This window comes from Agromyces mediolanus, assembly GCF_023715325.1.
Lineage (GTDB): Bacteria > Actinomycetota > Actinomycetes > Actinomycetales > Microbacteriaceae > Agromyces > Agromyces mediolanus_A.
Window position 1 is genome coordinate 110940 of record NZ_JAMBNX010000003.1, and the last position, 57671, is coordinate 168610.

Genomic DNA, 57671 nt, shown 5'->3' on the forward strand with positions numbered 1-57671 from the left:
GAGCGGATCGTTCGGGGTGCGCCCGGCGCGGTCGGCGAGGAACACGCTCAGCTGCTCCGCGACGCCGAGGAAGCGCTCGAGGCCGGAGGCCCGGAACTCCGCCTCCGCGCCGATGGTCTCGCGCTGGCTGAGCGCGAGCGGGATGCCGCGGTGCGGGTGCCGCGCGGCCAGGCCGAGCATCGCCTCGCGGAGGGCGTCGCTCGGGGCGAGCCCCGCCGGCACCTCCTCGAGCACCTCCGGGACCGCGCGCAGGGTGTCGTCGACGTCGAGCCAGAGCAGATCCGACTTCGTGGCGAAGTAGTTGAAGAAGGTGTTCCGTCCGACGCCGGCGCGCTGGGCGATCTGGTCGATCGTGGTGCGCGCGTACCCACGCTCGAGGAACAGCTCCCCCGCGGCATCCTCGAGCGTGCGCCGGGACGACGCGCGGGGTCGCCCACCGCGGGCGGAGGCCGCGGCGGCGGGCCCGCTTCCCCTCGCCGTGCCGGGGGCGCTCGATTTCGTCATAGACTCATTATGGACTGAGTACCGAAACTCGTCCGACCATTCCCTCGTCCGTCGTTCAGGAGCCCACTCGCGCATGCCCGCCACCAGCCGACGCCCAGGCGCCCGCGCCGCCGCCAGACTCGCTCTCCCCCTCGCCGCCGTCGCGGCCCTCGCCCTCGCCGGGTGCACCGCGGCCGACCCGGGCGACGCCTCCTCGACGCCGAAGCCCGGCGGCACCCTCGTCTACGCGACGGGCGACGCGGAGCCGGACTGCCTCGACCCGCACGTCGGCGGCAACTACCCGCAGGCCCTCCTCGCCGGTCAGGTGCTCGAGTCGCTCGTCTCGCTCGACGAGGACCGCCAGGTCATCCCCTGGCTCGCCGAGGCGTGGACGACGAGCGATGACGGCCTGAGCTGGGACTTCACCCTCCGCGACGACATCGTGTTCACGGACGGCACGCCGTTCGACGCTGCAGCGGTGAAGGCGAACGTCGAGCACCTGCAGGACCCGGCGACCCAGTCCTCGACCGGCTACCTGGCCGTCGGCAAGGTCGCTTCGGTCGAGGTCGTCGACGAGACCACAGCGCGCTTCCACCTGACCGCTCCCGACAGCGCGCTGCTCGAGTCGCTCGCCCAGCCGTGGACCGCGATGGAGTCGCCGGCCGGCCTCGCCCGCGGCATGGAGGAGAACTGCCGGGCGCCGATCGGCTCCGGTCCCTTCGTCGTCGACGCCTGGGTGCCCCAGGACCACGTCTCCCTCGTCCGCAACGAGGACTATCGCGGCGGTCCGGCCGACCGCGGCCGGGACGGGGCCGCCTACCTCGAAGCGATCGAGTGGCGGTTCCTCCCGGATGCCGCCTCCCGGTACGCGGCGCTCCAGGCCGGCCAGGTCGACGTGATCGACAACGCCCAGCCCGACGCGCTCCGCCAGGCGCGCGAAGGCGCGGACGGCCTCGTCGAGATCGATGCTCCGCGCCCGGGCGCCTCGAACCGGATCGAGCTGAACTCCGGGCAGGCGCCCTTCGACGACGAGCGGGTGCGCGAGGCGTTCATCCGCGCCGTCCAGGTCGACGCCGGCATCGACAGCCTCTTCTTCGGCACGGCCGACCGGAGCCACTCGGTGCTCTCCAGCGTCGAGCCGCTCGCCTACTCCGACCCGACCCTGTTCGAGCCGGACCTCGACGCGGCGAACGCACTCCTCGACGAGGCCGGCTGGTCCGCGAAGGGCGCCGACGGCATCCGCACCAAGGACGGCGCACGCCTCGTGCTGCGCTTCCCCGTCTCGACGAACCAGTCGATCCCGGCCGAACAGTCGCTGTTCGAGCAGATCCAGGCCACCGCGAAGGAGGCCGGCTTCGAGGTGCAGCTCGAGCCGCTCGACCTGTCCAGCTGGTACGGCGCGCTGTTCGCCCACGAGTACGAGCTCGTGAGCGCGCCGTACACGAAGATCGGCCCCGACGTGCTGCGCATCCTGTACCACAGCGACAGCATCGTTCCGGCGCCGAGCGGCTACTTCGCGAACCTCGCGCAGCTCTCGAACCCCGAGCTCGACGCGCTCCTCACCGAGGCCGCCTCCGCGTCGGACCCGGCCGAACGTGCCGCCGACTACGAGGCCGCGCAGCGGATCATCCTCGAGGGCTTCTACGCCCTGCCGCTGTACGACCAGCAGAACCAGTACCTGCACCGCGATGCGGTGCAGGGCGCCCGGGCGCTGCCGACGGTGTCGACTCCGTGGTTCGCCGACGCCTGGCTCGCCGACTGAGTCGATGCGGGCTCGCCGGATCCGCGCGATCGCGCTCCGCCTCGGCGGGGCGCTGTTCGTGCTCTGGGCGGTCGCGACGCTGACCTTCTTCGCGATCCACCTGGTCCCGGGTGATCCGGCGCAGGCGATCCTCGGCGGGCCCGGATCGCAGGCGCCGCAAGAGACCCTGGACCGGGTGCGTGCCGAGTACGGGCTCGACCAACCGCTCGTCGTGCAGTACGCGGCGATGCTCGGCCGCCTGCTGACGGGCGACCTCGGCACGTCGTACTCGCTGAAGGCGCCCGTCGCCGAGTTGATCGGCGGGCAGCTGCTCGGCACCCTGTCGCTCGCCCTCGCGGCGCTCGTCCTCGCCTGGGTGCTCGCGATCGGCCTCGCCCTCTGGTCGAGCGCGCCCGGTCGCCTCGCCCGCGCGGTGGCGGGCGCGGTGGAGCTCACCGCGGCGGCGCTCCCCCACTTCTGGCTCGCGACGGTGCTCATCGCCGTCTTCGCGACGGGGCTCGGCTGGCTGCCTCCCGTCGCGAACGGCAGCCCGAGCGGTCTCGTCCTGCCCGTCGTCACCCTCGCCGTGCCACTCGCGGGGTTCCTCGCACAGCTCATGCGCGAACACCTGCTCGACGCGCTCGAGCGCCCGTTCACCGTGTCCGCGCTGGCCCGCGGCGAGACGGCGACCGGGATCCGGCTGCGGCACGCCCTCCGGCATGCCGCACTCCCCGCGGTGCAGCTGTCGGGCTGGGCCATCGGCTACCTCATCTCGGGCGCCGTCGTCGTGGAGACGATCTTCGCCCGGCCGGGACTCGGGCGCACACTGCTCCGTGCGACCGAGCTGCGCGATGTGCCGCTCGTCACCGGTGTCGTCCTCGTCGTGGCGCTCGTGTACGTGCTCATGACGGTGCTCACCGATCTCGTGTCCGCGGTCGCCGACCCGCGGGTCCGGACGGCGGCCGCATGAGCGACCTCGAGCTCCGCGCGGGCGCGTCGCCGGCCGACGCGCCACGGCCGCCGGGGCGCGGCCGCGGGCGGCACCGGATGCCTCGGCCCAGCGCCCTGTTCGCCGCCCTGTTCGTCGGCTTCCTGCTCGTCGCCGTCGTCTGGCCGGGGCTGCTGGAGACCGCGCCGCCCGACGCCATCGCCCCGGCCGAGGCGTTCCAGCCGCCGTCGGCGGGGCACTGGTTCGGCACCGACGAGTCGGGACGGGACGTCTACAGCCGGGTCATCGCCGGCACGGCGCCGTCGCTGTTGATCGGCGTGCTCGCGACCGCGATCGGGCTCGCGCTCGGCCTGCTGCTCGGCGGCGTCGCCGCGCTCGGCGGACGAGTCCTCGACTTCCTGATCGGCCGGGTGAACGAGGTCCTGTTCGCCTTCCCGGGAATCCTCCTCGCGCTCCTCGTCATCGTGCTCTGGGGCCCAGGGCCGGTGACGGCGACGATCGCCGTGGGGCTGTCCACCGCGCCCGGCTACGCCCGGATCATCCGCGGCCAACTGCTCGCCATCCGCGGCTCCGGCTACGTGGAGGCCGCCCGCGTGCTCGGCCACGGCCGAGCACGCATCCTCGGCGCGCACATCCTGCCGAACGCTCTCGTCCCGATCGCGGCGCTCGCGACGCTCGGCGTGGGCCAGGCGGTCGTCTGGGCCTCATCGCTCAGCTTCCTCGGACTCGGCGCGCAGCCGCCGGCCGCCGAGTGGGGTGCGATGCTCTCGGCCGGCCGCACCTATCTCGGCACCGCCTGGTGGCTCACCGTCTTCCCCGGACTCATGATCGTCGCCACGACGCTCGCGACGACGGTCCTCGGTCGCACGCTCACCGCCCGCGACGGGGCACGACGATGAGCGAGGTGGAGCCGAGCGGCGCCGGGCCGAGCGGCTCGACGGATGCCGCGGCGTTGTCGGTGCGCGGGCTGCGCGTCGCCTTCGGCGGGACGGAGGTCGTCCGCGGAATCGATCTCGATCTCGCCCCGGGGCGGATCGTCGCCGTCGTCGGCGAGTCCGGCTCCGGCAAGAGCGTCACGGCGCGGGCCCTGCTCGGCCTCGCCGGACGCGGCGCCCTGGTCGAGGCCGAACGGTTCGAGCTCGACGGCGAGGACGTCAGCGACGCGGGAGAGCGGCGCTGGCGTCGGCTGCGCGGCGCCAAGGTCGGCCTGGTGCTCCAGGACGCGCTCGCCTCCCTCGACCCGCTGCGCCCGATCGGCCGGGAGATCGGCGACGCGCTCCGGCTGCACCTCGGCCTCCGACCGGCCGCGGCGCGGCGGCGGGTGCTCGAGCTCCTCGAACGACTCGAGCTGCCGCACCCGACGCTGACGATCGACCGCCGCTCGGGCGAGCTCTCGGGTGGAATGCGCCAGCGTGCGCTGATCGCTGCGGCCGTCGTGCTCGATCCCCCGGTGCTCGTCGCCGACGAACCGACGACGGCGCTCGACGTCGGCGTCCAGGCGACGGTCCTGCAGCTCCTCCGCGAGGCGGCCGATCGCGGCACTGCGGTGCTGCTGATCAGCCACGACCTGGCCGTCGTGTCCGGCATCGCCGACGAGGTGCTCGTCCTGGCGGACGGCGCCGTCGTGGAGCGCGGCCCGACGGCGACGGTGCTCGGCGCACCTCGGCATCCGGCGACCCGGGCGCTGCTCGCCGCCGTCCCGACGGAGGTGCCCCGGGGCGCGCCGCTGCTGGCCGAGGCGCGGCTCGGCGATCCGAGTGCAGGGCACGCGCCGACGACGGGGCCGCGGGGCGGGGCGACGGCGTCCGCGGTGGATTCCGCCCCGATCCTCGAGGCGAGCGGCCTCCGCCGGGTCTATCGCTCCCGGGGGGCCGAACTCGCGGCGGTCGACGACGTCTCGCTGGCACTCCATCCGGGCCGGACGCTGGGCCTCGTGGGCGAGTCCGGCTCGGGCAAGACGACGCTTGCGCGCCTGCTCCTCGCCCTGGAGCGCCCGGATGCCGGCGTCGTCCGCCTCGACGGCGGCCCGTGGAGCGAGTCGACGGAGGCCGCGCGGCGCCCTGCACGCCGGCGGATCGGCGCGATCTGGCAGGACCCGTACGGCTCGTTCGACCCTCGCTGGGGCGTCGCCCGTCTGCTCCGCGACGCACTGACCGTCGGCGGGCAGACGAGCGACCGCCTGGCCGTGCAGAAGCTGCTCGAGCTGGTGCGCCTGCCGTCGGCGATCGCGGCGAGCCATCCGCTCGAGCTCTCCGGTGGACAGCGCCAGCGGGTGGCGATCGCCCGCGCCCTCGCGGCCCGGCCCGAGATCCTGATCGCCGACGAGCCGGTCTCGGCGCTCGACGTGACCGTGCAGGCGGCCATCCTCGACCTCCTCGACGAGCTCCAGCGCGAACAGGGGCTGGCGCTCCTGTTCATCTCGCACGATCTCGGCGTCGTGCGCCACATGAGCGACGAGCTGGCGGTGATGCGGCACGGCCGCGTCCTCGAGCAGGGCCCGGCCGAACAGGTGTTCGCCAGCCCGCAGCATGCGTACACCACGGCCCTCATCAGGGATTCTCCTCGGCTCGCGGTCGGGGGTGATGCGCGCGCCACTGCCAGCACCCGGTAGGCTGGAGCGTCGAACATTCAGGCACCCCCATGGACTCGGTGCCGCACATACCGAACCGGAGCACCATGACCGACACCGCGCGCATCCCCGAGAAGCCGGCCCTCGAAGGGCTCGAGACGAAGTGGGGCGGTGTCTGGGAGGACCGGGGCACCTACCGCTTCGACCGCGACTCGGCGACCCGCGAGTGCATCTACTCGATCGACACGCCCCCGCCGACCGCCTCCGGATCGCTGCACATCGGCCACGTGTTCTCCTACACGCACACCGACGTCGTCGCCCGCTTCCAGCGCATGCGCGGCAAGCACGTCTTCTACCCGATGGGCTGGGACGACAACGGCCTGCCCACCGAGCGTCGGGTGCAGAACTACTACGGCGTGCGCTGCGACCCCACGCTCCCCTACGAGCCCGGCTTCACGCCGCCGTTCGAGGGCGGCGAGGGCAAGAGCGTCAAGGCCGCCGACCAGGTGCCCATCTCGCGGCGCAACTTCATCGAGCTGTGCGAGCGACTCACCGTCGAGGACGAGCAGCAGTTCGAGGCGCTCTGGCGCAGCCTCGGCCTCTCGGTCGACTGGACCCAGTCGTACCGCACCATCGCCGATGAGGCGCTGTTCACCTCACAGCTCGCGTTCATCCGCAATGTCGAGCGCGGCGAGGCCTACCAGGCGCTCGCACCGACCCTGTGGGATGTCACGTTCCGCACGGCCGTCGCGCAGGCCGAGCTCGAGGACCGCGAGCAGCCCGGCCACTACCACCGCGTGGCGTTCCAGCGCCCCGACGGCGGCACCGTCGAGATCGAGACGAGCCGTCCCGAGCTGCTCCCCGCCTGCGTCGCCCTCGTCGCCCACCCCGACGACGAGCGCTACCAGCCCCTCTTCGGCACCACCGTCACGACGCCGGTGTTCGGAGTGGAGGTGCCCGTCGTGGCCCACCACCTCGCGCAGAAGGACAAGGGTACCGGCATCGCGATGATCTGCACCTTCGGCGACGTCACCGACGTCGTCTGGTGGCGCGAGCTGCAGCTGCCGAACCGCGCGATCATCGGCTTCGACGGCCGCATCATCGCCGAGGCCCCCGAGGCGATCACGAGCGAGACCGGTCGCGAGGCGTACGCGCAGCTCGCCGGCAAGACCACCTTCTCGGCCAAGCAGGCCGTGGTGGAGCTCCTCCGCGCCTCGGGCGAGCTGCTCGCCGAGCCGAAGGCGATCACCCACCCCGTGAAGTTCTTCGAGAAGGGCGACCGCCCCCTCGAGATCGTCTCCACCAGGCAGTGGTACATCGTGAACGGCGCCCGCGACGAAGACCTCCGCGAGCGTCTGCTCGGCCGAGGTCGCGAGATCGACTGGCACCCGGACTTCATGCGCGTGCGCTACGAGAACTGGGTCGGCGGGCTCTCGGGCGACTGGCTCGTGTCACGGCAGCGCTTCTTCGGCGTCCCCATCCCGGTCTGGTACCCGCTCGACGCCGACGGCAACCCGCGCTTCGACGAGCCGATCGTCGCGAGCCGTGATCAGCTCCCGGTCGATCCGTCGTCGACGCCCGCGCCCGGGTTCGACGAGGCCCAGCGCGGCGCGCCCGACGGCTTCATCGGCGAGCACGACGTGATGGACACCTGGGCCACGTCCTCGCTCACCCCGCAGCTCGCGGGCGGCTGGGAACGCGACCCCGAGCTGTTCGAGCTCGTCTTCCCGTACTCGCTGCGCCCGCAGGGCCAGGACATCATCCGCACCTGGCTCTTCTCGACCGCACTCCGCGCCGAGCTCGAGCACGGCGTCGCCCCCTGGTCGAACGCTTCGATCTCGGGCTTCATCGTCGACCCCGACCGCAAGAAGATGTCGAAGTCGAAGGGCAACGTCGTCACCCCGGCCGGCCTTCTCGAGCAGCACGGCTCCGACGCGGTGCGCTACTGGGCCGCGTCCTCGCGCCTCGGCACCGACGCGGCCTTCGACCCGCAGAACCCGACGCAGGTGAAGATCGGCCGCCGCCTCGCGATCAAGGTGCTGAACGCCGCCAAGTTCATCCTCACCTTCGAGGGCGACGCGGACGCCCCGGTGACCGAGCCGGTCGACCGCAGCATGCTGGCCGCCCTCGAGACGGTCGTGCAGCAGGCGACGAAGGCCCTCGAGGGCTACGACCACGCCCGGGCGCTCGAGCTCAGCGAGACGTTCTTCTGGACGTTCTGCGACGACTACCTCGAGCTCGTCAAGGAGCGCGCCTACGGCGAGCAGAGCCCGGAGCAGGCCTCGGCCGTGGCCGCGCTGAAGACCGCGCTCTCGGTGCTGCTGCGCCTCTTCGCCCCGGTCATCCCCTTCGCCACCGAAGAAGCGTGGAGCTGGTCGAACGAGGGCTCGGTGCACACCGCGAGCTGGCCCGCCGCCGAAGAGCTCGCCGCCCGCGGCGAAGCCGGCATCGAACTGCTCGAACTCGCGAGCCTCGCGCTCACCGGCATCCGTCGCGCGAAGACGGACGCGAAGGCCTCGCAGAAGACCGCGGTGTCCCGCGCCGTGATCGCGGCACCGGCCGACGCCGTCACACTGCTGGAAGCCGCCGCGGGCGATCTTCGCGCCGTCGGCCGCATCGAGACGCTCGAGTTCACCTCGGCCGAGACGCTCGAGGTGCGCGACGTGGAGCTGGCGACGCCGGCCGAATGACCTGGAACCATGGGGGAAGCATGACCACGATCGACATCCGCCTGGCCGGAGAAGGCGACTTCTTCGGCTGGCTCCCGCTCTTCGAGGCGTACTGCCGCTTCTACGAGACCGAGCTCGACGACCGGAAGGCGCTGACCGTCTGGACCTGGCTCCAAGACGAGCAGCACCCGCTGCGCGCGGCGCTCGCGGTCGACGCCGAGGGCACTCCCGTGGGCCTCGCCCACTTCCGCGCCGTGCCCGACACGCTGAGCGCCACCACGGGTGCCTACCTCGACGACCTCTACGTCGCCGAGTCCGAGCGCGGCAGCGGGGCCGGGCGTGCGCTCATCGAGTTCGTGCACGCGCAGGCCGCGGAGTTCGGGCAGGGCGGCGTCAGCTGGATCACCGCGGCCGACAACGAGCCGGCGCAGGCGCTGTACGACAAGATCGCCCGGCGCACGAGCTGGGTCACCTACGAGATGGACGCCTGATGCAGCTCGGCACGCGCTGGCCGTTCGGCAGCACGCCGCCGGCCTCCGTCCCGGCCGAGACCCGGGCGCGGGTCGCCGCGCTCGAGGCGACCCGGTCCGACGGCGCCGGTCGCACCTGGACGCTCACCTGGCTCGAGGGGCGCGCGATCGCCGAGCTCGACGACGGGACCGTCATCGACGGTGACACGCTCCGCGACGCCGCCGCGTTCGGCTCGCCGGACGACGGGGACGACTGGTAGTCGCCCGCCCCGTCGTCCCGCTTGCGCTACTTCGTGGCGATGATCTCGCCGTGCGGCATCAGCAGCCAGCCGTCGGGGTCGGCGGCCCAGTCGCGCCAGGCCTGCGCGATGCGGGCGAGCTCGTCGGGGTTCGAGTGCCCGGACTCGATGGCGTGCGCGGCGAAGTTCGACTCCGTCGCCCGCACGGCCCATGACCCGCCCCACCACTCCCGGTCGAGCTCCGAGGCGAAGACCCACACGGCTCCGCTGCCGGTGAGGCCGGTGAAGCCCGCCTCGCGGGCCCACGCGGTGAGCCGGCGGCCGGCGTTCGGCTCACCGCCGTTCCAGCGGTGCACGGCGTCGTAGAGCTCCAGCCAGCGGTCGAGGCCGGCCGAGTCGGGGCTCCAGATCAGCCCGCCGTAGTCGACGTCGCGCGCGGCGAGCACCCCGCCGGGGCGGAGCACTCGACGGAACTCCCGCAGCGCGTCGACGGGCCGGCCGAGGTGCTGCAGCACCTGGTGCGCGTGCACCACATCGAAACTGTCGTCGGGGAAGTCGAGGGCGTACGCGTCACCGACGGCGAACGAGACGTTCGAGACGCCCTCGCTCGCGGCGAGCCCGGCCGCCTGCGCGACGACCTCGGCGGAGGCATCCACCCCGGTGACCCGGCCCGGTCCGACGCGGCGTGCGAGGTCGATCGAGATCGTGCCCGGTCCGCTGCCCACATCGAGCACCTCGAGGCCGGGGCGCAGGTGCGGCACGAGGTACGCGGCCGAGTTCTCCACCGTGCGCCAGGAGTGGATGCGCAGCACGCTCTCGTGGTGTCCGTGGGTGTATGCGTCGCGGGGCGTGGTCGTCATATCGGCAACATTACGCGCGCCCGACCCACTGTGACGCCGGACGACGGATGCCCCGACCGCTCGTGCGGCCGGGGCATCCGTGAGGCGTTCGTCAGATCGCGAAGCCGAGCGCGCGCATCATGTCGCGGCCGTCGTCGGTGATCCGCTCGGGACCCCACGGCGGCATCCACACCCAGTTGATGCGGAAGGCGTCGACGACGCCGTCGAGGGCCTGCGCCGTCTGCTCCTCGATCACGTCGGTGAGCGGGCAGCCGGCGCTCGTGAGCGTCATGTGGATCACGAGTGCGTCGTTCTCGTCGTCCCAGCCGAGGTCGTAGATGAGCCCGAGATCGACGATGTTGACCCCGAGCTCGGGGTCGACGACGTCCTTCAGCGCCTCTTCGACCTCGTCGTAGCGCTCCGGCGCGAGTGAGGTGACCATGGTCAGATCCTACGCCCGGGTCACTCCGCCGAGGCGGGCTCAGCGACCTGGTAGCGGTCGTAGCCCTCTTCCTCGAGACGGTCGGCCAGCTCGGGGCCGCCCTGCTCGGCGATCTTGCCGGCGACGAAGACGTGCACGAAGTCCGGCTTGATGTAGCGGAGGATGCGCGTGTAGTGCGTGATCAGGAGGATACCGAGCCCGGTGTTCTCCTTCGCGCGGTTGACGCCCTCGGAGACGATCTTCAGCGCATCGACGTCGAGGCCGGAGTCGGTCTCGTCGAGCACCGCGAACTTCGGCTTCAGGAGCTCGAGCTGCAGGATCTCGTTGCGCTTCTTCTCGCCGCCGGAGAAGCCCTCGTTGACGTTGCGCTCGGCGAAGGCCGAGTCCATCTTGAGGTTGCCCATCGCGGTGCGGACGTCCTTGACCCAGTGGCGCACGCTCGGCGCCTCGCCGTCGATCGCGGTCTTGGCGGTGCGGAGGAAGTTCGTGACGGTCACGCCGGGGATCTCCACCGGGTACTGCATGGCGAGGAAGAGGCCGGCGCGGGCCCGCTCGTCGACCGACATCTCGAGGACGTTCTCGCCGTCGAGCAGGATCTCGCCTTCGACCACCGTGTACTTCGGGTGGCCGGCGATGGTGTACGCGAGGGTGGACTTGCCGGAGCCGTTCGGGCCCATGATGGCGTGGATCTCGCCCTCGTTGATGACGAGGTCGACGCCGCGGAGGATCTCGCGGGTGCCCTGGTCGGTTTCGACGTTGACGTGCAGGTTCTTGATCTCGAGCACGGACATGATCTGGTTTCTGGTCTCTTTCGTCGTTCGGCGCGCAGCCGATGGATGCTTGGGCTGAGCTGGTCGCTCAGACGGTCACGGTGACCGCGGGGTCGATCAGGACGTCGCCGCCCGAGATCTCGACCTGGTAGACGGGGACCGGCTCGTAGGCCGGGAGGGTGAGCGGCTTGCCGGTGCGCAGCGAGAACTTCGAGCCGTGGGCCCAGCACTCGAGCGTGTCGTCCTCCACGAAGCCCTCGGCCAGCGAGATGTCGCCGTGGGTGCAGGTGTCGCCGATGGCGAACACGTCGCCCGCGGCGTCCTTCACCACGGCGATCGGCACGCCGTCAAGGACGAAGCGCGACGCCTGGTTCTCGACGAGCTCGTCGATTCCGCAGACTCGGACGGCGGCCATCTCAGGCGCCCTGCAGTTCGGCTTCGAGGGCGGCGGTGAGGCGCTCTTCGAGCTCCGCCACGCCGATCTGCTGCACGATCTCGTTCAGGAAGCCGCGCACGACGAGGCGGCGGGCCTCCTCTTCGGTGATGCCGCGGGCCATGAGGTAGAACAGCTGCTCGTCGTCGAAGCGACCGGTGGCCGAGGCGTGCCCGGCTCCCGCGATGTTGCCCGTCTCGATCTCGAGGTTCGGGATCGAGTCGGCGCGGGTGCCGTCGCTCAGCACGAGGTTGCGGTTCTGCTCGTAGCTGTCGGTGCCGACCGCCGCATTGCCGATGAGCACATCGCCGATCCAGACGCTGCGCGCGCCCTCGCCCTGAAGCGCGCCCTTGTAGGTGACGCGGCTGCGGGTGTTCGGAGCGTCGTGGTGCACGTACACCTGCTGCTCGAGGTGCTGGCCCGCGTCGGAGAAGTACAGGCCGAGGGCCTCGACGTCGCCGCCCTGCTCGGCGAGGTGGGTCGACGGGTTCACCCGGACGACCTTGCCGCCGAGCGAGACGACGATGTGCTTGAGCTTGGCGTCGCGGCCGATGCGCGCGAAGTGGCTCGCGAGGTGCACGGCGTCGTCGTCCCACTCCTGCACCGAGACGACCGTGAGGTTCGCGCCCTCGCCGACGATGACCTCGACGTTCTCGGAGAGCCGGGCGGAACCGGTGCCGGCGAGCACCACGAGGCCGCGGCTGTTGGGCGCCGCCTCGATCACGGTGTGGGCGCCGCGCGGGGTGCTGCCGAGGCCGGTGCGGGTGACGGTGGCGATCTTGTCGTCCTCGCCGGTGACGCGGATGAGGAGGGCCTCGCCGAAGCTCGTCCAGGCGTTGGCGGAGGCGCGCTCCTCGGGCGTGCCGGCGGTTCCGATGCGGGCATCGTCACGGGCGATCCACTCGACCGCGACGCCCTCGGCGCCCGCGGTCTCGAGCCCGAGGCGGGCGCCGTCGAGCTCACCCGAGGTGAGGTCGGCGAAGGCGGCGACCGGGGACAGCTTCCATTCGTGCTCGCGGCCCGTGACGGGGGCGAAGTCGGCGACGTCGACCGAGCGGAAGCGCTCGGAGCGGGTCTGCACGGGGACGACGGGGCCGTCCGAGTGCGCGACGAGGCCGTGCTGGCCGGCGGTGGGCATGGCGGTGCTCTGCGTTGCGACGGTCATTGCTTAGCCGACCGATCCTTCCATGCCCATCTCGATGAGCTTGTTGAGTTCCATCGCGTATTCCATCGGCAGCTCGCGCGCGATCGGCTCGATGAACCCGCGCACGATCATGGCCATGGCCTCGTCCTCCGGGATGCCGCGGGCCATGAGGTAGAACAGCTGTTCCTCGCTGACCTTCGACACCGTGGCCTCGTGCCCGAGCTGCACGTCGTCGACACGGATGTCGATCGCCGGGTAGGTGTCGCTGCGCGAGATGGTGTCGACGAGCAGCGCGTCGCAGCGCACGGTGTTCGCCGCGTGGTGCGCATTCGCGTCGACGCGGACCTCGCCGCGGTAGCCGGCGCGGCCCCCGCCGCGCGCGATCGACTTCGAGACGATCGACGACTGCGTGTACGGCGCCATGTGGATCATCTTGGCGCCCGCGTCCTGGTGCTGGCCGGGGCCGGCGAAGGCGACCGAGAGGGTCTCGCCCTTGGCGTGCTCGCCCATCAGGAAGATCGACGGGTACTTCATCGTCACCTTGGAGCCGATGTTGCCGTCGATCCACTCCATGGTGGCGCCCTCGTGGGCGACGGCGCGCTTGGTGACGAGGTTGTAGACGTTGTTCGACCAGTTCTGGATCGTCGTGTACCGAACGCGGGCGTTCTTCTTCACGATGATCTCGACGACGGCCGAGTGCAGCGAGTCGCTCTTGTAGATCGGCGCGGTGCAGCCCTCGATGTAGTGGACGTAGCTGCCCTCGTCGGCGATGATCAGCGTGCGCTCGAACTGGCCCATGTTCTCCGTGTTGATCCGGAAGTAGGCCTGCAGCGGGATCTCGACCTGGACGCCCTTCGGCACGTACACGAAGGAGCCGCCCGACCAGACGGCCGTGTTCAGCGCGGCGAACTTGTTGTCGCCGGCCGGGATGACCGTGCCGAAGTACTCCTCGAAGATCTCGGGGTGCTCCTTGAGCGCGGTGTCGGTGTCGAGGAAGATGACGCCCTGCTCCTCCAGGTCCTCACGGATCTGGTGGTAGACGACCTCGGACTCGTACTGCGCGGCGACGCCGGCGACGAGGCGCTGGCGCTCGGCCTCGGGGATGCCGAGGCGCTCGTAGGTGTTGCGGATGTCCTCGGGCAGGTCCTCCCAGCTCTGGGCCTGCTTCTCCGTGGACCGCACGAAGTACTTGATGTTCTCGAAGTCGATCTCCGAGAGGTCGGCGCCCCAGCTGGGCATCGGCTTGCGGTCGAAGAGCTGGAGAGCGCGGAGGCGGCGCTGGAGCATCCACTCCGGTTCTTCCTTCAGGCGCGAGATGTCGGCGACCACCTCCTGCGAGAGTCCGCGGCGGGCCGAAGCCCCGGCGGCATCCGAGTCGGCCCAGCCGAACTCGTACACGCCGAGCCCTTCGAGCTCTGGGCGGTCGATCAGTACGTCCGTCATGCTCTCCTCTTCTCCTTCCCTGCGACCGGCTATCAGACCGGCTCACCGTGCGCCGTGAATCGAGGTGTTCGCGACGACTGGTGATGTGCAGGTGGCTCCATTGCGAACCTAAGATGGCAGAGAGGCCGAGCGCGCGATTCACCGCGCGGGGCCCGCCATCTGATCAAGTCTATAGGGTCGCCCCGACACTGGCTCCGTTCCACGCGACCCGGATGAGGAACTCCGCGTGAACCGCCCGAGCACCGGCCTGCACGTCCCCACGAGTCTGCGCGTTTTCGCTTGGCTGTCGTTCATCTTCAACGTCGTGATCATCGCGACCGGCGGCGCGGTCCGGCTCACGGGCTCCGGGCTCGGCTGCAGCGACTGGCCGGTCTGCGTGCCGGGCTCGCTCGTGCCGACGCCCGAGCTGGGCATACACGGCATCATCGAGTTCGCGAATCGCACGATCAGCGGCCCGCTGCTCCTCGCGGCGATCGCCGTGATGGTGCTCAGCTGGCGCCGCCGCGCCGCCCGTCATGACCTGTTCGTGCTCTCGCTGGTCATCCTCGCGCTCGTCGTGCTGCAGGCGCTGGTCGGGGCCTTCGTGGTGTGGCAGGAGCTCGCGGCAGCGCTGGTCGGCTTCCACTACACGGTCTCGGTGGTCATCGTCTGCCTCACGGCCGCCTTCCTGGCCCGAATGGGCGAGCCCGCGGGCGCGCGCGAGATCGCGGTGCCGAAGGGCTTCGCGATCCTCACCCATGTCACGAGCCTCGTGCTCGCGATCACGGTGATCGTCGGGGTGTTCACCACGGGTTCCGGCCCGCACTCGGGCGACGACGACGTGGTGCGCACGGGCGTCGACGCGAGCCTGCTCGCCCACGTCCACGCCTGGCCCGGCTACGCGCTCGCCGCGCTCACGGTGGCCCTCACGGTCTGGGCCGGGCTGAAGCGCCTGCGCCCGCTTCCTTGGCTGCTGGTGCTGCTCGCGATCGTGCTCGTGCAGGTCGCCGTCGGCCTGTACCAGGCGCGCAACGGGCTTCCGCCCCTCGCAGTCGGCGTGCACATGGTGCTCGCCTCGCTCTCGGCCGCCGCCCTCACGGTCGTCGTGCTCCGGCTGAAGCGGCCCGTGGCGGTCGATGTCCGGGCCGAGGCATCCGCTCCCGCGACGGTCAGCGCCACCTGAGCCACCGCGCTGCGCCGCGCCGGCGTCGTCGTCTGCGGCGTGCGCGGGCGGGCGGGCGGGCGGGCGGGCGGATGAGAATCCCCTCCCGGGAGGGCGGGATCCGCGACGGAGACCTCCCCCGGCGCGATTCCCCTCCGCACCCGACGCGGCGCGGGGCCGGCGAAGGGCGCACTCCGGGCGGAGCGGCCGGGGCTAGAAGGGCAGCAGCGGGTCGATGCCGACGGCGAGGAACACCAAGGACAGGTAGACGATCGAGCCGTGGAAGACCCGCATCGGCGAGACCTGCTCGTGCCGGATCGCGAGGTTGTAGAGGCGATGGGTCTCGTAGATGAACCACGCGCCGGTCACGACGGCGACGGTCGAGTAGACGAGGCCCATGCCGGCGATCGGGATCAGCAGCAGCGAGCACGCCACCGTCGCCCAGGCGTAGAGGATGACCTGCAGGCCGACCTGCGCACGCCCGCGGACGACGGCGAGCATCGGCACGCCCGCGGCCGCGTAGTCGGCCTTGTACTTCATGGAGAGCGGCCAGTAGTGCGGCGGGGTCCACAGGAAGATGATCAGGAACAGGATGACCGGCGGCCAGCTCAGGTCCTCGGTGACCGCCGCCCAGCCGATCAGCACCGGCATGCAGCCGGCGATGCCGCCCCAGACGATGTTCTGGGCGGTGCGGCGCTTCAGGATGAGGCTGTAGAACACGACGTAGAGCAGGATGGCCGCGAGCGAGAGCAGTGCCGCGAGCCAGTTCGTGAAGACCCAGAGCCAGACGATGGATGCCGCGCCGAGTGCGTAGGCGAAGACGAGCGCCTCGCGGTCGCTGAGCTCGCCGGTGACGAGCGGCCGGCCCTGCGTGCGCTTCATCACCCGGTCGATGTCGCGGTCGATGTAGCAGTTGAAGGCGCCGGCGCTGCCGGCGCTCATGGCTCCACCGATGAGTGTCGCGATGAGCAGCCAGAGATCGGGCAGCCCCTGCTGCGCGAGGATCATGGTCGGCGCGGTGACGACGAGCAGGAGCTCGATCACCCGCGGCTTCGTCAGGGCCACGTAGGCGCCGAGCTTGCGACGGAAGGTCGACGGGGCCCGGGTCGCAGTGGTCTCGCCTGTTGCCTGCATCGCTCCTCTTTCGGTGACGCCGCGCTGATGATCGCGCGCGGGCACGCCTCCTTCGATTCTAGGCCATCGCCGCCGCAGCAGCGGCGCGCCCGGGCCGGGCCCGCGGCGCGGTGTCGAGGGCGCGGCGCGATCGTCACGATCGGCCACGGTGCACGCCCCCACTCCATATACTGAGGGAGAGCGCGCCCGATGGCGCGGCTCCGAGCTGCTGACGAGTCGTCGACGGCCGGGGCTGACGGTCTGGGCTCCACCGCGCCGCAGCGATTCCCTGGCGGGCCCGGGGGCCGGTCGGCTCCCCGCGACCCCGCCACGACCGGAAGGAACAGCAACCTCGTGGCAACTCTGCAATGGGACTCCCTCGACGATCGCGCGGTCGACACGGCTCGCGTGCTCGCGGCCGACGCCGTGGAGAAGGTCGGCAACGGACACCCGGGCACGGCGATGAGCCTCGCCCCAGCGGCGTACCTCCTCTTCCAGAAGGTGATGCACCGCGATCCCGCCGACCTCGACTGGCTCGGGCGCGACCGCTTCATCCTCTCCGCGGGCCACTCCTCGCTCACGCAGTACGTGCAGCTCTACCTCGAGGGCTCCGGCCTCGAGCTCGACGACCTGAAGGCGCTCCGCACCTGGGGTTCGAAGACCCCGGGGCACCCGGAGTACGGCCACACCGCCGGCGTCGAGATCACGACCGGGCCCCTCGGCCAGGGGCTCGCCTCGGCCGTCGGCTTCGCCTACGCCGCCCGCTACGAGCGCGGCCTGTTCGACCCCGAGGCGCCGGCCGGCGAGAGCCCCTTCGACCACTTCGTCTACGTGATCGCCGGCGACGGCGACCTGCAGGAGGGGGTGACGAGCGAGGCATCCTCCCTCGCCGGCCACCAGCAGCTCGGCAACCTCGTCGTGATCTACGACTCGAACCAGATCTCGATCGAGGACGACACGAACATCGCCTTCACCGAGGACGTCGCGAAGCGCTACGAGTCCTACGGCTGGCACGTGCAGACGGTCGACTGGAAGAAGACGGGCGAGTACGTCGAGGACGTCGCCGAGCTCTACGCCGCCATCGAGGCGGCGAAGGGCGAGCAGGCGAAGCCCTCGATCATCATCCTGAAGACGATCATCGGCTGGCCCTCCCCCGGCAAGCAGAACTCCGGCAAGATCCACGGCTCGGCGCTCGGCGCCGCCGAACTCGCCGCGACCAAGGAGGTGCTCGGCTTCGACCCGGAGCAGAGCTTCGTCGTCGCCGAGGACGTCATCGAGCGCACCCGTGGCGCCCGCGAGCGCGGCGCTGCGCTGCACCGCGAGTGGCAGGCCTCCTACGACGCGTGGGCGGCGGCCAACCCGGAGCGCAAGGCGCTGCTCGACCGGCTCGAGGCGGGCGAGCTGCCCGAGGGCCTCGAGCAGGTCCTGCCGGCGTTCGAGGCGGGCACCGAGGTGTCCACCCGTGCCGCGTCCGGCAAGGTCATCAACGCGCTGGCCGCCGAGCTCCCCGAGCTCTGGGGCGGTTCGGCCGACCTCGCCGAGTCGAACCTCACCACCATCAACGGCGGCGGCTCGTTCGTGCCGAGCGAGCACTCCACGCACGAGTGGGCGGGCAACCCCTACGGCCGCGTGCTGCACTTCGGCATCCGCGAGCACGCGATGGGCGCCATCCTGAACGGCATCGTGCTGCACGGGCCGACGCGCGCCTTCGGCGGCACCTTCCTGATCTTCAGCGACTACATGCGGCCCGCCGTGCGGCTCGCGGCCCTCATGCAGGTGCCGTCGATCTTCGTCTGGACGCACGACTCCGTCGCCCTCGGCGAGGACGGCCCGACGCACCAGCCCATCGAGCAGCTCGCGAGCCTCCGGGCCATCCCGGGCCTCGACGTCGTGCGCCCCGCCGACGCCAACGAGGTCGCGTACGCCTGGCTCGAGATCCTGAAGCGCCGCGGCGGCCCCGCGGGCATCGCCCTGACCCGCCAGAACATCCCGGTGTTCGAGCGCGGCGACGGCGAGGCGTCCGGCGATGTCTTCGCGAGCGCCGCGAACGTCTCGAAGGGGGCCTACGTGCTCGCCGAGGCCGCATCGGGCACGCCGGACGTCATCCTCATCGCCACGGGCTCCGAGGTGCAGCTGGCCGTCGCGGCCCGCGAACAGCTCGCCGCCGAGGGCATCGCCGCGCGCGTCGTGTCCGCCCCGAGCCTCGAGTGGTTCGAGGAGCAGGACGCCGCGTACCGCGAGCAGGTGCTTCCCGCCGCGGTGACCGCGCGCGTCTCGGTCGAGGCCGGGCTCTCGCTCAGCTGGCAGCGCTACCTCGGCGACCGCGGCCGCGCCGTGTCGATCGAGCACTTCGGCGCCTCTGCCGACTACAAGACCCTGTTCCGCGAGTTCGGCATCACGACGGACGCCGTCGTCGCCGCCGCAAAGGAATCGCTCGCCGTCTGAGCGGGCACGAAGGAGCAACGAACCCATGAGCACCACACCCACCGCCGCCCTCTCCCAGGCCGGCGTCAGCATCTGGCTCGACGATCTCTCGCGCGAACGCATCGAGACGGGTGACCTCGCCCGTCTGATCGAGGAGCGCGACGTCGTCGGCGTCACCACGAACCCGACGATCTTCGCCGGCGCCCTCTCGAAGGGCGAGCGCTACGCCGAGCAGGTCGCCTCGCTCGCCGCCTCGGGCGCCGACGTCGACCGCGCCGTGTTCGAGATCACGACCGACGACGTCCGGGCCGCGGCCGATGTGTTCCGCCCGGTCTACGACCGCTCCGGCGGCTTCGACGGCCGCGTGTCGATCGAGGTCGCCCCAGGGCTCGCCCACGACACGGCCGGCACCGTCGCCGAGGCGAAGACCCTCTGGGAGCGCGTCGACCGCCCGAACGCCATGATCAAGATCCCCGCGACCGTCGAGGGCCTCGACGCCATCCGCGAGACCATCGGTGCAGGGATCAGCGTCAACGTGACCCTGATCTTCAGCCTCGACCGCTACCGCGCGGTGATGGAGGCCTACCTCGCCGGTCTCGAGCAGGCGAAGGCCGCGGGTCACGACCTCAGCACGATCCACTCGGTCGCCTCCTTCTTCGTGTCGCGCGTCGACACCGAGATCGACCAGCGGCTCGTCGCCATCGGCACGGACGAGGCGCTCGCGCTGAAGAGCAAGGCCGGGGTTGCCAACGCACGCCTCGCCTACGAGCTCTACGAGGAGACCTTCGCGAGCGAACGGGCTGCGGCACTCCTCGATGCCGGCGCGAACCGCCAGCGCCCGCTGTGGGCCTCGACCGGCGTCAAGGACCCGGCCCTGCCCGACACGCTCTACGTGACCGAGCTCGTCGCGCAGGGCGTCGTGAACACGATGCCCGAGAAGACCCTCGAAGCGACCTTCGACCACGGTGTCGTCACGGGTGACACCGTCACCGGGGCGTACGCCGAGGCGGGTGCCGTGCTCGACGCGCTCGCGAAGGTCGGCGTCGACTACGACGAGGTCACCGCGCTCCTCGAGCGCGAGGGCGTCGAGAAGTTCATCGTGTCCTGGGCGGAGCTGCTCGAGTCCGTGGGCCAGGCGTTGGAGACGGCGCGATGAGCTTCCGGATCTCCGTCAGCGGCGCAGCGGCGGAAGCCGTGCGTCGCGTGGTCCCCCAGCTCGTCGCCGACCGGGTGGCGAGCGGCATCACGGCTCTGGACCCCGAACTCTGGGGCCCGGCCGCCGAGGAGGAGTCCGCGAAGCGACTCGGTTGGACCGAGGCCGTCGCGATCTCCCGCCCGCTCGTTCCCGAGATCCTCGCGCTGCGAGACGAGCTCCGCGCCGCCGGCGTCGACCACATCGTGCTGGCGGGCATGGGCGGCTCCTCGCTCGCCCCCGAGGTCATCACGCGTACCGCCGGGGTGCCGCTGACGGTGCTCGACTCGACCGAGCCCGGGCAGGTACGCTCGGCGCTCGCCGACCGCCTCGCCTCGAGCGCGCTCGTCGTCTCGTCCAAGTCGGGATCGACCGTCGAGACCGACAGCCAGCGCCGCGTGTACGAGCAGGCGTTCCGCGACGCGGGCATCGACCCCGTCGGCCGCATCGTGATCGTCACCGACCCGGGCTCACCCCTCGACGAGTCGGCGCGTGCCGCCGGCTACCGCGTCTTCAACGCCGACCCGAACGTCGGCGGCCGCTACTCCGCGCTCACGGCCTTCGGGCTGGTCCCCTCCGGCCTCGCCGGCGTGGACATCGCGGAGATCCTCGACGAGGCCGAGGCGATGGAGCTCCCCCTCGCGGTCGACACCGAGGAGAACCCCGGTCTCGTGCTCGGCGCCGCCATCGCCGCGACCCAGCCGCTCAGGGACAAGCTCGCGATCGTCGCCGACGGCACGCACATCGTCGGATTCGCCGACTGGGCCGAGCAGCTGATCGCCGAGTCGACCGGCAAGGAGGGCACCGGGCTGCTGCCCGTCGTCCTCGATCCCGGCGCCCCCGAGCTCACGGCCGGGCTGTCCGACCTGCAGCTCGTCCGCCTCGTCGACGACGCGGGAACTCAGCTCTTCCACGACGACCCGAGCGGCGAGATCCGCGTGAGCGGCACCCTCGGTGCACAGCTCCTCGTCTGGGAGTACGCGACGGCGGTCGCCGGGCGCCTGCTCGGCATCAACCCGTTCGACCAGCCCGACGTCGAATCGGCGAAGATCGCCGCCCGCGGCCTCCTCGACGCCCGCCCCGAGCCCGCCCCCGCGGCGTTCGTGGCCGAGGGCATCGAGGTGCGCGGCACGCCCGAGGTGATCGGCGCGTCGAGCGACCTGGCGTCGGCGATCGAAGTGCTGTTGGAAGAGCTTCCGGCCGACGGCTACCTCTCGGTGCAGGCGTACGTCGACCGGGTCGCCCATCCCGAGATCGCGCAGCTGCGCGAGCGGCTCGCCGCGCGCGCCGGGCGCCCCGTCACGTTCGGCTGGGGCCCGCGATTCCTGCACTCGACCGGGCAGTTCCACAAGGGCGGCCCCGCCGTCGGCGTGTTCCTCCAGATCACGCAGCGCCCCGCCGAGGACCTCGCGATCCCCGAGCGTCCGTTCACCTTCGGCGAGCTCATCGCGGCGCAGGCCTCCGGCGACGCGAGCGTGCTCGCCGAGCACGGCCGGCCGGTGCTGACGCTCACGCTCACCGACCCCGCGGCGAACCTCGCGTCCCTCGTCGCCGCGATCGACTGACGGCAGGAGCCACCGCAGTGCAACCGGCACTCATCGAGGCGGGCCACAACCCGCTGCGTTCTCCGAAGGACTACCGGCTGAATCGCATCGCCGGCCCTTCGAGCCTCATCATCTTCGGTGTGACGGGCGATCTGTCGCGCAAGAAGCTGATGCCCGCGGTGTACGACCTCGCGAACCGGGGGCTCCTGCCCCCCGGTTTCGCGCTGGTCGGCTTCGCTCGTCGCGACTGGGAGAACGAGGACTTCGCCCAGGTCGTCCACGATTCGGTGAAGCAGTACGCCCGCACGGAGTTCCGTGAGGACGTCTGGCAGCAGCTCGCCCGGGGCATCCGCTTCGTCACCGGCACCTTCGACGACGACGACGCCTTCGACCGGTTGCGCGAGACGGTCGAGTCCCTCGACCGCGAGCGCGGCACGATGGGCAATCACGCGTTCTACCTGTCGATTCCGCCGAAGTCCTTCCCGCTCGTCACCGAGCAGTTGAAGCGCTCGGGCCTGACGGAGCAGCGCGAGGGGCAGTGGCGCCGCGTCGTCATCGAGAAGCCGTTCGGCAGCGATCTGCAGACGGCCCGTGAGCTGAACGACGTCGTCGCCTCGGTCTTCCCGCCCGACTCGGTGTTCCGCATCGACCACTACCTGGGCAAGGAGACGGTGCAGAACATCCTGGCGCTGCGCTTCGCGAACCAGCTGTACGAGCCGATCTGGAACGCGAACTACGTCGACCACGTGCAGATCACCATGGCCGAGGACATCGGCGTCGGCGGGCGCGCGGGCTACTACGACGGGATCGGCGCCGCGCGCGACGTCATCCAGAACCACCTGCTGCAGCTGCTGGCCCTCACGGCGATGGAGGAGCCGATCTCCTTCGAGGCCGCCGACCTCCGCTCCGAGAAGGAGAAGATCCTCGCCGCCGTGCGGCTCCCCGAGGACCTGGCGACGGGCACCGCGCGCGGGCAGTACGCCGGGGGGTGGCAAGGCGGCGAGAAGGTCGTCGGCTTCCTCGACGAAGACGGGATGAACCCCGAGTCGACGACCGAGACGTACGCGGCGATGAAGCTCACGATCGGTACCCGGCGCTGGGCCGGCGTGCCGTTCTACCTGCGCGCCGGCAAGCGGCTCGGCCGCCGCGTGACCGAGATCGCGGTCGTCTTCAAGCGCGCACCGCAGCAGGTCTTCGCCGACAGCCAGACGTCGGAGCTCGGTCAGAACGCGCTCGTGATCCGCGTGCAGCCCGACGAGGGCGTCACGATCCGCTTCGGCTCGAAGGTGCCGGGCGCGGGCATGCAGGTGCGCGACGTCACGATGGACTTCGGCTACGGCCACGCCTTCACCGAGGCGAGCCCCGAGGCGTACGAGCGGCTCATCCTCGACGTGCTGCTCGGCGACCCGCCCCTCTTCCCCCGCCAGGAGGAGGTCGAGCTCTCCTGGAAGATCCTCGACCCGATCGAGGCCTTCTGGGCGACGCAGGGCCGGCCCGAGCAGTATCGCCCGGGCTCCTGGGGCCCGAGCTCGGCCGACGACCTCCTCGCCCGCGACGGACGCAGCTGGAGGCGCCCATGATCGTCGATCTGCCAGACACCACGACCAGCCAGGTCTCGAAGGCCCTCGTCAAGATCCGCGAAGAGGGCGGCGTCGTCGCCCTCGGCCGGGTGCTGACCCTCATCATCGCGACCCAGGCCGGGCGCGAGGAGGAGGCGATCGAGGCGGCGAACGACGCCTCCCGCGAGCACCCGATGCGCGTCATCGTGGTCGCGTCGGAGCCGGGCGCCGACGGCGCGGGCGTCGCGCCGCGGCTGGATGCCGAGATCCGCGTCGGCGGCGACGCCGGCGCGAGCGAGGTCATCGTGCTCCGTGCGTTCGGCGAGGTCGCGAGCGACGAGGAGAGCCTCGTGATGGCGCTGCTCCTCCCCGACGCGCCCGTCGTCACCTGGTGGCCGGGCACGGCGCCGGAGGTGCCGGCGCTGGCCCCGCTCGGGCGCATCGCGCACCGTCGGATCACGGATGCCTCGGCGCAGGCCGACCCGCAGGCGGCGCTCGCCGGACTGGAGCGGAGCTACCGCCCGGGGGACGCGGATTTCGCCTGGACCCGGCTCACCCTCTGGCGGGCGCAGCTCGCCGCGGTGCTCGATCAGCCGCCGTACGAGCCGGTCACGCGGGTGCACGTCTCGGGCGCGGTGGACTCCCCCTCGACGACACTGCTCGCCGCCTGGCTGAAGCTGCAGCTTCAGGCCGAGACGAGCTGCTCCCTCGCCGGCCCCGAGAGCGGGCTGCACGGCATCCACGGGGTCGAGCTCGAGCGCCCCAACGGCGACATCGAGCTCATCAGAGACGTCCCCGGTGTGGCGACCCTGCGCCAGCCCGGACAGCCCGTGCACGATCTCGCACTCCCCCGGCGGAGCCTGCGCGACTGCCTGGCCGACGAGCTGCGCCGGCTCGACCCGGACGAACTCTACGGCGAAGTGATCACCGTCGGCCTGCCGCTGCTCGCCGAGGGAACGGAAGGTGGACGAGGATGACCAACGACCGACGGGTGCTCGTGCACCCGGACAAGCCCGCGCTCGCGGCCGCGGTCGCGGCGCGCTTCATGACGAAACTGCTCGACATCCTCGACGAGCAGGCGGTCGCCCACATCGTGCTCACCGGCGGCTCCATGGGCGGCGCGGTGCTCGCGGCCGTGGCCTCATCACCGGCACGCACCAGCATCGACTGGACGCGCGTGCACTTCTGGTGGGGCGACGAGCGTTGGGTGCCGGAGCGCGATGCTGAGCGCAACGACACGCAATCCTTCGAGGCGCTGCTCGATGCGCTCGAGCTGCCGGACGGCAACGTCCACCCCTTCCCCGCTTCCGACGCGGGGCTGGACCTCGACGTCGCGGCCGAGGTGTACGCGGCCGAGCTGGCGGCGCACGGCGTCGACGGTCAGCCGTACCCGATCTTCGACATCACCTTCCTCGGCGTCGGCCCGGACGGGCACATCGCCTCGCTGTTCCCCCACCGATCCGGCATCCAGGTCACCGACCGCACCGTCATCGCGGTTCGCAACTCGCCGAAGCCTCCGCCGGAGCGGCTGAGCCTCACCCGCCCCGTGCTGAACTCGTCCCAGCGTGTGTGGTTCGTGCTCGCCGGGGCAGACAAGGCATCGGCGCTCGGACTCGCGCTCGCGGGAGCCAGCCGCGACGAGGTGCCGGTCGCCGGCATCAAGGGCCGCCGGCGCACGGTGTTCTTCGTCGATCGCGAAGCGGCGGCCGAGGTTCCCGAGCAGCTCATCGCACCGGAGTACTGAACCGGCGCGGCACATGAGGAACGGCGGGTGGATCCGAATGGATCCACCCGCCGTTCTCGTCGTCTGCGAGGTGCCGTGACTACTGCGGCGAGTTCGTGCCGCGACGCGCGCGAAGCTGCTGCAGCGCCTCCTCGAGCAGGGCGGCCGCCTCCTCCTCGGTGCGGCGCTCCTTCACGTACGCGAGGTGCGTCTTGTAGGGCTCCGACTTGGACAGCGACGGGGGGTTCGCCTTGTCACGGCCGGCGGGCAGGCCCGTCGAGGGGCTGTCGATGACCTCGGGGATCTCCTCGTCGGGGAGGTTCGCCGCGAAGTAGCGCACCGTCTCATTGCCCTGCGCGTCCCAATAACTGACGGCGACCCGGTCGGCGTGGAAGCCGCGGTCCTGCTCGCCCATGGGGCCGGCACCGACGCGCGAGCCGCGGATTGCGCTGTTGCCAGAGACCATCAGATGCCCGCTTCGAACTTGGTGATGAGACCGAGCACCACGATGCAGGTCACCCAGACGAGGCCGAGGATGATCGTGATCCGGTTGAGGTTGCGCTCCGCGACGCCGGAGGCGCCGAGGTTGGAGGTCACGCCGCCGCCGAACATGTCGGAGAGACCGCCACCGCGACCCTTGTGCAGCAGGATGAGCAGGGTCAGCAGCAGGCTCGTGAGGCCGAGCAGGACCTGCAGGACGACCTGGAGAATCTCCACGGTGAAACCTTTCCGGGCACGACGGACTGGTCGGTGCCGACAATCGAGTATAGCCGGGCGGCGGCCCGGGAGCGCGTCGGCGCTCCGGGCCGGCCCGATCAGGCGCCGACGTGCTTCTTGAACCGCACGATCGCCGAGAACTCGTCGATGTCGAGGCTCGCGCCGCCGACGAGGGCGCCGTCGACGTTGGGCTCGCGCAGGAACGCCGCGATGTTCGCCGCCTTCACCGAGCCGCCGTAGAGGATGCGAGTGGCCTGGGCCACGTCCTCACCGGCGACCTCTGCCAGGACCCCGCGGAGCGCCGCGGCGACCTGCTCGGCCTGCGCGGGCGTCGCGGCCTGGCCGGAGCCGATGGCCCAGACCGGCTCGTACGCGACGACGAGGCCCTTCGAGGCATCCACGCCCTCGAGCGCGCGACGGAGCTGGGCGACCGGCACGGCGCTCGCGCCGTGGGCCTCCAGGTCTTCGGCGGTCTCACCGACGCAGAGCACCGGCACGAGGCCGTGGCGGTGCGCGGCGATCACCTTGGCGTTCACGTCCTCATCGGTCTCGGCGTGCAGGGTGCGCCGCTCCGAATGCCCGATGATCACGTAACCGCAGTCGAGCTGCTTCAGGAACGCCCCCGAGATCTCGCCGGTGTACGCGCCCGAATCGTGCGTCGACAGATCCTGCGCGCCGTAGCCGATCGGGAGGGAGTCGGCCGCGACGAGCGTCTGCACCGAGCGGAGGTCGGTGAACGGGGGGAACACCGCCACCTCGGCATCCGCGTAGTCGTGCTTCGCGTCGGCGAGGTTCCACGCGAGCTTCTGGACGAACGCGATCGCCTGCAGGTGATCGAGGTTCATCTTCCAGTTGCCCGCGATGAACGGGGTGCGCTTCACTGCCATCCGAGGACCTCCAGTCCGGGGAGTTGCTTGCCTTCCAGGAACTCGAGGCTGGCGCCCCCGCCCGTGGAGATGTGACCGAACTGCGCGTCTGCGAAGCCCAGCTGTCGGACCGCGGCGGCCGAGTCACCGCCGCCGACGACGCTCAGGCCGTCGACCTCGGTGAGCGCCTCGGCCACGGCACGGGTGCCGGCCGCGAACGGCGCGAGCTCGAACACGCCCATCGGGCCGTTCCAGAACACCGTCTTCGAGCCACGGATGCGGGCGGCGAAATCGGCGGCCGTCTCCGGCCCGATGTCGAGCCCCAGTCCGCTGGCACCGAACGGCGTGTCCTCGATCGCCTCGGCCGGGGTGACGACGTGCTCGGCGTCGGCCGAGAACGAGGACGCCACGACGACGTCGCTCGGCAGCACCAGCTCGACGCCGCGCTCGGCCGCCTCGGCGAGGTAGCCGCGCACGGTGTCGAGCTGGTCGGCCTCGAGCAGGCTCGAGGCGACCTTGTGCCCTTGTGCGGCCAGGAACGTGAACAGCATGCCGCCGCCGACCAGCAGCGTGTCGACCCGCGGCAGCAGATGCGCGATGACCCCGAGCTTGTCGGACACCTTCGAGCCGCCGAGCACGACCGTGTACGGACGCTCGGGGTTCTCGGTGAGGCGGTCGAGCACCTCGAGCTCGGCGGCGATGAGCAGCCCCGCGGCACTCGGTCGCAGCTGCTCGAGCTCGTACACGCTCGCCTGCTTGCGATGCACCACGCCGAAGCCGTCGGAGACGACCACGTCGGCGAAGGCCGCGAGCTGCTCGGCGAAGGCCCGCCGCTCGGCGTCGTCCTTGGCGGTCTCCCCCGCGTTGAAGCGGAGGTTCTCGAGCACGAGCACCTCTCCGTCACCGAGGGCCGCCGCCTTCGCCGAGGCGTCCTCGCCGACCGTGTCGGCTGCGAAGCCGACCGGCGCGTCGAGGAGCTCGCCGAGGCGGGCGGCCACGGGCCGCAGGCTGTACTTCGCCTCCGGCTCGCCCTTCGGCCGGCCGAGGTGGGAGATCACGATGACGCGGGCACCCTGCGCGAGCAGGGCGTTCAGCGTCGGCAGCGAGGCCCGCACGCGGCCGTCGTCCGTGATGGTCTCGCCGTCCAGGGGGACGTTGAGATCGCATCGGACGACGACGCGCTTGCCGGCGAGCTCACCGAGGGAATCGATGGTTCGCAGAGTCACTGTGCTCCGTTTCGGTCGCCGGCGGTCGGCCGGATCAGAGACGCTCGCCGACGTACTCGGCGAGGTCGACGAGGCGGTTGGAGTAGCCCCACTCGTTGTCGTACCAGCTGGAGAGCTTCACCTGGTCGCCGATCACGCGCACGAGTCCGGCATCGAAGATCGACGAGTGGGGGTCGGAGACGATGTCGCTCGAGACGATCTCGTCCTCGGTGTACTTCAGGATGCCCTTCATGGGGCCCTCGGCCGCAGCCTTGTACGCGGCCTTCACCTCGTCGACCGTGACCGGGCGGGAGGAGGTGACCGTGAGGTCCGTGATCGAGCCGGTCGGCACCGGGACGCGGAGCGCGAAGCCGTCGAGCTTGCCGACGAGCTCGGGCAGCACGAGACCGATGGCCTTCGCCGCACCGGTCGACGTCGGCACGATGTTGATCGCGGCGGCGCGAGCACGGCGCAGGTCCTTGTGCGGGCCGTCCTGCAGGTTCTGGTCGGCGGTGTACGCGTGCACCGTGGTCATGAGGCCGCGCTCGATGCCGAAGGCGTCGTTGAAGACCTTCGCGAGGGGGGCGAGGCAGTTCGTGGTGCAGGACGCGTTCGAGATGATGTGCTGCGTCTCGGGGTCGTAGTCCTGCTCGTTGACGCCCATGACGAAGGTGGCGTCCTCGTCGGTCGCGGGCGCCGAGATCAGCACCTTCTTCGCCCCGGCCTGGAGGTGCTTGCGCGCGTCGGCGGCCTTGGTGAAGAATCCGGTCGACTCGATGACGATGTCGACGCCGAGCTCGCCCCAGGGCAGGTTCGCGGGGTCGCGCTCCGCGAACGCCTTGATCTTGGTGCCGTCGACGATGAGGTTCTCGTCGTCGTACTCGACGGTGGCGTCGAGGCGCCCGGTGATCGAGTCGTACTTCAGCAGGTGGGCGAGGGTCTTGTTGTCGGTGAGGTCGTTGACCGCGACGATCTCGAGGTCTGCGCCCTGGGCGAGCGCTGCGCGGAAGAAGTTTCGGCCGATGCGGCCGAATCCATTGATGCCGATCTTGACGGACACGGGAAGGTCTCCTGATTGGACTGGGCGCGAACGCGCCGTTTGGGAAGGATGAGGCACGGACGGCGGTGTCCCCGGACCAGGTCCGGGGACACCCATCCGCTACGACAGTAGCAGCAGGCCCGCGGTCTTCTCCGTGGCCGCCTGCCAGCGCTTCTGCACGTTCGACCAGTCCACGATCGTCCAGAACGCCTTGACGTAGTCGGCGCGCACGTTCTGGTAGTCGAGGTAGTACGCGTGCTCCCAGACGTCGAGCATGAGCAGCGGCACGATGCCCACCGGGAAGTTCGCCTGCTGGTCGAAGAACTGGACGATGATCAGGCGCTGCCCGATCGAGTCCCAGGCCAGCACGGCCCAGCCGGAGCCCTGCACGCCGAGCGCGGTCGCCGTGAAGTGCGCCTGGAAGCCGTCGAAGGAGCCGAAGTGATCGTCGATCGCGGCGGCCAGCTCACCGGTCGGCTTGTCGCCGCCCTCGGGCGAGAGGTTCGTCCAGAAGACCGAGTGGTTCACGTGACCGCCGAGGTTGAACGCCAGGTCCTTCTCGAGCTTGTTCACGTTGGCGAGGTTGCCCGTCTCGCGCGCCTCGGCGAGCTGCGCGAGCGCGGTGTTCGCGCCGGTCACGTAGGCCTGGTGGTGCTTCGAGTGGTGCAGCTCCATGATGCGACCGCTGATCGCCGGCTCGAGCGCCGCGTAGTCGTACGGAAGATCGGGGAGGGTGTAGTCAGCCATTGCTTCTCCTTGTCAGATGCCGGGTCGTCCGGGCCTCTGCCTGGTCCAACCGCGGCCTTTCCGAGTCTATGCCCGAAGCCCCGGCCGGGCCCGGGCCTTGACGTCACACCTCGTCGAGGTCAGCCGGCAGGCTCGCCTCAGTGCCGGGGACGCCGAGATCGGCCGCCCGCTTGTCGGCCATCGCCAGAAGCCGACGGATGCGCCCGGCGACCGCGTCCTTCGTCATCGGCGGGTCGGCATGGTGGCCGAGCTCGTCGAGACTGGCGTCGCGATGCGCGAGGCGCAGCTCGCCGGCGTACTTCAGGTGGTCGGGGATGTCGTCGCCGAGCAGTTCCATCGCCCGCTCGACCCGGGCGCAGGCGGCGACAGCGGCCTGCGCCGAGCGACGCAGGTTCGCGTCGTCGAAGTTGACGAGCCGATTCGCCGTGGCCCGCACTTCACGCCGCTGGCGGAGCTCTTCCCAGTTGCGGACCGTGCCGGTCGCGCCCATCACCTGCAGCATGGCGCTGATCGCTTCGCCGTCGCGGACCACGACCCGGTGCACTCCGCGCACCTCGCGGGCCTTCGCCGAGATGCCGAGTCGGCCCGCGGCGCCCACCAGCGCCATCGCGGTCTCGTTGCCGGGGCAGGTGATCTCGAGGGCGGCGGAGCGACCGGGATCGGTCAAGCTGCCGCTCGCGAGGAACGCGCCTCGCCAGACGGCCGCGACCTCGTCGCGGGAGCCCGTCGTGAGCCGGTTCGGCAGGCCCCGCACCGGGCGGCGCCGGGCGTCGAGCAACCCGGTCTGCCGGGCGAGAGTCTCACCCTCGAGCACGCGGACGAGGTACTGGTTGCCGCGGCGCACGCCGCCGGCGGCCGACACCGAGACATCGGGGCGCACCCCGTAGAGCTCCGCGAGGTCACGGGTGACGCGCCGGACGAGGGTCGGCGAGTCGAGCTCGGCCTCGATCGCGATGCGACCCGAGATGATGTGCAGCCCGCCGGCGAACCGCAGCACGGTGGCGAGCTCGGCGGCCCTGACGCCCGTCTTCGCGACTTCGACACGAGCCAGCTCTTCCTTCACATCAGCTGTCAATGCCACGTGGTTCCCAATCTTCCGTTGTTGCCGCCGCTTGCCCGAGGATCATTCTCGCCCGAGGTCGCGGTCTTTGATACTGACGGCGACCCCTGGCAATTGCCCGAGCCGCCTGGCGATCTCCCGCACGATCGCGACCGAGCGGTGCTTGCCGCCGGTGCACCCGATCGCGACCGTCGCATGCCGCTTGTTCTCGCGCTGGTAGCCGGCCATGACGGGCGCGAGCGCCGCCGCGTACGCCTCGATGAACTCCATCGCCCCGGGTTGCCCGAGTACGTAGCCCGAGACCCGCGCGTCCTCCCCCGTGAGCGCCCGCAGCTCCGGCTCCCAGAACGGGTTCGGGAGGAAGCGGGCGTCGGCGACGTGGTCGGCATCGGTGGGGATGCCGTACTTGAATCCGAAGCTGAGCACCGTGACCCGCAGGCCGGCCCGATCCGCCTCCGCGAAGGTGTCGGTGACGAGGGTCGCGAGCTGGTGGATGTTGAGGTCGGAGGTGTCGACGACGAAATCGCTGGACTCGCGGATCGCGGCGACCCTCGCCCGCTCCGCGCCGATGCCGTCGAGGAGCGTGCCGTCGCCCTGCAGCGGGTGCGGACGCCGGACCGCCTCGAAGCGGCGCACGAGCGCGGCGTCGGTCGCGTCGAGGAACATCACCCTGACGTTCACCCCGGTGCGGAGCGCCTGGATGATCTCCTGCAGCTCCGAGAAGAAGTCCCGACCACGGATGTCGACGACCGCGGCGATGCGGGGCAGCGAGTTACCGGCCCGTTCGACGAGCTCGACGAGGGGGCGCAGCATCTGCGGCGGGAGGTTGTCGACGACGTACCAGCCGAGGTCTTCGAGGGCGTTCGCGGCGGTGGATCTTCCGGCTCCGCTCATCCCGGTGACGATGAGCATCTCCTGGTGCTCCGTCTCGTCTGCCATCAGCCGGCCGCCCCCTTCGTTTCTGAAGCTCCAGCCTACCGGGGCGCTGGGGCGCGCACGGTCTGCAGATGCCCGTGAACGGTCTCGGCGAGGACCGGACCGATGCCCTTCACTTCGGCGATCTCGCTCGGGGTGGCCTCCTTCAGACGCGTCACCGAGCCGAAGTGCCGCAGCAGCTCTTTGACCCGCGCGGGGCCGAGCCCCGGGATCTCGGCGAGCACCGTGCCGATGTCGCGCTTGCGCCGCTGACGCTGATGCGTGATGGCGAAGCGGTGCGCCTCGTCGCGGACGCGCTGGAAGAGGAAGAGCGCGTCGCTGTTGCGCGGCAGGATGACGGGGAAGTCGGAGTCCGGGGTCCAGATCTCCTCCAGGCGCTTCGCGATGCCGCAGAGGTAGATGCCCTGCACCCCCGACTCCCGGAGCGCCCGCTCTGCGGCGGCGACCTGGGGCTGCCCGCCGTCGACGACGAGCAGGTTCGGCGGATAGGCGAACTTCTTCCGGCGCGCCGGCTCGACTACGGGGTCGGTGTCCGTCGGATCCGCACCCGTCGGAGCGGCGTCCGTCGGGTCGGCGTCCGGCGCGGCTGCGGCCGACTCGCCCGAGGCATCCGTCGTCGACTCGCCCGCGTCCCGCAGGTAGGCCAGCCGCCGGGTCAGCACCTGGAAGATCGAGTCCGTGTCGTCGGTGGAGTTCGGAATCGTGAACCGTCGGTACTCGTCCTTGCGGGGCAGCCCGTCTTCGAACACCACCATCGAGGCGACGATGTTCGTGCCGGACAGGTGCGAGACGTCGTAGCACTCGATGCGGAGCGGGGCATCCGCCATGCCGAGCGCCTCCTGGATGTCTTCCAGGGCCCGTGACCGCGTCGTGAAGTCGGCGCTGCGACGCGTCTTGTAGAGCATGAGGTTCTGCTTGGCGTTCTGCTCGGCGGTCGCGAGCAGGGCGGCTTTGTCGCCGCGCTGCGCGGCCCGGAGTCGCACCCTGCGGCCGGCGTGCTCCCCCAGCCACGACTCGACCGCCTCCGCGTCGTCGGGCAGCACCGGCACCACGACCTCGCCGGGCGGGCGGAGATCGTCGGCGTAGGCGTTCTGCAGCACCACGTCGACGAGCTCGCCGAGAGGGACGTCGAGCTCCTTGTCGACGGTCCAGGAGCGGACGCCGCGCACCCGGCCGCCGCGGACGGCGAACATCTGCACGGCGGCCTGCAGCTCGTCGTGGTCGATGCCGAACACGTCGAGATCGACCTTCTCGCCGAGCACCATCGCGCTCTTCTCGAAGAACTCGCGCGCGGCCTGCAACTGGTCGCGGCGCCGCGCCGCCGTCTCGTAGTCCTGCGCCGCGGCCGCCTCGCGCATCTCGCGCTCGAGATCGCCGAGGATCGCGGTGTCCTGGTTCTGCATGAACGCGACGAAGCGGTCGACGTTCTGACGGTGCTCCTCGATCGTCACCTTGCCGGAGCACGGTCCGAAGCAGCGGCCGATCTGCCCGGCGAAGCACGGCTTGCCGCTCGCCATCGCCCGGCGATAGTCGCTGTCTTTGCAGGTGCGGATCGGGAACAGCTTCGTCAGGATCTCGAGCGTCTCGCTCACGGCCCAGACTTTGGGGTACGGGCCGAAGTACCGAGCGCCCGGGATGCCGCGCTTGCGCGACACCATCGCGCGCGGCGCCTCGTCTCCGAGGGTGACCACGAGGTACGGGTAGGACTTGTCGTCCTTGAAGCGCACGTTGAACGGCGGCTTCCACTCGTTGATCCAGGTGATCTCGAGCTGCAGGGCCTCGACGTCGCTGCGGACGACCGTCCACTCCACGGACGCGGCGGTGGTCACCATTCGCCGGGTGCGCTCGTGCAGCGTGTGCAGCGGTGCGAAGTAGTTCGAGAGCCGTGCCCGCAGATTCTTCGCCTTGCCCACGTACAGCACCCGGCGCTCGGCGTCGCGGAAGCGGTACACGCCCGGCGAGGTCGGGATCTCCCCGGCCTTCGGCCGGTACGGGACGGTGCCGGCCATCGCTAGCCGGCGGCCCGCTCGGCGGTGGCCTGGGTGTGCGCGTCGAAGATCTCGCGGAGGAAGAAACCGGTGTGGCTCTCTTCGACGCCGGCCACCTCTTCGGGAGTGCCCGTGGCGACGATCTGCCCGCCGCCCGAGCCGCCCTCGGGACCCAGGTCGATGATCCAGTCGGCCGACTTGATGACGTCCAGCGAGTGCTCGATCACGATCACCGAGTTGCCCTTGTCGACGAGCTTGCCGAGCACTTTCAGCAGCTTGCGCACGTCTTCGAAGTGCAGGCCGGTGGTCGGCTCGTCGAGCACGTAGACGCTGCGGCCGTTCGAGCGGCGCTGCAGCTCGGTCGCGAGCTTCACGCGCTGCGCCTCGCCGCCCGAGAGGGTGGTCGCGCTCTGCCCGAGCTGGACGTAGCCGAGCCCGACGTCGACGAGCGTCTTCAGATAGCGGTGGATCGCCGAGATCGGCTCGAAGAACTCGGCCGCCTCGCTGATCGGCATCTCGAGCACCTCGGCGATGTTCTTGCCCTTGTAGTGCACCTGCAGGGTCTCGCGGTTGTAGCGCTTACCCCCGCAGACCTCGCACGCGACGTAGACGTCGGGCAGGAAGTTCATCTCGATCTTGATCGTGCCGTCGCCGGAGCAGGCCTCGCAGCGGCCGCCCTTGACGTTGAAGCTGAACCGGCCCGGCAGATACCCGCGGGCCTTCGCCTCGGCCGTCTCGGAGAAGAGCGTGCGGATGCGGTCGAACACCCCCGTATAGGTCGCCGGGTTGGACCGCGGCGTGCGCCCGATGGGCGCCTGGTCGACGTGGACGACCTTGTCGAGGTGCTCGAGGCCGCTCACCCGACGGTGCTTGCCCGGTACCTTGCGCGCCCCGTTCAGACGGTTCGCGAGCACCCGGTAGAGGATGTCGTTCACGAGCGAGGACTTGCCGGAGCCGCTCACGCCGGTCACTGCGGTGAAGGTGCCGAGCGGGAAGCGCACATCGACGTTGCGCAAGTTGTTCGCGGCGGCGCCCTCGACGGTGATCATGCGCTCGGGGTCGATCGCACGCCGCGACTCGGGGATCGCGATCTCCTTCCGGCCGGAGAGGTAGTCGCCGGTGAGCGAGTCGGTGTTCTTCAGCAGCTCGGCGTAGCTGCCGGAGTGCACGACGGTGCCGCCGTTCACGCCGGCGCCGGGACCGATGTCGACGATCCAATCGGCCGTGCGGATGGTGTCTTCGTCGTGCTCGACGACGATGAGCGTGTTGCCGAGGTCGCGGAGCGCGATCAGCGTGTCGATGAGGCGTCGGTTGTCGCGCTGGTGCAGGCCGATGCTCGGTTCGTCGAGCACGTAGAGCACCCCCGTCAGGCCGGAGCCGATCTGCGTCGCCAGCCGGATGCGCTGCGCCTCGCCGCCGGAGAGCGTGCCGGCTGCGCGGGCCAGGTCGAGGTAGCTCAGCCCGACCCGGATGAGGAAGTCGAGGCGGAGCTTGATCTCCCGCAATACCTGCGCCGCGATCGTCTGCTCGCGATCGGTGAGCTCGAGCTTGTCCATGAACGCGCGGGCGTCGGTGAGGCTCAGGCGGCACACCTCGGCGATGCTGCGCTCGTGGATGTGCACGGCGAGCACCTCGGGCTTCAGGCGGTTGCCGTCGCACACGGGACACGGCACCTCGCGGAGGTACTCCGCCCAGCGGGCCCGCTGCACGTCGGTCTCGGCCTGCACGTACTGCCGCTCGATGTACGGCACGACGCCTTCGAAGCCCGAGGTGTAGCTCATCTCGCGGCCGTAGCGGTTGCGCCAGCGCACCTTCACCTCGAAGTTGTCGCCGCGCAGCACCGCCGCACGAGCCTCGGGGGCCAGCTCTTCCCACGGGGTGTCGAGGGAGAAGTCGAGATCGCGGGCGAGGCCGGAGAGCAGTTTCTCGTAGTAGTTGTACAGGCTCTTGCCCTGCGAGGTCCACGGCAGGATGACGCCCTCGGCGATGGACAGTGCCGGATCGCCGAGCAGCAGCTCCTCGTCGACCGACATGCACGTGCCGAGGCCGGAGCACTCGGGACACGCGCCGAACGGCGCGTTGAACGAGAAGGTGCGCGGCTCGATCTCGGTGAGTTGGATCGGGTGCTGGTTGGGGCAGGAGAGCTTCTCGGAGAAGGTCTGCCAGGCCTCCGGCCCGTCTTCGTCGACGTAGTTGATCTGCACGAGCCCGTCGGTGAGGCGCAGCGCCGTCTCGAGCGAGTCGGTGAGGCGCCCCAGGATGTCGGGCGAGGAGACGAGGCGGTCGACCACGACGGAGATGTCGTGCTTGATCTGCTTCTTCAGCTTCGGCGGCTCGTCGAGGCGGATGACCTCGCCGTCGACGACCGCACGGGAGAACCCCTGAGCGGCGAGCTCGCGGAACAGGTCGACGAACTCGCCCTTCTTCTTCGACACGACGGGGCTGAGCACCTGGAAGCGCGTGCCGTCGGCGAGCTCCAAGAGCTGGTCGGCGATCTGCTGCACGGTCTGGCGTTGGATGCGCTCACCGCAGACCGGACAATGCGGCACGCCGATGCGCGCCCACAGCAGTCGCATGTAGTCGTAGATCTCGGTGATCGTGCCGACCGTCGACCGCGGATTGCGGTTGGTCGACTTCTGATCGATGGAGACCGCGGGGCTCAACCCCTCGATGAAGTCGACGTCGGGGCGGTCGACCTGCCCGAGGAACTGGCGGGCGTACGCCGACAGCGATTCCACGTAGCGGCGCTGCCCCTCGGCGAAGATCGTGTCGAACGCGAGCGAGGACTTGCCCGAGCCGGAGAGCCCGGTGAAGACGACCATGGCGTCGCGCGGGATCTCGACATCGACGTCGTGGAGGTTGTGCACGCGGGCACCACGAACGCTCAGACGGGAGTGGGCATCGAGACGTGAAACTGGCACCCTACGAGTCTAGGGACGACCACCGACACTCCTCCCCCGGAGGCTCCGCTGTGGGCGAACACACGTTCGAATTCCGTGTGCTCCGGTCGATCGTCAGCCCAGGTGGCCGGCCTTCTCCATCTGCCGCAGTTCGCGCTTCAGCTCGGACACCTCGTCGCGCAACCGAGCCGCGAGCTCGAACTTCAGCTCGCCGGCCGCTTCGAGCATCTGCCCGTTCAGATCGCGGATCAAACTCTCGAGATCGTTCGCGCCCTCGGCCGCGATGCCCTCGCGGCGCAGATTCGGCACGGGTGAGGTCTTCTTCGCGTCACGGCCCGCCAGCAGCGCCGCGGTGTCAGCCTCTTCACGGGCCAGGACCTGCGTGATGTCGGCGATGCGCTTGCGAAGCGGCTGGGGGTCGATGCCGTTCACCCGGTTGTACTCGACCTGCTTCTCGCGGCGACGGTTGGTCTCTTCGATGGCCTTCGTCATCGAGTCGGTCATCACATCGGCGTACATGTGGACCTGGCCCGAGACGTTTCGCGCCGCACGGCCGATGGTCTGGATGAGCGAGGTCGAGGAGCGCAGGAAGCCCTCCTTGTCGGCGTCGAGAATCGCGACGAGTGAGACCTCGGGGAGGTCGAGCCCCTCCCGGAGCAGGTTGATGCCGACGAGCACGTCGTAGACGCCGGCACGCAGCTCGGTGAGCAGCTCGACGCGTCGCAGCGTGTCGACGTCTGAGTGCAGGTACCGGACCCGGACGCCCGCCTCGGTGAGGAAGTCGGTGAGCTCCTCCGCCATCTTCTTCGTGAGCGTCGTGACGAGCACCCGCTCGTCACGTTCGGCGCGCATCCGGATCTCTTCGAGCAGGTCGTCGATCTGCCCCTTCGAGGGCTTCACGACGATCTCGGGATCGATGAGGCCCGTCGGGCGGATGATCTGCTCGACCACCCCGTCGGCGATGCCGAGCTCGTACCGGCCCGGCGTCGCCGAGAGGTAGACGGACTGCCCGATGCGGTGCTTGAACTCGTCCCACTTCAGCGGGCGGTTGTCGAGCGCGCTCGGCAGCCGGAAGCCGTGCTCGACGAGGGTGCGCTTGCGCGAGGAGTCGCCCTCGTACATGGCGCCGATCTGCGGGACCGTGACGTGCGACTCGTCGATGACGACCAGGAAGTCGTCGGGGAAGTAGTCGAGCAGGCAGTGCGGCGGCTCGCCCGCCGAGCGCCCGTCGATGTGCCGCGAGTAGTTCTCGATGCCGGAGCAGAAGCCGATCTGCTCCATCATCTCGAGGTCGAAGGTGGTGCGCATGCGCAGCCGCTGCGCCTCGAGCAACTTGCCCTCACGCTCGAGCTCCCCCAGCCGCTCGTCGAGCTCGTCGCGGATCGTGCCGATGGCCCGCTGCATGACGTCGGTCGAGGCCACGTAGTGCGAGCCGGGGAAGACCGGCACCGCGTCGAGCTTCTGGATGACCTGCCCCGTCAGCGGGTGCAGGCTGTAGAGCGCCTCGATCTCGTCGCCGAACATCTCGATGCGGATGGCGTGCTCTTCGTAGACCGGGATGATCTCGATGGTGTCGCCGCGCACGCGGAAGTTGCCGCGGGAGAAGTCGATGTCGTTGCGCTGGTACTGCATGGAGACGAACTTGCGGATGAGCCAGTCGCGATCGACCCGCTGGCCGACCTGCAGCGGCATCATCGCGTTCAGGTACTCCTCGGGCGTGCCGAGGCCGTAGATGCACGAGACGGTAGAGACCACGACCACGTCGCGCCGCGAGAGCAGCGAGTTCGTCGTGGAGTGGCGGAGTCGTTCGACCTCGGCGTTGATCGACGAGTCCTTCTCGATGAAGGTGTCGGTCTGCGGAACGTAAGCTTCGGGCTGGTAGTAGTCGTAGTACGAGACGAAGTACTCGACCGCGTTGTGCGGCATGAGCTCGCGGAACTCGTTGGCGAGCTGCGCCGCCAGGGTCTTGTTGTGGGCGAGGACGAGGGTCGGGCGCTGGACCTGCTCGATCAGCCACGCCGTGGTCGCCGACTTGCCGGTGCCGGTCGCGCCGAGCAGCACGACATCGGTCTCACCGGCGTTGATGCGGGCCGCGAGCTCGGCGATCGCCTGCGGCTGGTCGCCGCTCGGCTGATACTCGCTGACGACCTCGAACGGACGCACGGAGCGGGTGGATTCCATGCGGTCAAGTCTAGGTTCGGCCACCGACACGACGGCCGGATCGAGGCATCCCTTCGCGCAGGGCGAACCGGTTCAGCGGGCCGCGAGCTCCGCAGTGACCCTGGACCACAGCGCGTCGGCCTGGCTCATGGTGTGTCCGAGCGACCCATCGGTGTCGATGACGACGTCGGCGACCTTCAAGCGCGCGTCCCGGTCGATCTGCGCGTCCACGCGCGCCTCGGCCTGGAGCGGATCGAGCCCCCGCTGCTCGACGAGTCGCTTCACCTGCGTGCGCTTCGGCGCGTCGGTCACGACCACGAGGTCGAAGGGGTGGTCGACGTTCGCCTCGACGAGGAGCGGCACGTCGTACACCACGACGGCGTCCGGGTTCTCCGCCTCCGCCTTCGCGATCAGGCGGCCGGAGAGCTCGCGCACCGCCGGGTGCACGATCGCGTTGAGCTTCGCCCTCGCCGCGTCGTCGCCGAACACGATGCCGCCGAGGCGTTCGCGGTCGAGTGACCCATCAGCGCGGAGCACCCCCTCGCCGAAGGTCTCGGCGATCGCCGCGAGCGCCGGTGTCCCGGGCTCGACGACCTTGCGCGCGAGCTGGTCGGCGTCGAGATGCACGGCGCCGTGCTCGTAGAGACGCCGGGCGACGGTGGACTTGCCGGACGCGATGCCGCCGGTGAGGCCGATCAGGTACACAGCCTCACTCTAGCCGTGCGAGACTCGTGGCGGCGGAAGGAGCCCGCATGCTCGAGGTGCTGACGGCGACCGGCCTGGCCCTCGCGGCCGGCCTGAACGCGTGGATCCCCCTCGTGCTCCTCGGTGCGCTCGACCGCTTCACCGGGCTCGTCGAGCTCCCGCCCGCGTGGGCCTGGCTTGCGAACGAGTGGGTGCTCCTCGTTCTCGTGGTGCTCCTCGTCGTCGAGTTCCTCGCCGACAAGGTGCCGGGACTCGACACGGTGAACGACGTGGTGCAGACCGTGGTCCGTCCGACGGCGGGCGGCATCGCATTCGGGTCGGGCCTCGGCGCGACGACGGTCGCCGTGACCGATCCCGAGACCTTCTTCGCCACGCAGCAGTGGGTGCCGATCGCGGTCGGGGTCGTGCTCGCACTCCTCGTGCACCTGCTGAAGGCGGGAGCGCGACCGATCCTGAACGCGGCGACCGCTGGGGTCGCCGCACCCGTCGCCAGCACCGCGGAGGACGCCGGCAGCATCCTCATCGTCGTCGCGGCGATCCTGGCGCCGGTCCTCGTGCTGCTGGCCGTCGCAGCCGCCGTCACCGCCGGGATCTGGCTGATCCGGCGACGTCGACGACGAGGTCGAGCCGCCGGCGCTCAGCCGGACGGCTCCTGACCGCTGGAACGGCGGAAGGCCGGCCCCGCGGGGGCCGGCCTTCCGGTGATCGCAGGAGCGATCAGTTGTTGCTCGAGAGCTTCTCGCGGAGCGCCGCGAGCGACGCGTCGTCGGCGAGGGTGCCCGCGCCGGCCGTGTCGCTCGAGTAGGACGCGCCACCGGCCGAGAACGAGTCGTCGGCAGCCTGGGCGACGAGCGAAGCAGCAACCTGCTTCTTGTGCGCCTCCCAGCGAGCCTGGGCCGCAGCGTAGTCCTGCTCCCACTTCTCGCGCTGAGCCTCGAAGCCTTCCTTCCACTCGTTCGTCTCGGGGTCGAAGCCCTCCGGGAACTTGTAGTTGCCCTGCTCGTCGTACTCGGTGAGCATGCCGTAGAGCGCCGGGTCGAACTCGGTGCCCTCGGGGTCGACGCCCTCGTTCGCCTGCTTCAGCGAGAGCGAGATGCGGCGACGCTCGAGGTCGATGTCGATGACCTTGACGAAGACCTCTTCGCCGACCGAGACGACCTGCTCGGCCAGCTCGACGTGCTTGCCCGACAGCTCCGAGATGTGCACGAGGCCCTCGATGCCGTCGGCGACGCGAACGAACGCACCGAACGGAACCAGCTTCGTGACCTTGCCCGGCGCGACCTGACCGATCGCGTGCGTGCGGGCGAAGACCTGCCAGGGGTCCTCCTGCGTCGCCTTGAGCGAGAGCGAGACGCGCTCGCGGTCGAGCTCGACGGAGAGCACCTCGACGGTGACCTCCTGGCCGACCTCGACGACCTCGCTGGCGTGCTCGATGTGCTTCCACGAGAGCTCGGAGACGTGCACGAGGCCGTCCACGCCACCCAGGTCGACGAACGCACCGAAGTTGACGATCGAGGAGATGACACCCTTGCGGATCTGGCCCGGGTGCAGGTTGGCGAGGAAGGTCGAGCGCGACTCCGACTGGGTCTGCTCGAGGAGCGCACGGCGCGACAGGACCACGTTGTTGCGGTTCTTGTCGAGCTCGAGGATCTTCGCCTCGAGCTCCTGGCCGAGGTACGGCGTGAGGTCGCGCACACGGCGGAGCTCGATGAGCGACGCCGGGAGGAAGCCGCGGAGGCCGATGTCGACGATCAGGCCGCCCTTGACGACCTCGATGACCGAACCGGTCACCACGCCGTCGGACTCCTTGATCTTCTCCACGTCGCCCCAGGCGCGCTCGTACTGCGCACGCTTCTTGGACAGGATCAGACGGCCTTCCTTGTCCTCCTTCTGGAGAACGAGGGCCTCGACCGTGTCGCCGACCTCGACGACCTCGCTGGGGTCGACGTCGTGCTTGATGGAAAGCTCACGCGAGGGGATGACTCCCTCGGTCTTGTACCCGACGTCGAGGAGGACCTCGTCGCGGTCGATCTTGACGACAGTGCCCTCGATGAGGTCGCCGTCGTTGAAGAACTTAAGCGTCTTCTCGACCGCGGCGAGGAAATCGTCAGCAGATCCGATGTCGTTGATCGCGACCTGCTTGGGCGCCTTGGTCGTTGCGGTTGTCATGAAGTAAATGCTCCGAATGGACAATATCGGGCCCGTCGCGAAGGTAGAGCGTGTGTGTGTTCCGCGATGGGCATGCGGACAGGAATGTCACACGAGTGACATCCCATCCTAACGGATTTCGGAGGGCCGCGGCAATGCGGCCTCGACGCTCCCCCGCGACGCGCTGCGCGACCGTCCGCGAACGATGGCCCGGAGCGCCGGTTCGAGCGAGGGGTACGCGAATCGGAAGCCCGCCTGCTCGAGCCGTTCGGGGAGCACCCGCCGGCTCTTCAGCACCAGCTCGGTCTCCGTGCCGATCGCCGCGGCGCCGAGCTCCAGCATCCAGCGCGGCTGCGGCAGCCCGACGGGGACGCCGACGATACGACGGAGCACCGCCATCAGCTCCCGGTTCTCGACCGGGGCCGGCGAGCTCAGGTTGACGGCGCCGTCGAGCTGCGGCCGGTTCTCGAGGAATGCGACCGCCCGCACGACATCGTCCAGATGGATCCAGCTGAACCACTGGCGGCCATGCGTCGGCCGGAACCGGTGCGCGGTGCCCGCACGACGCCTCGCCGCTGATGCCGGCCACCGGCCGTCGAGCTGGGGGCCACCCAAACCGAGACGCGTCAGCCGAACGAGCGGGGCGAGCGCGCCGCCCCGGCCGAGGACGATCGCAGTCCGCAACGCGACGCGTCGAGTCCCGGGCAGCTCACCCGCGAAGAGCTCCCGCTCCCACGCCTCGGCGACCTCGACCGAGAAGCCCTCCCCGTGCACCCCGTCCGACTCCGTCATCGCCCGGTCGTCGGCGTGGCGGTAGATCGTCGCGGTCGACGAGTTCGCCCAGAGCGCAGGTGGCCGCTCGGCGCGGCCGATCGCCGTGCGGAGCGCTGCGGTCGTCGTCACGCGGGAGCGCAGGATCTCCGCGCGATTCAACGGCGTGTACCGACAGTCGACGCTCTTCCCGGAGAGCCCGACGACGAGGTCGGCGCCGTCGACCGCGCGGACGAGCGCATCCGCCTCGTGCCATCCGAGATCGGCTCCGGACCTGCCGACGGTGACCACCTCGCGGCCGGCGCGGCGCGCGCGGTCGGTCAGCGCCCGACCCAAGAACCCGGACGCCCCTCCGACGACGACCCGGCCGCGCTGACTCGGAACGGACGTCACGCGAGCAGGGCGGAGCGCAGCGTGTCGAGGCCGACACCGCCGAGCGCGAGCGCCCGGCTGTGGAAGCGGCGGATGTCGAAGTCGGCGCCTTCCCGTCGGCGCAACTCGTCGCGGAGCTGCTCCCAGATGCGCTGCCCGACCTTGTACGACGGCGCCTGCCCGGGCCAGCCGAGATACCGGTTCACCTCGAACGTGACGAAGCCGTCGTTCATGGCGACGTTCCGCCCCATGAACTCGAACGCGTAGTCCCCCGTCCAGACGCCCTCCCCGTCGGGGCGCTGCTTGCCGAGGTGCACGCCGATGTCGAGCACCACCCGCGCCGCGCGCATCCGCTGACCGTCGAGCATGCCGAGGCGGTCGGCCGGGTCGTCGAGGTAGCCGAGTTCCTCCATGAGTCGCTCGGCGTAGAGGGCCCAGCCCTCAGCATGACCGGAGGTGCCGGCGAGCTGCCGGCGCCAGAGGTTCAGGGTGCCGCGGTTCACCACCGCTTGGCCGATCTGCAGGTGGTGGCCGGGAACGCCCTCGTGGTAGACGGTCGTGAGTTCGCGCCAGGTGTCGAACTCCGTCACGCCCTCGGGCACCGACCACCACATCCGGCCGGGCCGCGAGAAGTCGTCGGTCGGTCCGGTGTAGTAGATGCCGCCTTCCTGCGTCGGGGCGATCATGCACTCGAGGGTGCGGATCTCCTCCGGGATGTCGAACTGCGTCGCGCCGAGCTCGGCCACCGCGCGGTCGCTCGTCTCCTGCATCCACCGCTGCAAGGCGTCCGTGCCGATGAGCTTGCGGGCGGGGTCAGCCTCGAGGGCGGCGATCGCTTCGCGCACGCCGCCACCGGGCACGATCTCGCGGGCGATGGACTCCTGCTCGGCGATCATGCGCCCGAGCTCCTCGATGCCCCACTCGTAGGTCTCGTCGAGGTCGACGACCGCGCCGAGGAACTGCCGCGACTGGAGGGCGTAGATTTCGCGTCCCACGCCGTCGGTGCGCCCGGCTGCGGGTGCGAGCTCACCCTCGAGAAACTCGGCGAGGCCGCGGTACGCTTCAGCCGCGGCGCTGGCCGCGCGCTCGAGGTCCTGCTGCAACGAGCCGGGCAGCGCCTCGCCGTCGGCGTTCGCCGAGCCCGCGAACTCGGCGAAGAAGCCGTCGCTCGCCGCCGTGCGGCGCGCCTGGGCCGCGACCTCCCTGACCTGGCGCGCAGCCGGGACCACCCCGCGCCGGATGCCCTCGCGGAGCGTCTCGGCATAGCCGGACACCGCGTCGGGAACGGCCGCCAGACGGGTGGCGATCCGCGACCAGTCGTCCGCCGAGCCGGTCGGCATGAGATCGAAGACCTCGCGGATCTCCTGCGCCGGGCTCGCGATGACGTTCAGGTCGCGGAGGTGCAGCTCGGCGGCGTCGCGCTCGAGCGAGAGCTCCAGCTCGCTGCCGAGGTCGTCGCGGGTGACCCGATCCACCTCATCGGCGACCGGGGCCGCTCTGAGCGCGGACAGCGTCGCGCGCGTCGCCTCGGTCGCCCGCTCGTGACCGGCCGGCGAATAGTCCGGCAGGCGGTCGTCGGCCTCCCTGCGGCCGATGTAGGTGCCGACGGTCGGGTCGAGGTCGACCAGGGTGTCGACCCAGGCCTCCGCCAGGCGATCGATCTCGGTCTGCGCGCGTTCTGCCATGCGCCGAGCCTAGCCGCCGCGCGCCGAGCCGGACCGGCAACGACACTCGGGGCTTCGACCTCCCGGCCGGCGGGGCAGCCGCGACCCGGGCTAATGCGCGGCGTCGTCCCAGTTCGCGCCGCGGCCCACCTGGACGTCGAGCGGCACGAGCAGCTCGGCCGCGTTCGCCATCCGTGCGCGCACGATGCCCTCGAGCTCCTCGCTCTCACCGGATGCGACCTCGAAGATCAGTTCGTCGTGCACCTGCAGGAGCATGCGCGACGCGAGCCCGCGCTCACGGGCGTCGCGCTCGATCCCCGTCATCGCGACCTTGATGATGTCGGCCGCCGATCCCTGAATCGGCGAGTTCAACGCCGCGCGCTCCGCGTTCTCGCGCAGCACCCGGTTCGGGCTGTTCAGATCGGGGAACGGGCGGCGACGCCCGAAGATCGTCTCGGTGTAGCCGTCGATCTTCGCCTGCTCGACGACGCCGCGGAGGTAGTCGCGCACGGCACCGAAGCGCTCGAAGTAGTCCTTCATGAGCTGGGTGGCCTCGGAGCGGTCGATGCGCAGCTGCTTCGACAGGCCGAAGGCGCTGAGGCCGTAGGCGAGCCCGTACGACATCGCCTTCACCTTGGTGCGCATCAGCGGAGTCACGTCGGACGGGTCGACCGAGAAGATGCGCGCGCCGACGAAGCGGTGCAGGTCTTCACCCGCGTTGAACGCCTCGATGAGGCCGGCGTCGCCGGAGAGGTGCGCCATGATGCGCATCTCGATCTGCGAGTAGTCGGCGGTCAGCAGCTCGGTGTACTCGGCGCCGTGTCGGAACGCGACACGGATGCGCCGGCCGTCTTCCGTGCGGATCGGGATGTTTTGCAGGTTGGGGTCGTTCGACGACATGCGACCGGTAGCCGCGCCGATCTGCCCGTACGTCGTGTGGATGCGCGCGTCGGCGGCGATGGACTTGTCGAGCGACTCGACGATCTGCCGGAGCTTCGTGGCGTCGCGGTGCTCGAGCAGCAGACCGAGGAACGGATGCGGGTTCGACTCCTGAAGATCGGCGAGCGCACCGGCGTCGGTCGTGTAGCCCGTCTTCGTTGCTCGGGTCTTCGGCATGCCCAGCTGATCGAAGAGCACCTCCTGGAGCTGCTTCGGCGAACCGAGGTTCACCTCGCGGCCGATCTCGGCGTAGGCTGCGGCGGCGAGCCCGGCGGCCCGCTCCCCCAGCTCGGCCGACAGGGCGGCGAGCGCCTCGTGGTCGACCGCGACACCGCGGAGCTCCATGGCCGCGAGCACCGGAACCAGGGGCATCTCGATCTCGCCGAGCACGCGGCGGGGGCCCTCGTCGAGCGCGCCGAGCACGAGCGGGGCGAGGCGGAGCGAGTACCAGGCGAACTCCGGGGCCCCGGAGTCGCTGCCCTCTTCGGGGACGAGCTGCGAGGGGTCACCCACGGGCACGGTCTCGCCGAGGTATCGATCGACGAGTTCGACCAGGTTCTTCTCGGTCAGGTTCGGACGGACGAGCCAGGCGGCGAGCAGCGGGTCGAGCACGAGCCCGTCGACCGTGAGCCCGCCGCGGAGGAGCGCCTTCAGCTGCGCCTTCGCGTCGGTCATGATCTTCGGCGCATCGCTCGCGAGCCAGGCCTCGAACGCACCGAACTCCGGGCGCCCGGCCTGCCACGGGATCTCGATCGACGACTCGGCGGTGGCGATGCCGATGGTCGCGACCTCGCCGCCCGCGGTCTCGACATGGAGGCCCAGGCCGGCCGGCGCGGCCTGCCGCGCCTGCTCGAGCCACGCGGCCAGCGCGTCGCCGACGGGCCGTGCCGGCACGGGCGCCGCAGCCGCCGGTTCGCGCTCGACGGCCGGTGCGGCAGGGCGGGCGCCACCGTTCGTCTCGCCTCGGGCGATCTTCATCACGCGATCGAGCAGGGTCTTGAACTCGAGACGGCCGAACAGCTCGTGCACGGCGTCTTCGTCGATCGGGCGCGCTTCGAGCTCGTCGAGCTCGAGTTCGAGTTCGACATCGGTCACGAGCCGGTTCAGCTTGCGGTTCCGGATCGCATTCTCACGCTCGCGCCGAAGGTTGTCGCCGACGACGCCCTTGATCTCGTCGATGTGGTCGAGGATGCCCTGCAGGTCGCCGTAGAGCTTCAGCCACTTGACCGCGGTCTTCTCGCCGACCTTCGTGATGCCGGGCAGGTTGTCGCTCGTCTCGCCGACGAGCGCGGCGATCTCGGGGTACTGGTGGGGCGGCACGCCGTAGCGCTCGACGACCGCCTCGGGGTCGTAGCGCTTCAGCTGCGAGACGCCCTGGGTGTTCGGGTAGAGCAGCGTGACGTCGTCGTTCACCAGCTGGATGGTGTCGCGGTCGCCGGAGACGAGCAGCACGCGGTACCCCTCGGCCTGCCCGCGCGCGGCGAGCGTCGCGAGGATGTCGTCGGCCTCGAAGTCGTCCTTCTCGAGCGTCGTGATGCTGAGGGCCTTCAGCGCCTCCTGAAGGATCGGCACCTGCCCCTTGAACTCGATCGGCGTCTCGCCGCGGTTGCCCTTGTACTCCTCGTACTCGCGGGTGCGGAACGAGACCCGCGACTTGTCGAAGGCGACGGCCAGGTGCGTGGGCTTCTCGTTCTGCAGCAGCAGGAGCAGCATCGAGAGGAAGCCGTGGATGGCGTTCGTGTGCTGCCCGTCGCGGGTTTGGAAGCTGTCGACCGGCAGGGCGTAGAAGGCTCGGAAGGCCAGCGAGTGGCCGTCGACGACGAGGAGGGTGGGCTTTGCTGCGTCCGTCACTCGGACAGCCTACAAGCGGCCACCGACACCGGATGCCCGCCGGCCGGGGCGGGAAGGCCGCAGGACATGAGACGGCGGATGCCCCGCCGGCATGTGGCCGGCGGGGCATCCTGAGTCGGAGGGAACGCGCGGCCGTCGGCCGGGCGTTCCGGCGTCACTTCTTGGCGGAGAGCTGCTCGATGATCGCCTGCGAGACGTCGCGCATGGTGAGCCGGCGGTCCATCGACGCCTTCTGGATCCAGCGGAACGCCTCGGGCTCGGTGAGGCCCATCTTCTCGTTCAGCAGGCCCTTCGCGCGGTCGACGAGCTTGCGGGTCTCGAACCGCTCGACGAGGTCGCCGACCTCGGCCTCGAGCGCGATGATCTGCGCGTGGCGGGCGAGGGCGATCTCGATCGCGGGCAGCAGGTCGTTCGGGGTGAACGGCTTCACGACGTAGGCGAGGGCACCAGCCTCGCTGGCGCGCTCGACGAGCTCCTTCTGGCTGAACGCGGTGAGCAGCACGACCGGGGCGATGTGCCCCTTCGAGAGGCGCTCGGCGGCCGAGATGCCGTCCAGCTGCGGCATCTTCACGTCCATGATGACCAGGTCGGGCCGCAGCTCCGTGGCGAGCTGCACGGCGGTCTCGCCGTCACCCGCCTCGCCGACGACCTCGTAGCCGTTGTCCCGCAGGATCTCGACGATGTCGAGGCGGATGAGCGACTCGTCTTCGGCCACCACCACGCGACGCGGTGCGGGCTGGGTTGATTCGGTGTCAGTCACGCCAGAAAGCCTACGGTATTCTGAGCGAGGCCTCTGGCCGGTGTGGCGGAATGGCAGACGCGGAGCACTCAAAATGCTTTGCCCGAAAGGGCGTGTGGGTTCGACCCCCACCACCGGCACCGACTTCGATCCGTGGCTCACCCGGGCGCGTCGTGGAGCCGCCCGCGCTCCGGGCACGCCCGCTCCGGCCGCCGCGGCGACGTGCCGGTTGCGCTCCCCGACCAGGCGCACGAGGTGCCGCCGGAGCACCGGCTCGACGAATCGCCCGAACGGGCAGTAGGCCACCCGGAACTCACCCGGCACGCGCAGCGGCGGCCCGATCCGAGGGATCGGGCCGCCGCAGGGTTGTCGGGGCTTAGAGGACCTCGCCGACCTTGTGCACGCGCACGTCGTTCGTGGTGCCGGGGATGCCGGGAGGGGAACCGGAGACGATGACGACCGTCTCGCCCTCCTCGGCCCGACCCGACTTCGCGAGCGCCTCGTCGACCTGCTCGACCATCTGGTCGGTGTGGGTGACGCGCTCGACGACGAAGGTGTCGACGCCCCAGTAGAGCGCCATGCGACGGCGGATGGCCTGATCCGGCGTGAACGCGAGGATCGGGATGTCGCTGCGCAGGCGCGCCATGCGGCGGGCGGAATCGCCCGACTCGGTGAAGACGCACAGGTACTTCGCGTCGACGAAGTCGGCCACCTCGACCGCGGCCGCCGTGATGGCGCCGGACTGGGTGCGCGGCTTCGTGCCGAGCGGCGGCACTCGCTCGAGGCCGTGCTTCTCGGTCGACTCGACGATGCGCGCCATGGTCTGCACCGTGATCACGGGGTACTCGCCCACGCTCGTCTCGCCCGAGAGCATGACCGCGTCGGCGCCGTCGAGCACGGCGTTCGCGACGTCGCTCGTCTCCGCGCGCGTCGGCACGGGGCTGTGGATCATCGACTCGAGCATCTGCGTCGCGACGATCACCGGCTTCGCGAGTCGGCGCGCGATCTCGACCGCCCGCTTCTGCACGATCGGCACGGCCTCGAGCGGGAGCTCGACGCCGAGGTCGCCGCGGGCGACCATGATGGCGTCGAACGCCTCGATGATGCCCTCGAGGTGATCGACCGCCTGCGGCTTCTCGATCTTCGCGATGACGGGCACGCGACGGCCGACCTCGTCCATGATCTCGTGCACGCGGACGATGTCCTCGGCGTTGCGCACGAAGGAGAGCGCGATGAGATCGGCGCCGAGCTCGAGGCCCCAGCGCAGGTCGGCCTCGTCCTTCTCAGACAGCGCGGGCACGTTCACGGCCACGCCGGGCAGGTTGATGCCCTTGTTGTTCGAGACCGGGCCGGCGACGATCACCTTGGTGGTCACGACCACGCCGTCGGTCTCGACGACCTGCACCCGGACCTTGCCATCGTCGATGAGCAGGAAGTCGCCGGGCGCGACGTCCTGCGGCAAGCCCTTGAACGTCGTGCCGACGAGTTCCTTCGTGCCCACGACGTCGTCCGTGGTGATCTTGAAGATGTCGCCTTCGGCCAGCTCGTAGGGTCCGCCCTCGAACTTGCCGAGGCGGATCTTCGGGCCCTGGAGGTCGACCAGCACCGCAACGGCGCGACCGGAGTCGTTCGCCGCCTTGCGGACGTTCTGGTAGACGGCCTCGTGCACGTCGTACGTGCCGTGGCTCAGGTTCATGCGGGCGACGTCGACGCCCGCATCGATGATCGCTCGGATCTGTTCATAGCTCGATGTCGCCGGCCCGAGGGTGGCGACGATCTTCGCTCGTCTCATATTCGTATGTGCTCCCAGGTGTTCCGCGCGAACGCGGTGCGGTGCCGGCGGCTCGCGCCGCCGACGCTCAGACGGAGAAGGCGCGAGCCGTCGCAGGGATCGGGCTCGGCAATCTCGTGTCTCCTTCAAGGTACCGGTCGACGGCCGCCGCCGCCGCCCGGCCTTCGGCGATCGCCCACACGATGAGCGACTGCCCGCGACCCGCGTCGCCGGCGATGAAGACGCCGGGCTGTTCGGTCGCGTACTGCGCGTCGCGGGCGAGCGCGCCGCGGTCGGTCACGCCGAGTTCGAGCTGCGGCTGGATGGTCTCGGTCTCCGGGCCGGTGAAGCCGAGCGCGAGCAGCACGAGGTCGGCCGGGATCTCCCGCTCGGTGCCCGACTTCGGCACTCGGCGCCCGTCGACGAACTCGGTCTCGGCCACGCGCACCGCGCGGAGCTCGCCCGCGTCGTTCGCGAGGAACTCCACGGTCGACACGAGGTACTCGCGCGTGCCGCCCTCCTCGTGCGCGCTCTGCATCTCGAAGAGCGTCGGATGCATCGGCCAGGGCTGGCCCGCGCTGCGCGCCTCGCCCGGCTGACGGCCGATCGCGAGGTTCGTGACGCTCAGCGCCCCCTGTCGGTGGGCGGTGCCGATGCAGTCCGCGCCCGTGTCGCCGCCGCCGAGGACGACGACGTGCTTGCCCTCCGCGCTGATCTGGTCGAAGACGGGGTCGCCGGCTGCCGCACGGTTGCCCTGCACGAGGTACTCCATCGCGAAGTGCACGCCGGGTAGATCGCGCCCCGGGACCGGCAAGTCTCGCGGCACCATGGCGCCGGTCGCGACGACGACCGCGTCGTAGCGCGAACGCAGCTCGTCCCAGCCGATGTCGGTGCCGATGTCGACCCCGGCGCGGAAGCGCGTGCCCTCCGCCGTCATCTGCGCGAGGCGCTGGTCGAGGTGGCGCTTCTCCATCTTGAAGTCCGGGATGCCGTAGCGCAGCAATCCGCCGATGCGGTCGTCGCGCTCGAAGACCGCGACGGTGTGACCCGCCCGGGTGAGCTGCTGCGCGGCGGCGAGACCGGCCGGACCCGAACCGACCACCGCGACGGTCTTGCCGGTCAGCCGGCCCGGCGGCTGCGGCTGCACCCAGCCGCTGCCGAAGGCCTGGTCGATGATCGAGACCTCGACCTGCTTGATCGTGACGGCCGGCTGGTTGATGCCGAGTACGCACGCCGACTCGCACGGAGCCGGGCAGAGCCGTCCCGTGAACTCGGGGAAGTTGTTCGTCGCGTGCAGCCGCTCGATCGCCGCGCGGCCCTCGCCACGCCACATGAGGTCGTTCCACTCGGGAATCAGGTTGCCGAGCGGGCACCCCTGGTGGCAGAACGGCACACCGCAATCCATGCAGCGACCGGCCTGGCGACGCAGCTGGGCGGAGTCGCCCGGCTCGTAGACCTCTTTCCAGTCCATGATCCGCACCGGGACGGGGCGCCGCTTGGGCAGCTCCCGCTCGGTGACCTTCAGAAAGCCCTTCGGGTCAGCCACCCGTCACCTCCATACCGTTCGTGTTGCCGTTCGGATTCGTGTTCGTGCGCGTCTCAGCCACCCGTGACCTCCAGGATGCGGGACCAGACCACGTCGCCGTCGGGGTCGAGCCCCTCGTCGACGGCGCTCTGCCGCGTCTGCAGCACGGCCGCATAATCGCGCGGCAGCACCTTGGTGAAGCGGTCGAAGGCCGCCTCGCCCTGTTCGAGGAGGGATGCCGCCACGGCGGAACCCGTCTCGGCGAGGTGCTGCTCGAGCAGGTCGCGCACGATCTCGCGGTCGGCGGAGCCGAGTTCCAGGAGCTCGAGCTCGCCGCTCGCGAGCGACTCGCGGTTCACCCGGGCCTCGTCGAGGCCGAGCACGTACGCCGTGCCGCCCGACATGCCCGCGCCGAGGTTGCGGCCGGTCTCGCCGAGGATCAGCGCGAGGCCGCCCGTCATGTACTCGAGCGCGTGGTCGCCCACGCCCTCGACGACGGCCGTGGCACCGGAGTTCCGCACCAGGAAACGCTCGCCCACGATGCCGCGGATGAACATGCTGCCCTGGGTCGCGCCGTAGCCGATCACGTTGCCGGCGATGACGTTGCGCTCGGCGTCGAAGGTCGCGGTCGGCGCGGGGCGGACCACGATGCGCCCGCCGGAGAGGCCCTTGCCGACGTAGTCGTTCGAATCGCCCTCGAGCCGCAGCGTGATGCCGGCCGGGAGGAAGGCGCCGAGCGACTGGCCCGCGGAACCGGCGAGGGTGACCTCGATCGCGCCCTCCGGGAGCCCGTTCGCCCCGTGCCGCGAGGTCACCTCGTGGCCGAGCATCGTGCCGACCGCCCGCTCGGTGTTCTTGATCGGCAGCTCGATCTCGACGTGGCCGCCCTGCTCGAGCACGTGCCGGGCCCGGGCGATCAGCTCGTTGTCGAAGTGCTCGTCGAGCTCGTGGTCCTGCGCGCGGCCGTGCTTGCGCGGTTCGGCGTCGGCGAAGTCCGGGCCGATGAGCACGGGCGTGAGGTCGAGCCCCGAGGCCTTCCAGTGCGAGACGGCCCGGTCGACGTCGAGGAGCTCGCGCCGGCCGATGATCTCGTCGATGGAGCGGAAGCCGAGCGCGGCGAGGTGCTCCCGCACCTCCTCCGCGATGAACTCGAAGAAGTTCACGACGAACTCGGGCTTGCCGGTGAAGCGCTTGCGCAGCTCCGGGTTCTGCGTCGCGACGCCGACGGGGCAGGTGTCGAGATGGCAGACGCGCATCATGATGCATCCCTCGACCACGAGCGGCGCCGTGGCGAAGCCGAACTCCTCGGCTCCCAGCAGGGCGCCGATGACGACGTCGCGACCGGTCTTCAGCTGACCGTCGACCTGCACGACGACGCGGTCGCGCATGCCGTTCAGCATGAGCGTCTGCTGCGTCTCGGCGAGGCCGAGCTCCCACGGGGTGCCGGCGTGCTTCAGCGAGTTCAACGGGCTCGCTCCGGTGCCGCCGTCGTGCCCGGAGACCAGGATGACGTCGGCGAGGGCTTTCGCCGTGCCTGCCGCGACGGCGCCGATCCCCGACTGGCTCACGAGCTTCACGTGCACTCGCGCCTTCGGGTTCGCCCGCTTCAGGTCGAAGATCAGCTGCTTCAGGTCCTCGATCGAGTAGATGTCGTGGTGCGGCGGCGGGGAGATCAGGCCGACGCCCGCGGTCGCATGCCGGGTGCGGGCGACCCAGGGGTACACCTTCGTCGGCGGGAGCTGACCGCCCTCGCCGGGCTTCGCGCCCTGGGCGAGCTTGATCTGGATGTCCTCGGCGTGCGTGAGGTACATGCTGGTCACGCCGAACCGGCCGGAGGCGACCTGCTTGATGGCGCTGCGACGCTCGGGGTCGAGGAGCCGGTCGAGATCCTCACCGCCCTCCCCCGTGTTCGACTTCGCACCGAGCCGGTTCATCGCGATGGCGAGGGTCTCGTGCGCCTCCTTCGAGATCGAACCGTAGCTCATCGCCCCGGTCGAGAAGCGCTTCACGATCGACGACACCGGCTCGACCTCGTCGAGCGGCACCGGCGGGCGCACCCCGCTGCGGAGGGCGAACAGGCCGCGGAGCGTCATGAGCTCCTCGGCCTGCGAGTCGACGAGATCGGTGTACTCCCGGAACACGTCGTAGCGACGGTTGCGCGTGGAGTGCTGCAGGCGGAACACGGTCTCGGGGTTGAAGAGGTGCGGCGAGCCGTCGCGGCGCCACTGGTACTCGCCACCGGTCGCGAGCCGCTCGTGCGCGCGCACTGCGACGTCCTCGGGGTAGGCCTCGGTGTGCCGGGTGAGGTTCTCGGCCGCGATCACGTCGATGCCGATGCCGCCGAGCTTCGAGGTGGTGCCCGTGAAGTACTCGTCGATGAACTCCTGCGAGAGGCCGATCGCCTCGAAGGCCTGCGCGCCCGCGTAGGACGCGATGGTCGAGATGCCCATCTTCGACATGATCTTCAGCACGCCCTTGCCGAGCGCCTTGATCACGTTGTGCACCGCGTCTTCGGGGCTCACTCCGGCGATGACGCCGGAGCGCACGAGATCCTCGCAGGTCTCCATCGCGAGGTACGGGTTCACCGCGGAGGCGCCGTAGCCGATGAGGAGCGCGACATGGTGCACTTCGCGCACGTCGCCCGCCTCGACGATGAGCCCCACGCGCATCCGCGTCTCCGCGCGGATCAGGTGGTGGTGCACCGTCGAGAGCATGAGCAGCGACGGGATCGGCGCGAGGTCCTTGTTGGAGTCGCGGTCGCTCAGCACGATGAAGGACGCGCCCTCGACGATCGCCTCGTCGACCTCGCGACAGATGGCGGCAAGGCGATCGCGCATCGCGTCGGGGCCCTCGTCGAAGCGGTAGGTGCCGCGGATGGTGACCGTCGTGCGCGAGCCCGGGGCCGGGTCGATGTGCACGATCTTCGCGAGCTCGTCGTTGTCGATCACGGGGAAGTCGAGCGAGACCTGCCTGGCGTGCTCGGGGCCCGCCGTCAGCAGGTTGCGCTCCGGGCCGAGCCCCGTGCCGAGCGAGGTCACGACGGCCTCGCGGATCGAGTCGAGCGGCGGGTTCGTGACCTGCGCGAACTGCTGGGTGAAGTAGTCGAAGAGCAGGCGCGGGCGCTGCGCGAGCACCGCGATCGGGGTGTCGGACCCCATCGCCCCGAGCGGCTCCTGCCCGGTGCGCGCCATCGGCGCGAGCAGGATCTTCACCTCTTCCTCGGTGTAGCCGAAGGTGCGCTGGCGACGGTTCACCGAGGCCGGCGGGTGCACGATGTGCTCGCGCTCGGGGAGCTCGGCGAGTCGGATGCGGCTCTCATCCAGCCATTCGCCCCAGGGCGAGGCCGCGGCCAGTTCGCGCTTGATCTCGTCGTCCTCGATCAGGCGGCCGGCCTCGGTGTCGACGAGGAACATGCGGCCCGGCTGCAGGCGGCCCTTGCGGACGATGCGCGAGGGCTCGATGTCGAGCACGCCGATCTCGCTCGCCAGTACGACGAGGCCGTCGTCGGTCACGAGGTACCGGCCGGGACGGAGTCCGTTGCGGTCGAGCGTCGCGCCGACCAGGGAGCCGTCGGTGAAGACGATCGCCGCGGGGCCGTCCCACGGCTCCATGAGCATCGAGTGGTACTCGTAGAACGCGCGGCGCTCGGCATCCATGCCGGTCTGGTTCTCCCAGGCCTCGGGCACCATCATCATCACCGCGTGCGGCAGGCTGCGCCCCGACAGGGTCAGCAGTTCGACGACCTCGTCGAACGAGGCGGAGTCGCTCGCTCCCGGCGTCACGATCGGCAGGATCGGGTCGAGCTCGCCGAGGAGCTCGGATTCGAGCTGCGACTGCCGCGCCCGCATCCAGTTGCGGTTGCCCTGGATCGTGTTGATCTCCCCGTTGTGCGCGATCATGCGGAACGGCTGCGCGAGCGGCCACGAGGGGAAGGTGTTCGTCGAGTACCGCGAGTGCACGAGGGCGAGCTTCGAGGCGAAGCGCTCGTCGGACAGGTCGGGATAGAACGGCTCGAGCTGCAGCGTCGTGACCATGCCCTTGTAGACCATGGTGCGCGAGGACAGCGAGGCGAAGTACAGCTCGAGCTCCCGCTCGGCGCGCTTGCGCAGCCGGAAGGTGAGCCGGTCGAGCGCGATGCCGGCCACCGGCGCCACGCCGTCGACCGAGCCGGCGCGCACGTAGAGCTGCTGGACGGCGGGCATCGCCTGCCGTGCGAGCGTGCCGAGCTGCTCGGGCCGGACCGGTACTTCGCGCCAGCCGAGCACCGTCAGCCCTTCCTCGGTCGCGAGGCGGGCGAGCGACTGCTTGACGCGGCTGCGGGTCGTCGGGTCGACCGGGAGGAAGGCGTTGCCGACCGCGTACTCCCCTGCCGGAGGCAGCGGGAACTCGGTCACCGCGCGCAGGAACTCGTCGGGGATCTGGGTGATGATGCCCGCGCCGTCGCCGGTGCCGGCGTCCGAACCGACGGCACCGCGGTGCTCCAGGTGCCGCAGCGCGTCGAGCGCCGCGGTGATGATGTCGTGCCCGGCGGTGCCGCGCAGGGTCGCGACCATCGCGAGCCCGCAGGCGTCTTTCTCGGCGGCTGGGTCGTACAGGCCCTGTGCGGCCGGCACGGTGCCGAACCGCGAGAAGGGAGGGGTGAGCGACACGGGAACCGTCCTCTCAGCAAGCGGAAAAGGAGGGGACGCCGTCGGCCCTTCGCAAGGGATCTGCACGGCACGAGGTGCGGCGCCGCTGCGGGAGAACGGGGACTGACTCCTAGACGGAGGACGAGCGGCCTGGGCTTGTGGCGGCCGACTCAGGGGCGTTCTCAGACTCGACGCCGTCGTCGAGCGAGTCCGATTCGGACTCGATTTCGTCAGAGTCTACAACAGCATCGGGCCGCTGCCATTCACGGCCGGGCGAGTAGACGCTCGGCTCCAGTCCCGTGTGCCGGCGCGACTGCACGATGATCAGGATGACGCCGATGATGACGGCCGCGAACGAGGCCCACACGTTCGAACGGATCCCGAGGAACATCTCGCTCGGGTCGACACGGATCGACTCGAGGAAGGAGCGACCGAGCCCGTACCAGATGAGGTACACGCCGAAGGCCTTGCCCCAGCGGAGGCCGCCCTTGCGCTCGAGGAGCAGAATGACCGCGACCCCGGCGAGGTTCCAGATGATCTCGTAGAGGAAGGTGGGGTGGAACAGCGTGCCTTCCGGGAGGCCCTGCGGCCACGCCGGGTTCGAGTACTCGATCTCGAGCCCCCAGGGCAGATCGGTCGGCGCGCCGAAGAGCTCGTGGTTGAACCAGTTGCCGAGGCGGCCGACGGCCTGCGCGACGAGCAGACCGGGTGCGAGGGCGTCGGCGAAGGAGAGGAAGCGCAGGCCCGTGATGCGGCAGGCGATCAGCACGCCGACGGCGCCGCCGATGAGGGCGCCGTAGATGGCGTTGCCGCCCTCCCAGATCGCGAAGATCTTCCACCATTCCTGGCCGGCGAAGTAGTCGTTCGGGTGCGTGAAGACGTGGTAGAACCGTGCACCGATGATGCCGAGCGGCACCGCCCAGAGGGCGACGTCGAGCACGATGCCGGGTTCGGCACCGCGCTTCGTGAGCCGGCGCGAGGTGATGATGACCGCGAGGATGATGCCGAGCAGGATCCACAGGGCGTACGTGCGGATGTCGAGCTGCCACCCGAAGAGATTGAGCTCGAGGACCTGCCACGAGTAGTCCGGGCTCGGGATGCTGAACGGTGCGATCACGCCGTCGACTGCCTTTCGTCAGGTGGTGCGGCCGCCACGACGGCCCACACGAGCGTACTTCACTCCGGGCGCGTGCCGCGCGCGAGCTCGGCCGCGAGGCGGCCCGCCGCCGCCGCACCGCCGTCCGCGACCGCCGCGACCAGCGCCGATCCGACGATGGCGCCTTCGGCGTACTCGAGTACTTCGGCGACCTGGGCCGCGGTCGAGATGCCGACGCCGACGCAGGCCGCCTCGGCGCCCGCGTCGTGCAGGCGTCCGACCAGCCCACGCGCCGCACGATCGACGTCGGCGCGTGCGCCGGTGATGCCCATCGTCGACACGGCGTAGACGAAGCCGCGGCTCGCCGCGACGGTCTTCGCGAGGCGGGCGTCGGTGGACGTCGGCGCGGCGAGGAACACCCGGTCGAGCCCGGTGCGCTCGGTCGCGGCCAGCCAGTCCGCCCCCTCGTCGGGGATCAGGTCGGGCGTGATGAGCCCGGCACCCCCGGCGGCCGCGAGCTCGTCCGCGAAGCGGTCGACGCCGTACTGCACGACGGGGTTCCAGTACGTCATGATCAGCACCGGAGCATCCGTGCGCTCCGTGATGCGGCGCACCGCCTCGAACCCGTCGGCGATGCGGAAGCCGTTCTGCAGCGCCTGCTGCGTCGCCGCCTGGATGACCGGGCCGTCCATGACCGGGTCGGAGTACGGCAGGCCGAGCTCGAGCACGTCGACGCCGTTCTCGACGAGGGCGACGGCCGCCTCGACGCTCTCGTCGAACGTCGGGAAGCCGACCGGCAGATATCCGATGAGCGCGCCGCGCGCCTCGCGATTGCGCCGCGCGATGACCTCGCCGACCGTCCGCATCACGCCTGCTCTCCGTCGTAGAGGCCGAAGTACTCCGCGGCCGTGTCCATGTCCTTATCGCCGCGGCCGGAGAGGTTCACCAGGATGACGG

At 70.5% G+C, this 57671-nt stretch carries 46 protein-coding genes and 1 tRNA gene (2 of these 47 cut by a window edge); 16 read left to right on the plus strand and 31 right to left on the minus strand.

The genetic code is table 11. The annotated features are described in order from the left end of the window. Positions 1–504 carry the 5' portion of a TetR/AcrR family transcriptional regulator gene (locus M3147_RS06760; RefSeq protein WP_251202712.1) on the minus strand. It extends 171 nt beyond the left edge of the window, so only the first 504 of its 675 coding nucleotides appear in the window; it begins with the start codon at positions 502–504; the stop codon falls past the left edge of the window. Between the two features lie 73 nt (positions 505–577). On the opposite strand from M3147_RS06760, the gene M3147_RS06765 reads away from it, so the two are divergent. The 7 genes from M3147_RS06765 to M3147_RS06795 all read left to right on the plus strand — a co-directional run bounded on the left by M3147_RS06765 (position 578) and on the right by M3147_RS06795 (position 9141). Further along, complete coding sequence (locus tag M3147_RS06765; RefSeq protein ID WP_251202713.1) at positions 578–2245, plus strand: ABC transporter substrate-binding protein; 1668 nt, start codon at positions 578–580, stop codon at positions 2243–2245. Positions 2246–2249: 4 nt separating this feature from the next. Further along, positions 2250–3194: an ABC transporter permease gene (locus M3147_RS06770; protein WP_251202714.1), complete on the plus strand. Its 945-nt coding sequence runs from the start codon at positions 2250–2252 to the stop codon at positions 3192–3194. Continuing rightward, positions 3191–4072: an ABC transporter permease gene (locus M3147_RS06775; protein ID WP_439954187.1), complete on the plus strand. Its 882-nt coding sequence runs from the start codon at positions 3191–3193 to the stop codon at positions 4070–4072. Before M3147_RS06770 ends, M3147_RS06775 begins: the two co-directional genes overlap by 4 nt. Beyond that, entirely contained in the window at positions 4069–5784 is a 1716-nt protein-coding gene (locus M3147_RS06780; RefSeq protein ID WP_251202715.1) for a dipeptide ABC transporter ATP-binding protein, read from the plus strand. The genes M3147_RS06775 and M3147_RS06780 overlap by 4 nt, the downstream gene beginning before the upstream one ends. A gap of 65 nt (positions 5785–5849) precedes the next feature. After that, positions 5850–8432 (plus strand): valine--tRNA ligase, encoded by a 2583-nt coding sequence (gene valS, locus M3147_RS06785; protein WP_251202716.1) that lies wholly within the window; start codon positions 5850–5852, stop codon positions 8430–8432. 20 nt (positions 8433–8452) lie between these two features. Continuing rightward, on the plus strand, positions 8453–8902 hold the full coding sequence (locus tag M3147_RS06790; RefSeq protein WP_251202717.1) for a GNAT family N-acetyltransferase: 450 nt from the start codon (positions 8453–8455) through the stop codon (positions 8900–8902). Then, positions 8902–9141: a hypothetical protein gene (locus M3147_RS06795; RefSeq protein ID WP_251202718.1), complete on the plus strand. Its 240-nt coding sequence runs from the start codon at positions 8902–8904 to the stop codon at positions 9139–9141. Before M3147_RS06790 ends, M3147_RS06795 begins: the two co-directional genes overlap by 1 nt. Before the next feature lie 26 nt (positions 9142–9167). Here M3147_RS06795 and M3147_RS06800 read toward each other — a convergent pair whose 3' ends face one another. From M3147_RS06800 to sufB, 6 genes are all read right to left on the minus strand, one after another. After that, complete coding sequence (locus M3147_RS06800; protein ID WP_251202719.1) at positions 9168–9980, minus strand: methyltransferase domain-containing protein; 813 nt, start codon at positions 9978–9980, stop codon at positions 9168–9170. A 91-nt stretch (positions 9981–10071) separates the two neighbouring features. Continuing rightward, complete coding sequence (locus tag M3147_RS06805) at positions 10072–10401, minus strand: metal-sulfur cluster assembly factor (protein WP_243568292.1); 330 nt, start codon at positions 10399–10401, stop codon at positions 10072–10074. A gap of 20 nt (positions 10402–10421) precedes the next feature. Further along, positions 10422–11192, minus strand: coding sequence for a Fe-S cluster assembly ATPase SufC (gene sufC, locus M3147_RS06810; protein ID WP_251202720.1), 771 nt, complete (start codon positions 11190–11192; stop codon positions 10422–10424). A gap of 67 nt (positions 11193–11259) precedes the next feature. Beyond that, positions 11260–11586: a non-heme iron oxygenase ferredoxin subunit gene (locus M3147_RS06815; RefSeq protein WP_243568290.1), complete on the minus strand. Its 327-nt coding sequence runs from the start codon at positions 11584–11586 to the stop codon at positions 11260–11262. Between the two features lies 1 nt (position 11587). Continuing rightward, a complete protein-coding gene (gene sufD / locus M3147_RS06820; RefSeq protein WP_439954188.1) occupies positions 11588–12769 on the minus strand; it encodes a Fe-S cluster assembly protein SufD in 1182 nt (393 codons plus the stop codon). Between the two features lie 3 nt (positions 12770–12772). Next, a complete protein-coding gene (gene sufB / locus M3147_RS06825) occupies positions 12773–14191 on the minus strand; it encodes a Fe-S cluster assembly protein SufB (RefSeq protein WP_251202721.1) in 1419 nt (472 codons plus the stop codon). Between the two features lie 226 nt (positions 14192–14417). On the opposite strand from sufB, the gene M3147_RS06830 reads away from it, so the two are divergent. Next, complete coding sequence (locus M3147_RS06830; protein WP_251202722.1) at positions 14418–15353, plus strand: COX15/CtaA family protein; 936 nt, start codon at positions 14418–14420, stop codon at positions 15351–15353. 192 nt (positions 15354–15545) lie between these two features. Here the strand turns inward: M3147_RS06830 and M3147_RS06835 are convergent, their stop codons facing one another. Next, entirely contained in the window at positions 15546–16466 is a 921-nt protein-coding gene (locus M3147_RS06835) for a heme o synthase (RefSeq protein ID WP_251202723.1), read from the minus strand. Positions 16467–16799: 333 nt separating this feature from the next. Between M3147_RS06835 and tkt the strand changes: the two genes are divergently transcribed. Genes tkt through pgl form a run of 6 tightly spaced genes read left to right on the plus strand, consistent with a single transcriptional unit; the run spans position 16800 to position 24908 of the window. After that, complete coding sequence (gene tkt / locus M3147_RS06840) at positions 16800–18890, plus strand: transketolase (RefSeq protein WP_251202724.1); 2091 nt, start codon at positions 16800–16802, stop codon at positions 18888–18890. Between the two features lie 25 nt (positions 18891–18915). After that, positions 18916–20025, plus strand: a complete 1110-nt coding sequence (gene tal / locus M3147_RS06845) for a transaldolase (RefSeq protein ID WP_251202725.1) — start codon at positions 18916–18918, stop codon at positions 20023–20025. After that, the gene (locus M3147_RS06850; protein ID WP_251202726.1) at positions 20022–21626 is read left to right on the plus strand and encodes a glucose-6-phosphate isomerase; all 1605 of its coding nucleotides are present in this window, start codon (positions 20022–20024) and stop codon (positions 21624–21626) included. The genes tal and M3147_RS06850 overlap by 4 nt, the downstream gene beginning before the upstream one ends. A gap of 17 nt (positions 21627–21643) precedes the next feature. Continuing rightward, complete coding sequence (gene zwf / locus M3147_RS06855; RefSeq protein WP_251202727.1) at positions 21644–23185, plus strand: glucose-6-phosphate dehydrogenase; 1542 nt, start codon at positions 21644–21646, stop codon at positions 23183–23185. Continuing rightward, positions 23182–24141, plus strand: a complete 960-nt coding sequence (locus tag M3147_RS06860) for a glucose-6-phosphate dehydrogenase assembly protein OpcA (protein WP_251202728.1) — start codon at positions 23182–23184, stop codon at positions 24139–24141. The genes zwf and M3147_RS06860 overlap by 4 nt, the downstream gene beginning before the upstream one ends. Continuing rightward, on the plus strand, positions 24138–24908 hold the full coding sequence (gene pgl, locus M3147_RS06865) for a 6-phosphogluconolactonase (protein WP_251202729.1): 771 nt from the start codon (positions 24138–24140) through the stop codon (positions 24906–24908). Before M3147_RS06860 ends, pgl begins: the two co-directional genes overlap by 4 nt. A gap of 79 nt (positions 24909–24987) precedes the next feature. On the opposite strand, the gene M3147_RS06870 is transcribed toward pgl, so the two are convergent. The 12 genes from M3147_RS06870 to coaE all read right to left on the minus strand — a co-directional run bounded on the left by M3147_RS06870 (position 24988) and on the right by coaE (position 39210). Continuing rightward, the gene (locus M3147_RS06870) at positions 24988–25353 is read right to left on the minus strand and encodes an RNA polymerase-binding protein RbpA (protein ID WP_251202730.1); all 366 of its coding nucleotides are present in this window, start codon (positions 25351–25353) and stop codon (positions 24988–24990) included. Then, positions 25353–25604, minus strand: a complete 252-nt coding sequence (gene secG / locus M3147_RS06875) for a preprotein translocase subunit SecG (protein ID WP_189084947.1) — start codon at positions 25602–25604, stop codon at positions 25353–25355. Before secG ends, M3147_RS06870 begins: the two co-directional genes overlap by 1 nt. A gap of 98 nt (positions 25605–25702) precedes the next feature. After that, positions 25703–26491, minus strand: coding sequence for a triose-phosphate isomerase (tpiA, locus tag M3147_RS06880; RefSeq protein WP_251202731.1), 789 nt, complete (start codon positions 26489–26491; stop codon positions 25703–25705). Continuing rightward, positions 26482–27696 (minus strand): phosphoglycerate kinase, encoded by a 1215-nt coding sequence (locus M3147_RS06885; RefSeq protein WP_251202732.1) that lies wholly within the window; start codon positions 27694–27696, stop codon positions 26482–26484. Before M3147_RS06885 ends, tpiA begins: the two co-directional genes overlap by 10 nt. Positions 27697–27730: 34 nt before the next feature. After that, a complete protein-coding gene (gene gap, locus M3147_RS06890) occupies positions 27731–28735 on the minus strand; it encodes a type I glyceraldehyde-3-phosphate dehydrogenase (RefSeq protein WP_251202733.1) in 1005 nt (334 codons plus the stop codon). A gap of 99 nt (positions 28736–28834) precedes the next feature. After that, complete coding sequence (locus tag M3147_RS06895; protein ID WP_251202734.1) at positions 28835–29461, minus strand: superoxide dismutase; 627 nt, start codon at positions 29459–29461, stop codon at positions 28835–28837. Positions 29462–29564: 103 nt separating this feature from the next. Continuing rightward, positions 29565–30542, minus strand: a complete 978-nt coding sequence (gene whiA / locus M3147_RS06900) for a DNA-binding protein WhiA (RefSeq protein WP_251202735.1) — start codon at positions 30540–30542, stop codon at positions 29565–29567. A gap of 42 nt (positions 30543–30584) precedes the next feature. Beyond that, positions 30585–31460 carry an RNase adapter RapZ gene (rapZ, locus tag M3147_RS06905; RefSeq protein ID WP_251202736.1) on the minus strand — a complete coding sequence of 292 codons (876 nt, stop codon included), beginning with the start codon at positions 31458–31460 and terminating at the stop codon, positions 30585–30587. A gap of 35 nt (positions 31461–31495) precedes the next feature. Then, positions 31496–33466: an excinuclease ABC subunit UvrC gene (gene uvrC, locus M3147_RS06910; protein ID WP_251202737.1), complete on the minus strand. Its 1971-nt coding sequence runs from the start codon at positions 33464–33466 to the stop codon at positions 31496–31498. A 2-nt stretch (positions 33467–33468) separates the two neighbouring features. Further along, positions 33469–36366, minus strand: coding sequence for an excinuclease ABC subunit UvrA (gene uvrA / locus M3147_RS06915; protein WP_251202738.1), 2898 nt, complete (start codon positions 36364–36366; stop codon positions 33469–33471). A gap of 93 nt (positions 36367–36459) precedes the next feature. Further along, complete coding sequence (gene uvrB / locus M3147_RS06920; protein WP_251202739.1) at positions 36460–38526, minus strand: excinuclease ABC subunit UvrB; 2067 nt, start codon at positions 38524–38526, stop codon at positions 36460–36462. 72 nt (positions 38527–38598) lie between these two features. After that, the gene (gene coaE / locus M3147_RS06925; RefSeq protein ID WP_251202740.1) at positions 38599–39210 is read right to left on the minus strand and encodes a dephospho-CoA kinase; all 612 of its coding nucleotides are present in this window, start codon (positions 39208–39210) and stop codon (positions 38599–38601) included. A 47-nt stretch (positions 39211–39257) separates the two neighbouring features. On the opposite strand from coaE, the gene M3147_RS06930 reads away from it, so the two are divergent. Then, on the plus strand, positions 39258–39866 hold the full coding sequence (locus M3147_RS06930) for a DUF4126 domain-containing protein (RefSeq protein ID WP_251202741.1): 609 nt from the start codon (positions 39258–39260) through the stop codon (positions 39864–39866). 61 nt (positions 39867–39927) lie between these two features. Here M3147_RS06930 and rpsA read toward each other — a convergent pair whose 3' ends face one another. The 5 genes from rpsA to M3147_RS06955 all read right to left on the minus strand — a co-directional run bounded on the left by rpsA (position 39928) and on the right by M3147_RS06955 (position 47715). Then, on the minus strand, positions 39928–41379 hold the full coding sequence (gene rpsA / locus M3147_RS06935) for a 30S ribosomal protein S1 (protein ID WP_251202742.1): 1452 nt from the start codon (positions 41377–41379) through the stop codon (positions 39928–39930). A 108-nt stretch (positions 41380–41487) separates the two neighbouring features. Continuing rightward, complete coding sequence (locus M3147_RS06940) at positions 41488–42522, minus strand: epimerase (protein ID WP_251202743.1); 1035 nt, start codon at positions 42520–42522, stop codon at positions 41488–41490. Continuing rightward, complete coding sequence (locus M3147_RS06945; protein ID WP_251202744.1) at positions 42519–44186, minus strand: DUF885 domain-containing protein; 1668 nt, start codon at positions 44184–44186, stop codon at positions 42519–42521. Before M3147_RS06945 ends, M3147_RS06940 begins: the two co-directional genes overlap by 4 nt. Positions 44187–44276: 90 nt before the next feature. Continuing rightward, a complete protein-coding gene (polA, locus tag M3147_RS06950) occupies positions 44277–46955 on the minus strand; it encodes a DNA polymerase I (protein ID WP_251202745.1) in 2679 nt (892 codons plus the stop codon). Positions 46956–47109: 154 nt separating this feature from the next. Beyond that, positions 47110–47715: an ANTAR domain-containing response regulator gene (locus M3147_RS06955; protein WP_189084931.1), complete on the minus strand. Its 606-nt coding sequence runs from the start codon at positions 47713–47715 to the stop codon at positions 47110–47112. A 36-nt stretch (positions 47716–47751) separates the two neighbouring features. Here M3147_RS06955 and M3147_RS06960 point away from each other — a divergent pair. Further along, positions 47752–47834, plus strand: a tRNA-Leu gene (locus tag M3147_RS06960). A 236-nt stretch (positions 47835–48070) separates the two neighbouring features. Here the strand turns inward: M3147_RS06960 and pyk are convergent. From pyk to trpB, 6 genes are all read right to left on the minus strand, one after another. After that, positions 48071–49486, minus strand: a complete 1416-nt coding sequence (gene pyk / locus M3147_RS06965) for a pyruvate kinase (RefSeq protein ID WP_251202746.1) — start codon at positions 49484–49486, stop codon at positions 48071–48073. 67 nt (positions 49487–49553) lie between these two features. Next, positions 49554–51011: a glutamate synthase subunit beta gene (locus tag M3147_RS06970; RefSeq protein WP_251202747.1), complete on the minus strand. Its 1458-nt coding sequence runs from the start codon at positions 51009–51011 to the stop codon at positions 49554–49556. A 53-nt stretch (positions 51012–51064) separates the two neighbouring features. Continuing rightward, a complete protein-coding gene (gene gltB, locus M3147_RS06975; protein WP_251202748.1) occupies positions 51065–55639 on the minus strand; it encodes a glutamate synthase large subunit in 4575 nt (1524 codons plus the stop codon). A gap of 109 nt (positions 55640–55748) precedes the next feature. Continuing rightward, positions 55749–56735 (minus strand): prolipoprotein diacylglyceryl transferase, encoded by a 987-nt coding sequence (lgt, locus tag M3147_RS06980; protein ID WP_251202749.1) that lies wholly within the window; start codon positions 56733–56735, stop codon positions 55749–55751. A gap of 59 nt (positions 56736–56794) precedes the next feature. After that, the gene (trpA, locus tag M3147_RS06985) at positions 56795–57580 is read right to left on the minus strand and encodes a tryptophan synthase subunit alpha (protein WP_251202750.1); all 786 of its coding nucleotides are present in this window, start codon (positions 57578–57580) and stop codon (positions 56795–56797) included. Then, positions 57580–57671 carry the final stretch of a tryptophan synthase subunit beta gene (trpB, locus tag M3147_RS06990; RefSeq protein WP_251202751.1) on the minus strand. It continues 1114 nt past the right edge of the window, so 92 of the gene's 1206 nt are visible here — the last part of the coding sequence; its start codon lies beyond the right edge, outside the window; the stop codon is at positions 57580–57582. The genes trpA and trpB overlap by 1 nt, the downstream gene beginning before the upstream one ends.

Bases quoted from the DNA above. Each gene is read 5' to 3' on its own strand.
- M3147_RS06775 (WP_439954187.1), top strand. From the start codon at position 3,191: ATGAGCGACCTCGAGCTCCGCGCGGGCGCGTCGCCGGCCGACGCGCCA.
- pyk (WP_251202746.1), bottom strand. From the start codon at position 49,486: ATGAGACGAGCGAAGATCGTCGCCACCCTCGGGCCGGCGACATCGAGC.
- valS (WP_251202716.1), top strand. From the start codon at position 5,850: ATGACCGACACCGCGCGCATCCCCGAGAAGCCGGCCCTCGAAGGGCTC.
- M3147_RS06780 (WP_251202715.1), top strand. From the start codon at position 4,069: ATGAGCGAGGTGGAGCCGAGCGGCGCCGGGCCGAGCGGCTCGACGGAT.
- rpsA (WP_251202742.1), bottom strand. From the start codon at position 41,379: ATGACAACCGCAACGACCAAGGCGCCCAAGCAGGTCGCGATCAACGAC.
- M3147_RS06895 (WP_251202734.1), bottom strand. From the start codon at position 29,461: ATGGCTGACTACACCCTCCCCGATCTTCCGTACGACTACGCGGCGCTC.
- sufB (WP_251202721.1), bottom strand. From the start codon at position 14,191: ATGACGGACGTACTGATCGACCGCCCAGAGCTCGAAGGGCTCGGCGTG.
- pgl (WP_251202729.1), top strand. From the start codon at position 24,138: ATGACCAACGACCGACGGGTGCTCGTGCACCCGGACAAGCCCGCGCTC.
- M3147_RS06765 (WP_251202713.1), top strand. From the start codon at position 578: ATGCCCGCCACCAGCCGACGCCCAGGCGCCCGCGCCGCCGCCAGACTC.
- M3147_RS06930 (WP_251202741.1), top strand. From the start codon at position 39,258: ATGCTCGAGGTGCTGACGGCGACCGGCCTGGCCCTCGCGGCCGGCCTG.
- M3147_RS06795 (WP_251202718.1), top strand. From the start codon at position 8,902: ATGCAGCTCGGCACGCGCTGGCCGTTCGGCAGCACGCCGCCGGCCTCC.
- M3147_RS06850 (WP_251202726.1), top strand. From the start codon at position 20,022: ATGAGCTTCCGGATCTCCGTCAGCGGCGCAGCGGCGGAAGCCGTGCGT.
- M3147_RS06770 (WP_251202714.1), top strand. From the start codon at position 2,250: ATGCGGGCTCGCCGGATCCGCGCGATCGCGCTCCGCCTCGGCGGGGCG.
- trpA (WP_251202750.1), bottom strand. From the start codon at position 57,580: ATGCGGACGGTCGGCGAGGTCATCGCGCGGCGCAATCGCGAGGCGCGC.
- sufC (WP_251202720.1), bottom strand. From the start codon at position 11,192: ATGTCCGTGCTCGAGATCAAGAACCTGCACGTCAACGTCGAAACCGAC.
- M3147_RS06835 (WP_251202723.1), bottom strand. From the start codon at position 16,466: ATGCAGGCAACAGGCGAGACCACTGCGACCCGGGCCCCGTCGACCTTC.
- M3147_RS06805 (WP_243568292.1), bottom strand. From the start codon at position 10,401: ATGGTCACCTCACTCGCGCCGGAGCGCTACGACGAGGTCGAAGAGGCG.
- M3147_RS06870 (WP_251202730.1), bottom strand. From the start codon at position 25,353: ATGGTCTCTGGCAACAGCGCAATCCGCGGCTCGCGCGTCGGTGCCGGC.
- M3147_RS06945 (WP_251202744.1), bottom strand. From the start codon at position 44,186: ATGGCAGAACGCGCGCAGACCGAGATCGATCGCCTGGCGGAGGCCTGG.
- uvrB (WP_251202739.1), bottom strand. From the start codon at position 38,526: ATGGAATCCACCCGCTCCGTGCGTCCGTTCGAGGTCGTCAGCGAGTAT.
- rapZ (WP_251202736.1), bottom strand. From the start codon at position 31,460: ATGGCAGACGAGACGGAGCACCAGGAGATGCTCATCGTCACCGGGATG.
- tal (WP_251202725.1), top strand. From the start codon at position 18,916: ATGAGCACCACACCCACCGCCGCCCTCTCCCAGGCCGGCGTCAGCATC.
- sufD (WP_439954188.1), bottom strand. From the start codon at position 12,769: ATGACCGTCGCAACGCAGAGCACCGCCATGCCCACCGCCGGCCAGCAC.
- M3147_RS06790 (WP_251202717.1), top strand. From the start codon at position 8,453: ATGACCACGATCGACATCCGCCTGGCCGGAGAAGGCGACTTCTTCGGC.
- M3147_RS06815 (WP_243568290.1), bottom strand. From the start codon at position 11,586: ATGGCCGCCGTCCGAGTCTGCGGAATCGACGAGCTCGTCGAGAACCAG.
- M3147_RS06800 (WP_251202719.1), bottom strand. From the start codon at position 9,980: ATGACGACCACGCCCCGCGACGCATACACCCACGGACACCACGAGAGC.
- M3147_RS06860 (WP_251202728.1), top strand. From the start codon at position 23,182: ATGATCGTCGATCTGCCAGACACCACGACCAGCCAGGTCTCGAAGGCC.
- tpiA (WP_251202731.1), bottom strand. From the start codon at position 26,491: ATGGCAGTGAAGCGCACCCCGTTCATCGCGGGCAACTGGAAGATGAAC.
- uvrC (WP_251202737.1), bottom strand. From the start codon at position 33,466: ATGGCCGGCACCGTCCCGTACCGGCCGAAGGCCGGGGAGATCCCGACC.